The sequence below is a fragment of the Mesorhizobium sp. CA12 genome, assembly GCF_020165255.1.
Taxonomy (GTDB): domain Bacteria; phylum Pseudomonadota; class Alphaproteobacteria; order Rhizobiales; family Rhizobiaceae; genus Mesorhizobium.
The window spans coordinates 790,931-846,925 of sequence record NZ_JAIUHT010000001.1 but is presented as its reverse complement, the minus strand read 5'-3'; the positions used below and the strand labels follow the sequence as shown (position 1 = coordinate 846,925).

The window sequence follows — 55,995 nt, the reverse complement described above, 5'->3', positions numbered from 1 at the left end:
ATTCGGTCAACATCTCGACCGCTTCGGCCTTCGTCATTGCCGCGGCCGGCGTGCCGGTCGCCAAGCATGGCAATCGCGGCCTGTCCTCGCTGACCGGCTCCGCCGATGTGCTGACGGCGCTGGGCGTTAGAATAGATATCCCGCCGGAGACGATCGGACGCTGCATCCATGAGGCCGGCGTCGGCTTCATGTTCGCGCCGGCGCATCATCCGGCGATGAAGCATGTCGGGCCGACCCGCGTCGAGCTCGGCACGCGCACCATCTTCAACCTGCTCGGACCGCTGTCGAACCCTGCCGGCGTCAGCCGCCAGATGGTCGGCGTCTTCCTGCCGGAGTGGATCATGCCCGTGGCCGAGACGCTCAAGGCGCTGGGCGCCGATCACGCCTGGGTCGTCCATGGCGACGGCTATGACGAGATCACCACGACGGGCGAGACCCAGGTGGCTGAGCTTGCCGGCGGCGAAATCCGCAGCTTCACCCTGACGCCGGAAGCCGTCGGCTTGAAGCGACACACAAAGGAAGAGCTGCGCGGCGGCGACGCGGCCTACAACGCCAAGGAATTGCGCGATATGCTTGGCGGAGCCGCCGGCGCCTATCGCGATACGGTGCTGATGAATGCCGGCGCCGGGCTGGTTGTGGCCGGCAAGGTGACGACGCTGGCCGACGGCATCGCGGCGGCGGCGCAAGCGATCGACAGCGGCCGCGCGCTTGCGGTGCTCGACAAGCTCATCGAGATTTCGAACGGATAGACCCCTTGTCCGATATCCTGCGCAAGATCGAAGCCTACAAGCGTGAAGAGATCGCCGCGGCGAAGCTCGCCGTGTCGTTCGCCGAGATCAAGACGAAGGCCGGGGACGCCGAGCCGCCGCGCGGCTTCCTTGCCGCGCTGGAAGCCAAGCGCCGAGACGGCGGTTTCGCGCTGATCGCCGAGATCAAGAAGGCCAGCCCTTCCAGGGGCCTGATCCGCGCCGATTTCGATCCGCCGTCATTGGCACAGGCCTACCAGCAAGGTGGCGCCGCCTGCCTTTCGGTGCTTACGGACGCCCCGTCTTTCCAGGGCGCTCCCGAATTCCTGACAGCCGCTCGGGCAGCGGTGCGCCTGCCGGCTCTGCGCAAGGATTTCCTGTTCGATCCCTACCAGGTCTACGAAGCACGCGCCTGGGGCGCCGACGCGATCCTGATCATCATGGCGAGCGTCGACGACGCGCTTGCCCGGGACCTTGAAGCGACCGCCTTCGAGCTCGGCATGGACGCTCTGGTCGAGGTGCACGACGAAAACGAAATGCAACGCGCGCTTCGCCTTTCGTCGCGGCTGATCGGCATCAACAACCGCGATCTCAGAACCTTTGAAACCAGCCTCGACGTCTCGGAGCGGCTGGCGGCCATGGTGCCGGCGGATCGGCTGCTGGTCAGTGAAAGCGGCATCTTCACGCATCAGGATTGCCGCCGGCTGGAGAAGAGCAAGATCGGCACCTTCCTGGTCGGCGAGAGCCTGATGCGGCAGGCCGACGTGGCCGCCGCCACGCAACTGCTGCTCACCGGCAAGGCGCGTGCCGAGGCCGTTTGAGGATGGTCTCCCTTACTCATCTTGGCGCTAAAGGCGAAGCCAATATGGTCGACGTCGGCGACAAGGCCGAGACGACGCGCACGGCAGTCGCTGAAGGGTTTGTCTCCATGCAGCCGGAAACGCTGGAGATGATCCTGGCCGGCGACGCCAAGAAAGGCGACGTATTGGGGACTGCCCGTATCGCCGGCATCATGGCCGCAAAGAAGACGCACGAACTGATCCCGCTCTGCCATCCGCTGCTTCTGACCAAAGTTGCCGTCGAGATCGAGCCGGACCATTCCTTGCCAGGTCTCAAGGTCACCGCGCTCGCCCGCGTCACCGGCAAGACGGGCGTGGAGATGGAGGCGCTGACCGCCGCTTCAGTCGCCTGCCTCACCATCTACGACATGGCCAAGGCAGCGGACCGCGGGATGGTGATTTCCGGCGTCCGGCTGGTCGAGAAGACCGGCGGCAAATCAGGCGACTACAAGGCAGGTTCATAATGGCCTTGCTCCCGGTCACCGAGGCGCTCGAACGCCTGCTCGACGGCGTGACGGCTCTGCCGGGCGAGCGCGTTCCGCTGGCTGACGCGGCGGGTCGCGTGCTGGCCGAGCCGGTGGTCGCGCTGCGCACGCAGCCACCTTTCGATGCCTCCGCGATGGACGGCTATGCCGCACGCTTCTCCGATGTCGCCTCGGCGCCGGCGCTACTCGAGGTCATCGGCGTGGCGCCTGCCGGGCGCGGTTTCTCCGGAACCGTCGGGGAAGGCCAGGCCGTGCGCATCTTCACCGGAGCGCCGTTGCCGGAGGGCGCCGACACGGTCGTCATCCAGGAAAACGTCCGCGATCTCGGCAATGGCAGGATCGAAGTGACGGAGCCGACCACGGAAGGACGCAATGTGCGTCGCCGCGGGCTCGACTTCGGCCAGGGCGACGTGCTGCTCGAAAAGGGCCGCGTGCTCGATGCAGCGGCCCTTTCGCTGGCGGCCTCGGCCAACCACCCAGCCCTGAACGTCGTGCGCCGGCCGCTGGTCGCGATCATCGCCACCGGCGACGAATTGCTGCCCCCGGGCAGCGCGCTCGGCCCCGACCAGATCATTTCGTCGAATGCCTACGGCGTTGGAGCCGCCGCCCAGTCGGTCGGCGCGCTCGCGCTCGATCTCGGCATCGCCGCCGACCGCCAGGAGGCGATTGCCGCGCTGGTCCGGAAAGCGGTCGAGGCGGACGCCGATGTCATCGTCACGCTCGGCGGCGCCTCGGTCGGCGACCACGACCTCGTCCATAGCGTGCTGACCGGCGAAGGCATGCAGCTCGATTTCTGGAAAATCGCCATGCGCCCCGGCAAACCACTGATGTTTGGCCGGCTTGGCCATATCCGCTGCATCGGCCTGCCCGGCAATCCGGTGGCAAGCATTGTCTGCTCGCAACTCTTCCTGAAACCGCTGCTTGCCCGGCTCGGTGGCCGCGATCACCATCAGGATATGCGAACGGCCCGGCTTGGCACCGCGATGCGGGCCAACGACCTTAGGCAGGACTATGTGCGCGCCGTCGTGCGCGAGGACGCCGGCACCTTGGTCGCGATACCTTTCGGAATCCAGGACTCCTCGATGCTGCGGATGCTCGCCGACGCCAACGGCCTGATCGTGCGCGAGCCCTTTGCGCCGGCGGCGGAAGCCGGCGCTGAATGCAGCGTGCTCATGCTGCGCTAGGCGTCGACGAAGTCGATCCTGATACGTCGACGAAGTCGATCGTAACCCTTATTCGTCCACCAGCGTACGGGTCAGGGGATGATCCGGGTCGGCGAGGCCATCGACAATGTTGAAATGATGTCGGTCCGGCTCGACCACTGAACGGGTGGAGGCGCCGAGCCCGGTCCAGATGTTGGCGAGCAACGCGCTCTGGCGCAGGAATTCCGCACGCTCGCCGCCGCCGGCCCAGCAGGTGATGCAGGCTCCCTGTCGAGGCCGCAACAATGCCGGGCTTTCGCTCCGCGCTTCCGGCTCGTCGATGTTCAGGGTCTCGTTCAGCGCTGTGAACATCAGCGGCCGAAGGTCGTGCAGGCCTGAAATCGAAACGACCTGGCGTATGCGCCGCGCCACATCGGATGATAGCGGTGAGGCCGTGGTCACCATCCGGCTGGCGAGATGCCCGCCGGCCGAGTGCCCGGTCAGCATCAGCGGACCATCGACCATGGCCGCCGCCTTCTCGATCGCTGCAGCGACCTCGCCGACTATGCCGCTGATCCTGGTCTGCGGGCACAGCGTGTAGGAGGGCATGGCGACGGCAAAGCCGCGGCCGAGCGCGCCTCCAGCCAGATGTGACCAGGAGCTCTTGTCCGACTCCATCCAGTAGCCGCCGTGGATGAACACGACGAGCCCCCTTGGCGCCGCAGACGGGAGAAACAGGTCGAAGCGCTTGCGCGGCGCTTCGCCGTAGACAACATCGAGCCGCGCCCTGCCCTCTGACAGCAGCCTTTCGCGAAACGCCCGCGCCGGCCGATCCCACGCAGCCGGCCAGCGGTCGCCGCCCGCGATATTGGCGCCATTTGCATAGGCGTCATCCCAGTCGACAATACGATGTCCCAGCAACGGTGTCTCCGCGATCAGGTCATTTGTTCGGCATCGCCGATTGAAAGTCAGGTAACGGTTGTTTTGATGGCAAAGCGCGCGTCTTGCCAGATGCCAGTGCGCAGGATGTCCTGCAGCACCTCGACCGCATTCCAGACATCGCGGTAGCCGACATAGAGCGGCGTGAAGCCGAAACGAATGGTGGATGGCGCGCGGAAATCGCCGATCACGCCGCGCTCGATCAAGGCACGCATCACCTGGTAGCCATGCGGATGGGCGAACGACACCTGGCTGCCGCGCTCGGCGCGTGAGCGCGGGCTCTCCAGCTCAAGACCGAAGCCGCCGCATCTGGCCTCGACAAGCCGGATGAACAGGTCCGTCAGCGCGACGCTTTTTCTCCGCACGGCCGTCATGTCGACGTCGTTCCAGATATCCAGCGCGCCTTTCAGCGCGCGCATCGACAGCACCGGCTGCGTTCCGCACAGGAACCGCCGGATGCCCGTGCCCGCGGCGTAGCCCTGCTCGAACGCGAAAGGCCGGGCATGGCCCCACCAGCCGCTGAGTGGCTGGCGAATGTCGCGGTGGTGGCGGTTCGCGGCGTAGATGAAGGCTGGCGAGCCCGGCCCGCCATTGAGATACTTGTAGGTGCAGCCGACGGCGAAATCGGCATTCGAGCCGTCGAGATCAACCGGCAGCGCACCCGCCGTGTGGCAGAGGTCCCACACGATCAGCGCGCCGGCTTCATGAGCCTTGCGGGTGAGCGCCGCCATGTCGCGCAGCCGGCCGGATTTGTAGTTGACGTGGTTGACCAGGATGACCGCGACGCGATCGTCAACCAGTTCCTCAATCGTCGGGGCATCTGCGCCTTCGAGCCGCAGCACCGTGCCGGGCCGCGTCGATGCGACGCCTTCCGCCATGTAGAGGTCGGTCGGAAAGCTGTCGTCCTCGGCAACGATCACCGAACGCTCGGGCCGCATTGCAAGTGCCGCATGCAGGACCTTGTAGATGTTGATCGAAGTCGTGTCGCAAACGACCGTCTGGCCGGGTTTCGCGCCGATCAGCCGTCCTAGCTGGTCACCCAGCTCGATGGGCATATCGAACCAGCCGGCGGTGTTCCAGGCGCGGATGAGATCCCGCGCCCATTCCTGCCTCGCGGCAGTCTCGATCTCGCTGAAGGCGTCGATCGAAGCGGCGCCCAGCGAATTGCCGTCGAGGTATATGACGTCTTCCGGCAAGACGAAGCGATCGCGCATGGCGCGCAGCGGATCCGCGGCATCCATCGCCTCGACTTCGGCGAGATCAGGAATTCCCCTCATTGTGCTGCCGCTCCATTTCGATCTGGCCAAGGGGGTTGTCTCACCACCGTCGGCGACAGGGCAAGAACCTTTGGTCCTATGTTAGCTGGTCCATAGACGGCGAAGACTGCGGATCGGAACTTCGCCAACGTTGGCATTTTGGGTTCGTTTCGTTCACGGTGCCACGCGCTTACGGTACGAGCCGACGTGATCCCAACCACTGCTTCGTGATCGTGTCGGGTTGTATTTCAGCTTAAGGGGAACTCCAAAATCGAGCGGAATCAATGCCGCTGCCCCAGGAGGGGCAGCCGGCCGTCACCGGATGCGACATTGTTTCGGCAGCCTTAACAAATTCACTAAACTTTAAACGGTTGCGGAACACAACTGGAACAGATAGTGTTTGTTCTGGGTTTGTTTTTCTGATTCTGGTTTCAGAACCCGTGGGGGCCGCCGATGCTGACGCGCAAACAACATGAACTCCTGATGTTCATCCATGAACGCCTGAAGGAGAGCGGGATTCCTCCATCATTCGATGAGATGAAGGAGGCGCTCGACCTTGCCTCCAAGTCCGGCATCCATCGGCTGATCACTGCGCTGGAAGAACGCGGCTTCATTCGCCGGCTCCCGAACCGGGCGCGCGCGCTGGAAGTGCTGCGCCTGCCCGACTCGATCGCGCCTGGCCTGAATGCCGCGAAGAAGTTTTCGCCAAGCGTCATCCAGGGCGGCCAAGGCAATCTCAGTCGCCAGGTCAAGCCGACGACGCCATCGCGCACTCCGAGACCAAGCAATGACGACGAGGCCGCGGCGGCCGTATCCATTCCGGTGATGGGCCGCATCGCCGCCGGCGTGCCGATTGACGCCATCCAGCACCAGACGCATTCGATCTCGGTGCCGCCGGACATGATCATGGGCGGCGAGCATTACGCGTTGGAGGTCAAGGGCGACTCGATGATCGAGGCCGGCATCTTCGATGGCGACACCGTCATCATCCGCAATGCCAACACGGCAAGCCCGGGCGAGATCGTGGTGGCGCTGGTCGACGATGAGGAGGCGACGCTTAAGCGTTTCCGCCGCAAGGGTGCCTCGATCGCGCTCGAGGCCGCCAACCCGGCCTATGAGACCCGGATCTTCGGACCGGATCGGGTCAAGGTTCAGGGCAAGCTCGTCGGACTTATCCGCCGCTACTGAGCAGAACTGCCCGGCCTTCTTCGCCCGGACGACAATCTATTGGGCCGGTGCGGCGGCTGGTTTTTCCGGCTGCTTATAGGGCGCCAGTCCCCTCGCCTCGCGCGTGTATTTCCGCTGCTCGTGCCAGGGTCGGTATGGTTCTACGACCGCGTAGCGGACGGTTGGCCGCGCGGTTGCCGATTGCGGATCGAAGAAAACGGCGGCGCTGCCGTCGCGCGCCAGCTGCCGCTTGGTGACGACGAGCACACGCGGATCGCGGCACGGGTTATAGGCCGTGGCGTCGTTGATGACGATGAGGTCGGCGAAGCCGCAGGCCGGCCGGGCGGTGTCGCGGGTCTCGGCGAGCGCGACGATCGCGCCGGAAGGATGCCGACCGATGCAGAGATCGCCGCTGCAATAGAAGGGCGAGCCGGGCGGCAGGTCGACGGGATCGGCAATGTCCAGCGTATCTTTGGCGAACCTTTCCGGCGGCACGATTTCCTCGGCTTTCAGCGCCCGTTTCCAATTGTCGGTGGTGAACTCGTTGGAGCGTTCGCGATTGACGGCAAGCTCGCCGCCGCCGATCGGCATCGCCACCAGATGCGCATCCTCCGAGATAAGCACGTCCGGTGTGCGGACGTGCGGAATGGCCAGCAGCGCAGCGAGCGCGAAAGGTACGGCGGCAAGCCTCAGCCAAGTGGTAGCCATGGTCGCGATGACCAGCGCGACCGTCGCCAGCAGCACCGACTGAATCGAGATCAGCCCCACGGCGTCGACCGGTGAGCGCTCGGAAATCCATGCCGAAATGGCGATCATCGCCGTCAGGCCTTTGCCCATGACAAAGAGGAAGGGACCGTCGAAGCCGAAGGGCATGGCCAGCGCGCTCAGCACGGCGAACGGCATGACGACCAATGAGACGATCGGCATGACCGCCAGATTGGCCAGCAGGCTGAGCGGCGACACCCGCTGGAAGTGCCAGATGGCAAACAACAATGTTGCGCTGCCCGCGATGAGCGACGTCACGGCGGCGCCACCCGCTCCAATCGCCAGTTTTCGCGATAAGAACCCGAGAAACGAACGCTTTGCCGGCGGCGCGGTCGTTTTGCCGGCGCGATAGTCGGCAAAGCCGGCATAGGCGCCGACCAGGGCGGCGGTGGCGGCGAAGGACATCTGGAAGCTCGGGCCGACCACTTCATGCGGCGAGACCAGGATGACGGCGATGGCAGAGATCGCCAGGTTGCGCATGGTCAGCGCTGCGCGGTCGAAAAGCACGGCGACCAGCATCACGCCAAGCATGATGAAGCTTCGCTCGGCCGCCACCACGATGCCGGAGATCACGAGATAGGCGGCGATCGACGCCAGCGCGATGCCAGCGGCATATTTCTTCACCGGCCGGCGCGACGAGAAATCCGGAAACAGCGCGAAGGCGCCGCGTAGCAGGACCATGATCGTGCCGGCGACCAGCGCCATATGCAGTCCCGAGATCGAAATGATGTGGTAGATGCCGGTCCGCCGCATCGACTCGTTGATTTCGTCCGGAATGCCGGCACGAACGCCGACGATCAGCGCCGCCGCGATCTCGCCCTCGGAACCGCCGATGCTGCTCCTGATGTGGTCGGCAATTCCCTCGCGTCCGTTTTCTACGGCCGATGCCACGCGTGCGCCAAACGGCACCTCCGTTGGCGCACTCGGGGTCGGCGCGACAAGTTTCGGATCGCCCAGGAAAAAGCCACTGGCGCCGATGCCGGCAAAATAGCTGTCGAAGGAAAAGTCGTAGCTGTCAGGCCGAACCGGACCTGTCGGCGGCAGCAGCTTGGCATAGCCGGTCAGCATCGACCCGGCCGACATGCCGGACGGGATCCTGCGCGCCGACAGCCTGATGCGGTCCGGCGCGTAGCGCAGCTTCGGACGCTCCGTGGATATCAGATCTATGGTGAGCCGGACACGGCCGTTGGCCATCGCCTCGGCGGTGACGAGGCGGCCCGTCAGCCGTGTCTGGATTTCGGAACCCAGCATCGGGGTCGCCATCCGCCAGGTCTCCACCTTGGCCGCGAGAAAGCCCAAGACGCAGAAAAACGCCGCCATGAAGACAAGGTGCGTTCTGTGCCGGGAACGCGAGACCGCCGCGCAGACCGCCATCAGGGCGACCGCCGCGAGCGGCCTGTAGAGGTCCGGCTCGGCGCTCAGCGAGAAGTAACAGATCACGCCGGCTGCCAGGAACACCGGCACCAGCAGAAAGCCGACGCCACGGTCGAGCTCGGTCGCGGCCGCCGTGCCAACGCTTCGGCGCAGAGCAGGAAGCGAAACGCGGCCAAGCCGTCTGCGGATCCGGCCGTCGTTGGCTGTCGGCGAGGCTGGCGGTAACGTGCCGCCGCCGGTCGGCAGAAGCCCGGCTGGCGGACGCGGCGCCGGAAGCGAAAGCGGCGTTCCCTCTTCGGGCACGGCATGAGCAAACATCAGGCGTTCGCTGACGCCTGCTGTCGTTCCCCCGCTCTCCTCCGCGCCCCGGCCACGTCCAGCCATCGGGTCTGCCCCTTGCGCCCCAGACCGCCTATGCTACATGAACGCCGGTCGCGTGGAAGTCTGCGCGAAACATGCATTTTTCAGCGCTTCCTCGAGAGTTCCATGTCCGACAAGGTCGTCACCCGTTTTGCCCCCTCGCCTACAGGTTACCTGCATATCGGCGGGGCGCGCACGGCGCTGTTCAACTGGCTCTATGCCAAGCACACTGGCGGCACGATGCTACTGCGCATCGAGGATACCGATCGCGAGCGCTCCACCGAAGCCGCCACGGCTGCCATTCTCGACGGGCTGACCTGGCTTGGCCTCTCCTGGGATGGCGACGCCGTCTCGCAGTTCGAGCGCGCGCCGCGTCACCGCGAGGTGGCGGAGCAGCTCGTGCGCATGGGCAAGGCCTATTACAGCTACGAGACGCCGGCGGAACTGGAGGCGATGCGCGAGGCCGCACGTGCCAAAGGCCTGCCGCCGCGTTACAACGGCCATTGGCGCGACCGCGGCCCCTCCGAGGCGCCGGCAGGCGTCAAGGGCGCGATCCGCATCAAGGCGCCGACCGAGGGCGTGACGATCGTCAACGACCGTGTGCAGGGCGAGGTGCGCTTCCCCAACAAGGATCTCGACGACTTCATCATCCTGCGCTCCGATGGCGTCCCGACCTACATGCATGCCGTCGTCGTCGACGATCACGACATGGGCGTCACCCACATCATCCGCGGCGACGATCACCTGACCAATGCCGCGCGCCAGACGGTGATCTACAACGCCATGGGCTGGGATGTGCCGTCGATGTCGCACATCCCGCTGATCCACGGCGCCGACGGCGCCAAGCTGTCGAAGCGGCACGGCGCGCTCGGCGTCGAGGCATATCGCGCCATGGGCTACCTGCCCGAGGCTCTGCTCAACTATCTGGCCAGGCTCGGCTGGAGCCATGGCGACGACGAGGTGATGTCGATTAAGGACATGATCGCCTGGTTCGACATCGGCGACGTCAACAAGGGCGCGGCCCGCTTCGACTTCGCCAAGCTCGAGGCGCTGAACGGCGTCCATATGCGCAAGATGGACGACCGGGCGCTGTTCGACATCTTCGTCGCCACCTTGCCTTATCTCGAAGGCGGCCCGGCGCTCGCGGCAAAGCTCGATGACAGGCGCAAGGCGCAACTGCTTGCCGCCATGCCCGGCCTCAAGGAGCGGGCGAAAACTCTTTTGGAACTGGTCGACGGCGCGGCGTTCCTGTTCGTCGAGCGGCCGTTGCCGTTGGACGAGAAGGCGGCGGGCTTGCTCAACGCGGATGCGCGCGCGATTCTGCGCGGCGCGCATAGCGCATTGTCTTCTGTTCAGGGCGACTGGAACGCCGCCTCGGCCGAGGCTTCGATCCGCGACTTCGCGCAGGCCGGCGGGTACAAGCTGGGCGCCGTAGCGCAGCCCCTGAGAGCCGCATTGACCGGCCGCAGCACCTCGCCAGGCGTGTTCGACGTGCTTGCCGTGCTGGGCCGCGAGGAAAGCCTTGCGCGCATTGGAGATCAAATCGATTAGGAGCGAGCTGGCCCAAGAAGATTGGCATTGAAAGGTGTGTTTCGCAGTGCAACATTGGGCTTGGCCCAATCTGGCACGCACCTCCTAAAATGCGGTGGCGAGTTCGCGCATTCCGGTGACTTCGACGTGTCGTTTGCAGGAATTGCCTTGCCGGCATGAGGAACAAAAGGAGTTGAGAATGAGCGAAGCTGCGACAAAACCGGAACCGGGCAGCAAAACGCGCGAGTCGGCCGCCAGGCTCGAGCTCGCCGGCAAGACGCACGAATTGAAGGTGCGAAGCGGGACGGTCGGGCCCGACGTCATCGACATCGGCTCGCTCTACAGCACCACCGGCGCCTTCACCTACGATCCCGGCTTCACCTCAACCGCAAGCTGCGAATCGGGGATCACCTTCATCGACGGCGATGCCGGCATCCTGCTGCATCGCGGCTTCCCGATCGATCAGCTCGCCGAGCACGGCGACTTCCTCGAGGTCTGCTATCTGCTGCTCTACGGCGAGTTGCCGACCAAGGCGCAGAAGGACGACTTCGATTATCGCGTGACGCGCCACACGATGGTGCATGAGCAGATGTCGCGCTTCTTCACCGGCTTCCGCCGCGACGCGCATCCGATGGCGGTGATGTGCGGCGTGGTCGGCGCGCTGTCGGCCTTCTATCACGACTCGACCGACATCTCGGACCCCTATCAGCGCATGGTCGCCTCGATGCGCCTGATCGCCAAGATGCCGACGATCGCGGCGATGGCCTATAAGTACCATATTGGCCAACCCTTCATTTACCCGAAGAACGATCTCGGCTTCGCGGCCAACTTCCTGCACATGTGCTTTGCCGTGCCGTGCGAGGAATACAAGATCAATCCGGTGCTGGCGCGCGCCATGGACCGCATCTTCATCCTGCACGCCGACCACGAGCAGAACGCTTCGACCTCGACCGTGCGCCTGGCCGGCTCGTCGGGCGCCAACCCGTTCGCCTGCATCGCCGCCGGCATCGCCTGCCTGTGGGGTCCGGCGCATGGCGGCGCCAACGAAGCGGCCCTCAACATGCTGGGCGAGATCGGCCATGTCGATCACATCCCCGAGTTCATCGCCCGCGCCAAGGACAAGAACGACCCGTTCCGGCTGATGGGCTTCGGGCACCGCGTCTACAAGAACTATGATCCGCGCGCCAAGATCATGCAGAAGACCGCGCATGAGGTGCTGGGCGAGCTCGGCATCAAGGACGATCCTCTGCTCGACATCGCGATGGAGCTGGAAAAGATCGCGCTGACCGACGAGTATTTCATCGAAAAGAAGCTCTACCCGAATGTCGACTTCTATTCCGGCATCACGCTGAAGGCGCTGGGCTTCCCCACCACCATGTTCACCGTGCTGTTCGCGGTCGCCCGCACCGTCGGCTGGATCGCGCAGTGGAAGGAAATGATCGAGGATCCGCACCAGAAGATCGGCCGCCCGCGCCAGCTCTACACCGGCGCTACGGAACGCGATTACGTGCCGATTGCCAAAAGGTAATTGAGCGAATAGCGAAATAGCGAGTAGCGAATGGGGGAAAGCGGCAAAGCCGACACAACCCTATTCGCTATTCGCTACTCCCTATTCGCTCTCTTTATGCACCCCATCACCACCTCGGCGGCGATCTCGCCCGAGGGTCGCTCGGTCGCCATGCGCCGGGCAATCTCGGCAAAGCCCGCCTTTTGCCAGGCGCGCATGCCGGTGTCGGCAAACAGGGCTTCCAGCTGCCGCGCCAGGTTCTCCGGCCGGACATACTGATCGTAGAATTCCGGCACCAGCGCGCGGTCGGATATCAAATTGGGCAGCAGCGCCGACCACGTCGTCACCAAATGCTGCAGAAGCTGGCGCGCGATCGGGTCGAGCTTGTAGCAGGAAACCATCGGAACGCCCGCGAGCGCCAGTTCCAGCGAAACCGTCCCAGAGGCGATCAACGCTGCATCGGCCTTGCCGAAGGCCTGCCATTTGCGCTCCGGCTCGGTGATGATTTCCGGCTTGTCGTCCCAACTCGCGATCGAGGCCTTCACCAGCTCGGCGACATGCGGCACCGTCGGCAACAGCAAGCGCAGGCGGTGGCCGCGCTGGCGCAGCGCCGACATCGCCTTGCCGAAGGGCTCGATCAGCCGCCGCACCTCGCCACGGCGCGAGCCGGGCAGCACCAGCACCGTCTTGATGCGGTCGTCGGCGAGATCGCGCGGCTGGCTCTGCGCCTTGGCGGCGCCAAGCACGCCCGGATCCTGCGTCAACCGGTGGCCGACATAAGTGCCCGGCGGTCCGCCAAGACGAGCGAGCGCCTTCACCTCGAACGGCAGGATACAGAGGATGTGATCGACATAGGGCTTCATCGCCACCGCCCTGCCCGGCCGCCAGGCCCATACGCTCGGGCAGACATAATGGACGATCGGAATGGCCGGTGCCGTTGCGCGGACCTTCTTTGCGACACGCAGCGAAAAGTCCGGACTGTCGATGGTGATCAGGCAATCGGGCCGCTCGGCCGCGATCATCGCCGCCGTCTGGCTGATGCGGCGCATCAGCCGCGGCAGGTCGCGCAGCACCGCGCTGAAGCCCATCAGCGCGATCTCGCCGCCATCGAAGAGCGGGGTCAGCCCCAGTTGCTGCAGGTGGCGGCCGCCAATGCCGACGAGCTGCACCTTGCGGCCGGTCGTGCGTTCGAGCGCCCGCACGATGTCGGCGCCAAGCAGATCGCCGGATTCCTCGCCGGCGACGATCGCGAGCTTGAGCGGCTTGTCAGCGACCATTAGCCGGCTCCCTGTTGGCCGCCTCCATGGCGGGTAGGCCGACGATGAACAGGCCGAGAGCATTGGCGCGCGCCAGCGTTTCCGGACCTTCGAGAATCAGGGCGTGGCCGGCTTCCAGCGCAATGCCGGCCAGCCCGGCGGCGTGTGCGGCTTCGATCGTCTGCGGGCCGATGGAGGGCAAGTCGGCGCGCAGCTCCTGCCCAGGCTTGGCGCATTTGACCAGTACGCCGCGCGCCTTGCCGGCCAGCCTGCCGTGGCTGCGCAATTCCCGCGTTCTGTCGAGCAGGCCGGCAGTGCCCTCGATGCCTTCCAGCGCGATGGCTCGACCTCCTATCGCAATCGCCGCCTGGCCGATATCGAGCGCGCCAATGGCTTTGGCGGCGGCGCGCCCGGCTTTGATGTCGCGCCAGTCGGATTGGTTTGGACGAGCCGCCGTCAACGTGCCTTCGCCGGCCGTCAGTTCAGGAACGACCTCATGCGCGCCGACCACCGCAATGCCCCGATCTTCAAGGCTTCGGGTCAACACCTTCAGCAAGCCGTCGTCGCCGCGTCTCAGCGCTCTGATCACGGAAGGTATTATGGCCAGCAAACCAAATGTCGGTCGAATCTTGCTCAAACGCGGCCTGCGCTTGATTTCGCCGGCAAGAACGAGATGCGTGATCTCATTGCGCTTCAACAAAGGAAGCAGCAGGCCGATATCTTCCAGTGCCAGTGTCTGCCGCTCGTAGGCGGAAAAGTCCGCCTCGCGGTCGACCTCACCCTCGGCGATGATCACGAAGGGCACAAAACCTTGCTTGACCAGGCCGTCGGCAACTTCGACGGGCAGGCTGCCCCCACCGGCGATGATGCCGACCCTGGAGCCTGGCGCGAGTACGAGCCCTGCCTTGGCAGGCTCAGCCCTCGTCATCGCCGCTGTCATCGTCGCCGTCGCCCTTGAGCGATGGGACGGCAAAGTGCCGTTTGCCGCGACTTGTGATGAAATCGATGATCTTCATGGCCGTTGGCGACCCGGCGAACTCGGCCTTCGCGAGCTCCACATTCTCACCGACGGTGCGGGAACGATCGAAGATCGTCCTATAAGCCTTGCGCAGCAGGTAGATTTCGGAACGCGGCAGGCCGGAGCGCTTGAGCCCGATGATGTTCAGGCCACGCAGCTTGGCGCGGTTGCCGGCGGCGATGGCATAAGGAATGACGTCGCCAACGACCGCCGCGCAGCCGCCGATGAAAACATTGTCGCCGAGGCGCACGAATTGATGAACGGCGGTCAGGCCGCCGATATAGACGTTGTCGCCGATCTCGCAATGTCCGCCCAGCGTCGCGCCATTGGCGAAGGTGGCATACTTGCCGACGACGCAATCATGGGCGATGTGGGCGTAGGCGAGGAAGTTGCCGTTGTCGCCCACAGTCGTCTCGCCACGGCTGGTGTCGGTGCCGACATGCATTGTGACGCCTTCACGAATCGTGCAGTTCGCTCCGATGACCAGAGTGGTGCGACCGCCCTTGTGCTTGGTGTTTTGCGGCGGCGCGCCTAGCGTCGCCATTGGATAGACCTTTGTCCCGGCCCCGATGGACGTGGCGCCCATCACCGACACATGGCTGACCAGTTCGACGCGGTCGCCGAGGATCGAATCGGCGCTGACATGGCAGAAGGGTCCGATGCGGACGCCTTCGCCGAGCTTGGCTCCTTCTTCGACGATCGAGGAAGGATGAATGAATGTCGCGACTTTCATGAGCATTTCGAACCGTCAGCCGGTAACCATCATGGCCGAAACCTCGGCTTCGGCGGCTTTCGCGCCGTCAACCATCGCCTCGCAGGCGAATTTAAGCAGGTTGCCGCGTTTCTTGATTTTTTTGACATGGATCCTGAGCTGATCGCCCGGAACGACCGGCTTGCGGAATTTCGCGTTGTCGATGGTCATGAAATAAACCAGCGACGGCTTCTCGGTGTTGAGGCTGCGAATGCAGATCGCGCCCGCGGTCTGGGCCATGGCCTCGATGATGAGCACGCCGGGCATGACCGGCTGCTGGGGAAAGTGGCCCTGGAAATGCGGCTCGTTGATGGTCACGTTCTTGATGCCGACGGCGGACTCGTCGCCGTCTATGTCGACGATGCGATCGATCAGCAGGAACGGATAGCGGTGCGGCAGGAGCTTCATAAGCCCTATGATGTCGACCGCGTCGAGTGAAGTTGCCACCGTATCAGCCATTTCCGTCGCCTTGCTTGCGCGTCCTGGCCATCCTGCGCAGCATCGCTATCTCGCGCATGGCTTCCGCCATGGGTTGCGCCGGGTAACCTCCCCAGACCTCGCCTGCCGGCACGTTGTTCATGAATCCACTTCTCGCAGCAAGCTTGGCTCCTGGCCCGATGGTCAGATGATCGGCGAGGCCGACACCGCCGCCCATGGTGACATTGTCGCCGACGACGACGGAACCGGAAATACCCGAAAGCCCGGCTATAATGCAATTGCGGCCGATGCGAACATTGTGGGCGATCTGCACCAGATTGTCGATCTTGGTGCCCTGGCCGATGACGGTGTCGGACATGGCGCCGCGGTCGATGGTCGAATTGGAGCCCACCTCGACATCGTCCTGGATGATGACGCGGCCGATCTGCGGCACGCGTTCAGGCCCTTTGGCGCCGCCAACGAAGCCGAAACCGTCCTGGCCGATCCTGGCGCCGCCATGGATGATGACGCGGTTGCCGATAAGCGCATATTGAATGCTGACGCCAGGGCCGATGAAGCCGTCGCGGCCGATCTGGCAGGAACGGCCGACAACGGCGTGGGGCGCAACGACCGTGCCGCTGCCGATGGATACGCCGGGACCGATCACGGCGCCCGCCTCTACGATCGCCCTGTCCTCGATATGCGCGGATGGATCGATAAACGCATGGGGCGATATGCCGGTTTCTCCGGTCAATGGTCCCGGAGTCGCAGCCTGCGGAAACAACAGGCGCCCGACCATCGCGAAAGCTTGCTGCGGGCGTGGATGCATGAGCACCGCAATGCCCGGCGGCGCCTTGCTGGCGAAATCGGCGGGGCATAGCACCGCGGCCGCCCTGAGCGACGGCATCAAGGCGAAATTGCGCTTGCCGTCGACAAAGACGAGCGCGCCGTTGCCACCCTCGTTGGCGGGAGCCAGCGCCTCGATGGCAATTTCGGCCTGATCGGAATCGAACAGGCTGGCGCCGGTCAGATTCGCGACCTCGCCAGCCGTGTACCGGCGTGAAGGCGCGAAGAACACCGGATCGGTCATTCCAGAAGTAATATCCAGCTGGGTTGGATCGGTCCACTCCGGGCCGTCATCCGGCCCGGAACCATCGCAACCACAAAGTTAGAAGCGGGTCGCGATACCGAAGTTGAATTCCTGCACGTCGTCGGTCGACTCTTTCTTGACCGGGATCGCATAGTCGATGCGGATCGGGCCGAACGGCGACGCCCACATCAGGCCGACACCGACCGAGGCGCGTAGCTTCATGTCCGTCGATTCCTGCGCAACCGAAGTAATCTTGGTTCCGTAAAGCGTTGCCGCATCGGCAAACACGGCACCACGCAAGCCGAAGCTTTCTGGAATGACAGGCAGCGGGAACTGCGCTTCGGCCGACGCATTGAAATAGGTCGTGCCGCCGAGATGATCGCCCGTGAGCGGATCCACAGGGCCGATGCCGCCATACTCAAAGCCGCGGATCATGCGATCGTTGCTTTGGAACTGGTCGAAGATACGCAGACCGTTGTCGCCATAGCCCGCAATGTAGCCTGCGCCGCCAGAAACGAGGCCGACAAGGTCGAGCTGCTCCGACAACGTCTGATACACGCTTGCACGCCCGGTCACTTTGACCCACTTAGCATCGCCGCCGAGACCAGCAACTTCGGTTACACCAGTGACGTAGAGACCCTCATGCGGGTTCTTCATGTCATCGATGGTGTTGTAGACCAAGCCCAAACTGACCGATGACTTTAGCCAAGGGCTCTCGCCGACACCCTCAATAATGGCCGGAGAGATCGTGCATGGGCTGCCAGGAACATACACGCCGCCTGTCAGACAGTTATCAGCAATCGAATACTTCTCTTGCGAGATATTGTACGCCAGCTGCGTCGAAACGTTGTCGGTGATCGGCAGGCCGAAGCGGATCGTCGCGCCGGTTGTGTCTGTGTCGTAGTGATCGTATTCGCGGGTGGACTTGTAAATATCGAAGCCCGCCGCAATACGCCGGCCGAGGAAGTAAGGCTCGGTGAACGAAATGGCATAGTCGCGCGAATGCCTGCCGCCGCCGGCCGACAGCTTGATGTACTGGCCGCGCCCGAGGAAGTTACGCTCGGTGATCGAGCCTTCGATCGACGGGCCGGGCGTGTCGCCGCCAGTCGAATAACCAGCGCCGATCGAGAATTCGCCGGTCGACTTCTCGACCACGGTGACCACCAGCACGACCTGGTCCGGCGCCGAGCCGGGGACGGTCGAAATGTCGACAGACTGGAAATAATCAAGGGCTTCCAGCCGCTTCTTCGCGCGCTGGATGAGAACCTGGTTGAAGGCATCGCCTTCACTGACGTCGAATTCGCGACGGATGACATAGTCGCGCGTGCGGTCGTTGCCGCGGATTTCGATGCGCTCGACATAGGCCTTGGTGCCCTGGTCGATGGTGTAGACAACCGAAATGGTGTGGTTCTCGAAATTGCGGTCGCCGCGCGGCGTCACCTGGGCGAAGGCGTAGCCCGAACCCGCGACCTTCTCGGTCAACGCGACGATCGAATCCTCGACGTCCTTGGCATTGTAGACGTCGCCCTTGTGGGTTTCGACCGCCGATTCCAGCGACTTCGAATCGACTTCCGGGATAGTGCTTTCCACGCTGACGTCGCCGAACGTATAGCGATCGCCTTCCTGCACGGTGATGGTGACCGTGTATTTGTTGGTGGCGTCGTCAAGCTCGCCGACGGCCGAGACGACCTGGAAGTCGGCATAGCCGTGATTGTAGTAGAAGCGGCGCAGCAGCTCCTGGTCGGCGCGCAGCTTGTCCTCGTCATAGACGTCGTCGCGCAGCACGAAGGACAGCCAGGACGAGCGCTTGGTGTTGATGACGTCCGACAGGCGGCGGCTGGAATAAGCGTGGTTGCCGACGAAGTTGATCGCCGCGATCTGGGTGCGGCCGCCTTCGTTGATGTTGAAGACAACGTTCACGCGATTGTCGCCGAGATCCATGACCTGCGTGGTCACCGCGGCGTCGTCGCGGCCAATGCGCTTGTAAGCCGTCTTGATCGCCTCGACATCGGCGTCCAGCGCCTGCTGCGAGAAGGTTGCACGCGGCTTCAGCTGGATACCCATCTGAAGCGCGTTGTCCTTGATCTTCTTGTTGCCCTGGAACAGGACCTGGTTGACGACCTTGTATTCGGAAACCTTGACGACCAGGCTCGAACCGACCTGGTTGATCTGAACGTCCGAGAACAGACCTGTGCCGAATAGCGCCTTGACGGCGTCGTCGATATCGGAGCTGGAGAAAGGCTTGCCCGGCTTGATCGAAATGTAATTGCGGATGGTTTCCGCATCGACGCGCTGGTTGCCGCTGACCTCGACACGCGAGATGACCGCGGCCTCGGCCACCGACGTGGCGGCGAACTGCACTGCGAGCGCGCCTGGCACGACCAGAGCGGCGGACAAAGCCGCCGCGGAAGCGGCGCTCAGAAACTTGGATGCTGCCTTCATCGGGCTTTTGTACCTTTTTCTCGTAGTCCCCACGGCGAGAAAACCGGACGTGCGGTATTTTCCCTTACCGTATTAACCGGATTTTCCCTACACGCAAGGCTCCCGGTTAATTTGTATTTACTTAACCGTACCGCGTGGCTTTCGCGTCACGCATATCCCCACGCATGGTAAACGGCATCTCAATATGACCGAAGCTGAAGCCAAATTTCTTCATGATTTCAGCATCCAAACAGATCGTTCCAAAATACGAAGCCCATGAATCCGAGCACCAGGAACAACCCGGTCCGGTAGGCCATCTCCATCGTTCGCTCCGAGACGGGCCGCCTGATGACGGCCTCCACGCCGTAGAACAACAGGTGGCCGCCGTCGAGGGGGGGAATCGGCAGCAGATTGAGAAATCCTATTCCGACTGACAGAAATGCAACAAGCTGCACCAGCCACTCGAAGCCGAGCTTGGCTGCCTGGCCCGACATCTTCGCGATCTTGATCGGACCGCCCAACTGGCATTTGTCCTCGCGTCCAAGCGCAAAGCGCTGCAGGAACTGGCCGGTGCGCTCGATCACGTGCCCGGTTTCCTCGACCGCCGCCACCACGGCGCCGGCCGGCGTGTAGGAGATCAGGCGCGGCTGGCCGAGTTCGGCGTTGTTGACGACGCCGATGACCGCGACCTTGACCTTGTTGCCCAGTGCATCCTGCTGCTCCATGGGCTCCGGCGCGGCCGTAACGTCGATTTCCTTGCCGTCGCGCAGCATGGTGAAGGTGATGGCGTCGCCAGCCCGGCCTGAAACCAGCCGCTGCACGTCGGCGAAGGTCTCTACCTTGCTGCCATCGACTTTGACGAATCGGTCGCCTGGCTGGATTCCGGCTTTTTCCGCCGGGCTGCCGGCGGTCACCTCGGCCACCATCGGCTCCAGGACCGGACGGCCATAGAGGGAAAACAGCACCGCAAACACGGCGATCGTCAGCAGGAAATTGAATAGCGGCCCGGCAACGACGGTAGCAGCGCGCTTCCAGATCGGTTGGGTGTGGAAGGCGACCTCGCGCTCAGCCTCTGTCAGCGATTCGATCTCCTCCGTGCTCGGCTGGCTCGAAGTCGCATTCATGTCGCCGACGAATTTGACGTAGCCGCCAAGCGGAATGGCGCAAAGCTTCCAGCGCGTGCCGCGGCGGTCGTAAAAACCGAAGAGCTCGGGGCCGAAGCCGATGGAAAAAGCCTTCACGCCGATGCCGCACCAGCGGCCGATCAGATAGTGGCCCATCTCGTGGACGAACACGACGACGGTCAGCACGAACAAAAACGGCACGAGCGTGCCAAGGACGAAGCCTTGTGTACTGAAAACCGCGTGAAAGATGTCGTTCAAGTCATGCCCTCAAATTCGCCCGCGAGCGACATTCCACCGCGACTGTGGCATCAATCCGGGCGAATCGGTGGCGCGCGCCATTTTTCGCCTTACTGCTGTGTCGTTCAGTTTGGAAAAAGCCCCAATGCCGGATGCTCGGCGCCCGCCGCGACCCAGCCCATGACGTACAGTGCGAACGCGGCCGCGACAAGCCCGTCCACCCTGTCCATGACGCCGCCATGGCCGGGAATGAGATTGCTCGAATCCTTGGCGCCGTGCCGGCGCTTGACCCATGATTCGAACAGGTCGCCGGCTTGCGAAACGATCGACAGAGCAAGCGCCACCAGGCCAAGCTGAACGAGATTGCCGGCGCCGGCTGCGATTGAGAGCAAAACTCCGGCGATAACGCCGCCGACGGCGCCGCCCAGCGCGCCGCTCTGCGTCTTGCCGGGCGAGATTGACGGCGCGAGCTTCGGGCCGCCGACCGCGCGGCCGACGAAATAGGCAGCTATGTCGGTTGCCCAGACCACGGCGAACAGGAAGAGAATCGCAATCAGCCCGGAATGATTGTCGTCACGGAGATAGGCGAGCGAAAAGCCGGATAGTGCTGCGTAGGCCACCCCCGAGGCTTCCCACGGCGCGGCCCCCTTGGTCCGAGCGACAATGGCCGCGACCGCCACCAGGATCGCGACGAGGAGCAGCAGCCACAAGGCCGGCAGGCCGGCGATCAGGGCGCCGACGAAGATCAGAATCAGTGCTTCCGGCAGGAAGCCGAGCGCCGCGCCGTTCCCGGCACGCGCCATGCGCGTCCATTCATAGAAGATCAGCGCCGCTATTGCGGCGCAGAACAGCCGGAACGGCAATCCGCCGAGCCAGGTGAGCGCAAGCGTCAGAGCCGCCATCACGATTGCCGAGATGACGCGCTGCTGGAGGTTGCTCATGGGTGCGGCGCCTAAAGCGCGACATCGCGGGCGGCGAGCCCGCCAAAGCGTCTTTCACGGCCGGCAAAGTCGCGCAAGGCGTCGGCCAGGTGCTCGCGGCTGAAGTCCGGCCAATAGCAAGGCAGGAAAACGAGCTCGCTATAGGCAGCCTGCCAGAGAAGGAAGTTCGACAGCCTGAGCTCGCCGCTGGTCCTGATCACCAGCTCGGGATCGGGAATGCCCTTTGTGTCGAGCGATGCGGCAAAACTTTCGGCCGTGATCGCCTCGCTCGCCATGTCGCCGCGCGCGACGGCCTCCGCCAGCTTGCGCGCTGTGCGCACGATCTCGTCGCGGCCGCCGTAATTGAAGGCGATGACCAGTGTCAGCGCCTCATTGCCGGCGGTCAGCGATTCGGCCTCCTGCAGCAGCCCCCGGATATCGGGCTGCAGCCCCTCTTTGTCGCCGATCACCCTCACCCGCACACCGTTCTGATGCAGTTCGGCAAGATCGCGGCGGATGAACAGCTTCAAAAGCCCCATGAGGTCGCTGACCTCGGATTTCGGCCGCGACCAGTTCTCCGATGAAAATGCGTAGACCGTCAGATAGGAGATGCCGAGCTCGGGTGCGGCGCGGACCGTCTTGCGCAGAGCCTCGACGCCGGCGCGGTGTCCGGCAAGGCGCGGCAGGCCGCGCGCCTTGGCCCAGCGTCCGTTTCCATCCATGATGATCGCGACATGCGCGGGGGTTGCCATGGTCTCGCTTTCGAGCCGGAAAACCCCGACCCTAAACCTGCATGATTTCAGCTTCCTTATCGGAAAGCAGGTGATCGATGGTGCTGATCATCTCGTCGGTCAGCTTCTGGACCTGGTCGGACCGCTTACGCTGATCGTCCTCGCCGATGGTGCCGTCCTTCTCAGCCTTCTTGAGGAAATCCATGCCGTCGCGGCGGACATGGCGCACCGCGACGCGTGCGTTCTCGGCATAGCCATGCGAGATCTTGACCAGTTCTTTGCGGCGCTGCTCATTGAGTTCGGGCAGCGGGATCCTGAGATTGGTGCCGTCGACGATCGGATTGAAGCCCAGATTGGCTTCGCGGATAGCGCGGTCGACCGCGCTGACCATCGACTTGTCCCAAACCGAGACCGAAATCATGCGCGGCTCCGGCACCGTCACGTTGGCCACCTGGTTGATCGGCATCGTCGTGCCGTAGGCCTGGACCTGGACGGCGTCGAGCAGGTTGCTGGAGGCTCGGCCGGTGCGCAGCGACGCCAGGTCGTGCTTGAAGGCGGCGATCGCCCCGTCCATGCGTCGCTTCAGGTCTTCGAACTCGCCACTCATGATCATCTCCTCGACCCGTTCGCCGGGTTCACTGCTTATGCCGTCGTGCCGTCCGCGGTACCGTTCAACGGATGCCGGCCTCGCTTATTTGTCCGCGACGACCGTGCAATGGCCGCCGCCCCTTAGAATATCGCCGAAACCACCTTTTTCGTGGATCGAATAGACGATTATCGGAATGTTGTTTTCACGCGCAAGTGCAATCGCGGCTGTGTCCATGATCGCAAGCCCGCGTTTGATGACTTCGGCGTGGCTGATGCGGTCGAAACGGACCGCGTTCGGGTCCTTCTTGGGGTCGGCCGAATAGACCCCGTCGACCTGCGTGCCCTTGAACAGCGCATCGGCGCCGATTTCGGCAGCCCGCAGGGCCGCGGCCGAATCGGTGGTGAAGAACGGATTGCCGGTGCCGCCGGCGAAGATGACCACCTTGCCCTGGTTCATATAGGCTGTCGCCTGGCGTTGGGAAAAGCTCTCGCAAAGTTCCGGCATGGCGATCGCCGAAAGCACGACGGCATCGACGCCGATCTTGTTGAGCGAGGTGCGCAGCGCCAGCGAGTTGATGACGGTGGCGAGCATGCCCATGTGATCGCCGGTGACCCGGTCGCCGCCTTTCGAGGCCACAGCCACGCCCCGAAAAATATTGCCGCCGCCGATGACGACACCCACTTCGACGCCCAGTGCGCGCGCCTCGGCAATGTCGGCGGCGATGCGGTCGACAACGGAGACATCGATGCCGAAATGCTGCTCACCCATCAACGCTTCGCCGGAAGCCTTCAGCACGACACGTCGATAGAGGGGCTTCACCGTCATCTCATTCCTCGAATATCTCGGCGCGGCAATTTTGGAGGCAAAACCACCCCCGCTTCATCCGGCGATGCTGTCATGACGGATTGACCCGATACACGAAGGGCGCGGCGATGTCACGCCGCGCCCTCGTGCAAAATTCCAGGCTTTTTCGATCAGTTGCCGCCCTTTTGATCAACGGCTGGAGACGCTGACTGCCTCGCCTTCGATCATGACCGCGGGCGAATAACCGGCCGGCTTGTCGCCGGTCACGGCGCCGCCGGTCACCCGGACCTGGATCTCGGAGCCGAAATAGGAATGCGGGAACGGCGCAGGCGTGGCGCTGACCGTTTCCAGCCGCGCGCGAAGCTCGGCGGGAATCGAAAAATCGAGCGCGCCGAGATTGTCCTGCAGCTGAGTGAGCTTCGTCGCTCCAAGGATGACGGAAGCGATGCCTGGCTGCGTCGCCACCCAGTTGAGCGCAACCTGGGCCATGCTGCGGCCGAGCTCGGCCGCCACCTTCTCGAGTTCCGCCACGATCGCCCAGTTGCGGTCGCTGAACTTCTGGAAGCCGGGATGCGTGGTGTTGCGGAAACCGTCGAGCCGCCCGGCCCTTCCGGCTTGCGTCGGCTTGTATTTGCCGCTGAGGAGCCCGCTGGCCAAAGGGCTCCACACCATGATGCCGGCGCCATGACGGGTGCCGAAAGGCACATATTCATGTTCGATGGCGCGCTCGGCGAGCGAATATTCGAGCTGCAGCGCCGAGACCGGCTCGTAGCCGCGCAGTTCGGCGATCGCCTGGGCGCGGCCGGCATACCAGGCCGGCACGTCGGAGAGGCCGATATGGCGCACCTTGCCGGCGCGAACGAGGTCGTCCAGCGTGCGCAGCACCTCCTCAGCCGGGGTAATCCTGTCCCAGACATGCAGAAGATAAAGGTCGATATAGTCAGTGCCGAGCCGTTTCAGCGAGGCGTCCACGGCCCGCATAATGTTCTTGCGGCCGTTGCCGCCGGCATTCGGATTGCCGACCTCGGAATTCATGGTGAATTTTGTGGCGATCACCGCCTTATCGCGCAGGCCGCGCTCGGCGACGAACTCGCCGAGCCAGGTCTCGGCGGTACCGCCGGTATAGAGGTCGGCCGTGTCGAAGAAGTTGCCGCCCGCTTCGACATAGGCGTCGAAGATCGCGCGGGCTGTGTCCCTGTCCGCGCCCCAGCCCCATTCGGTGCCGAAGGTCATGGTGCCGAGCGCCAGCCGGCTAACGCGCAGGCCGCTGTTGCCAAGCGTGTAATAGGTCATGGGCATGGTGGTGGTCTCCCGATTCTGAACTGATTTCCTGCCGGTCACTGGCCGGGGGTGGCCTTGACCCAGGGATTGCCGCGCTCATGCGTCATGCGGAAGGTGAAGCCGTCGACCTTCCAGCCGGAGGCTGAGCGTGTCAGGTGGTGCTCATAGGTGCCCCAGACTTCCCAGAGCGGATCGCCATTGCCTTCCATCCGGTTCCAGGCATAGCCATTGGAGCGGACAGTCCCGGCATCGGCTTCGAGCACGACCTGATGGTTGGTTCGCAGATGCAGGCTGGTCTTGCTGCCCTTGAGGTTGCCCGCCCAGGCGCCGATCAGGTCGTCGGACGCGATGTTGGCCGCGGGCTGGCCGGACAGGCTGCTGAAATCGGCGGTGACACGCTCGGCGAAATAGCTGCGCGCCAGCTTCCAGTCCTGTGCATCCACCGCGCGGTCGATGGCGTCGGCAATGCGGATGACGGCGCGCTCGTCGGCAAGGGCCTGCCAGCCGGCCGGTTCGGCACCGCCGGCATCGACCGGCGCCAGCACCATTCCTGCGGCAAAAGTTACATGTCTCAACGCGTTCATTTGGTCTCTCCTTGGCCATCAGCCCGCCGCCGATGTGTTGAAGCCAATATGAGCCGGCTCAGGGGCATCGATAAGATTGCATTGTTCGCAAAGACTGTGCGATATCATTCATGAATGGATCGCGATCTGCTCACACACCTTCCGGTCATTGTCGCCGTGGCCCGACGCGGCGGCTTCGCGCTTGCCGCGGCTGAGCTGGGCATGAGCCCGTCTGCCGTCAGCCATGCGGTGCGGCTGGTGGAGGAGCGCATCGGCCAGCCGCTCTTTGCGCGCACGACGCGCAGCGTCTCGCTGACTGAGGCAGGCAAAGCGCTGGTGGAGACTGCGGGCCCTGCCCTGCAGGACATCGCCGAGCGGATGGACCGCATTCGAGGCGTGAAGGGAAGGCCCGCCGGCCTGCTCAGGATCAACGCCTCCAACATAGCGATCCCCCTGGCGGTGACGCCGGTGGTCGCGGCGATGGCGGAACGCTATCCCGACGTGAGGGTCGAGATCGTTGCCGATCAGGGACTTATCGATATCGTCGGGGAAGGGTTTGACGCCGGCATCCGGCTGGGTGAAATGATAGCGCAGGACATGGTCACCGTCAGGATGACGCCACCGTTCAAAGCCGTGATCGTTGCTTCTCCCGCCTATGTCGCAAAGCACGGCCGTCCGCGCGACGTGGCCGATCTCGCCAATCACAACTGCATCGGCTACCGGCTGGTTCGGTCAGGCGCGCTTTACCGCTGGGACCTGAACGACAACGGCAAGGATGTCGTTGTCGAGACGCGCGGCACGACCGTCGTCACGGATTCGCTTGGCGCCATCGATCTGGCGCTGGCCGGCGTCGGGCTCGCCTACGCCTTCGAGCCGCTGGTGCGCGCCGACCTGGCAGCCGGCCGCCTCGTCCAGATCCTGCCGAAGACAGCAATCGAAGAGCCCGGGCTCTTCCTTTATTTCCCGCGCCGCGCGTCGATGGCGCCGAAGCTCAGGGCCTTTATCGATACCGCACAAGAAATCGGCCGGGCGTCCATGCGGACACCCGGCCGAGTCGCCTGAGCTCGTGAGCTCGTCACCTTAAGGAAACGCCGCGCGCTCCCCTCGGATCGGAGCTATTTCTTGACCGCGGCCGCGACTTCCGCCGCGAAATCGGTCGTTTCCTTCTCGATGCCTTCGCCCAGCGCGAAGCGCAGATAGGAGGTGATCTTCGCCGGAGCGCCGATCTCCTTCTCGGCATCCTTCAGCGCCTTCTCGACGGTGATGTCGGGATTGAGCACGAAGGCCTGCTTCAGAAGCACCACCTCTTCGTAGAACTTGCGCAGGCGGCCCTCGACCATTTTCTCGATGATGGCTTCCGGCTTGCCCGACTGGCGCGCCTGGTCGGAAAAGATCGCCTTCTCGCGCTCGATCAGCGCCGGGTCGACCTCATCGGCCGTCAGCGCCACCGGGTTGGTGGCGGCGACGTGCATAGCAACCTGGCGGGCAAAGGCGTTCGCGGCATGCTCGTTGCCGGTGGTCTCGATCGCGACCAGCACGCCGAGCTTGCCCAGCCCATCGGCAACCGCATTGTGGACATAGGTCGCCACCACGCCATGCGGCACGGTGAGCTTGGCCGAACGGCGGAAATTGATGTTCTCGCCGATGGTGCCGACCGCGTCCTTAACGGTCTCGGTGACCGTCTTGTCGGAGCCTGGATACTTGGCGGCGGCAACCGCTTCGGTTGCGCCATAGGCGAGCGCGACCTTCGCGACATTGCGGACCAGTTCCTGGAACTGCTCGTTGCGGGCGACGAAGTCGGTCTCGGAATTGACCTCGACGATGGCGGCTTCACGCACGCCGGCGTCGACGCCGATCAGGCCCTCGGCGGCAGTGCGCCCGGCCTTCTTGTCGGCCTTGGAGATACCCTTCTTGCGCAGCCAGTCGACGGCCGCTTCCATGTCGCCGTTGGTCTCGTTCAACGCCGCCTTGCAGTCCATCATGCCCGCGCCGGTCAAGTCGCGGAGTTCTTTGACCTGTGCAGCCGAAATGCTCATTGTCGCCTCTTTGTCTCAAATGCGCCGACGCACCAACCGGGACTCGGGTGATGCGCTCGGCAAAAGCGCTTTAGCGCGCCAACTTATTGGAAAGATGAAGGCCGGGATCCGGCCTTCCTTATCAAGCTTCCGGAGCTTCTGCGGCCGGAGCGTCGAGCGCCGGCTCGACCGGAGCCTCCGCCGAAGCGCCGATGTCGACGCCGAGCGCGCCCTGCTGACGGGCGATGCCGTCGATGGCGGCCTTGGCGATCAGGTCGCAATAGAGCTGGATCGCGCGGGCCGCGTCGTCATTGCCGGGGATCGGGAAGTCGATCTTGTCCGGGTCGCAGTTCGAATCGATGATGGCCACGACCGGAATGCCGAGGCGCTTGGCCTCGAGGATGGCGATCGCTTCCTTGTTGGTGTCGATGACGAACATCAGGTCCGGCGTCGAGCCCATGTCCTTGATGCCGCCGAGAGCCTTGTTGAGCTTCTCGCGCTCGCGGTCGAGGTTCAGGCGCTCCTTCTTGGTGAGGCCCTGGGCCTCGCCGGAGAGCGTCTCGTCGAGCTTGCGCAGGCGCTGGATCGAGTTCGAGATCGTCTTCCAGTTGGTGAGCATGCCGCCCAGCCAACGCGAATTGACATAATACTGGGCCGAACGCTGCGCCGCGTCGGCGACGATGTCGGACGCCTGGCGCTTGGTGCCGACGAACAGCACGCGGCCGCCCTTGGCGACGGTGTCGGACACCTGCTTCAGGGCCTGGTGCAGCAGCGGCACCGTCTGCGACAGGTCGATGATGTGGATGTTGTTGCGGGCGCCATAAATGTAAGGCGCCATCTTCGGGTTCCAGCGGTGGGTCTGGTGGCCGAAGTGAACACCAGCTTCCAAAAGCTGGCGCATGCTGAAATCTGGCAGAGCCATTCTTTAGTTCCTTTCCGGTTGGCCTCCACGGACACAGGCATTTCGGACTTATGTCCTGATGCCACCGGAGGTCTCAGCCGGATTTCTCCCGGGCAGACACCAAAGTCCGTGTGTGGAATGAGCGCGCATATAGAGGGGAAGCGTCACAAACGCAAGCCGGGCGTCACTTCGCGCATCAACGTGCGGCAATCAGCGCACCGGTACCGATCATCGCCCCGCCAGCGAGCCTGTTCATGAGGCGCATGCGCTTCGGGGTCTTGAACCATCCGGCTGCCCGCCCCGCCATCGCGGCATAGAGGCCCATGGTGATGATATTGACGCTGACCACGACAAGGACCACGAGCAGGCCATCGGCGAAGGTCATGGTGTCAAGGTTGAGGATCAGCGGCATGATGGAGGCGTGGAACAGAATGGCCTTCGGATTGCCGAGCGCAATGGACGCGCCGAGAAAGAAGGACCGCGACAGCCGCGCCTGTGTCTGACGAGAGTCGTCCGGCTTCTGGGCGGCCGCCCGCCACATCCTGATGCCGAGAAAGACCAGGTAAGCGGCGCCGGCGTATTTCAGCAAAAGAAAAATCCACTCGAAGGTCTGGGCCAACGCCACCAACCCGAGCAACGCCAGGGTGACCAGGACGGCGTCGCCGGCGGCGACCCCCATGCCGGCTATGAAAGCCCGCAAGAACCCACGCGACAGACCATTGGTGATGACCGCGAACATCGCCGGTCCAGGCGTGGCGGCGGCCAACGAGATCGCGACGCAATAAGCCAGGAACGCCGTCATCGTCATCGTCTTACCTTCCCATTCGGAACCCGGACGCGGCGAAAGATCGCCACGATGTCCTCGCGGCTGCATTCGATCGCCCCAAGCCTGACCGCGCGATCACGCTCGAAGCCAGTGATATCGTAATGCGGCGCCGATGTCTTGGGTGGCCCCTGATAGGACGAACGCTTAAGGCCCAGCTCGGCTGCAAAGCGATGGAGTTCGTCGGTGTTGTCGGCCAGCAGATGGCACCAGCGGTGGCCGGCCCATTTCCAGATCGCCGCATCGACATAGACTGCCATCAGGCCCACCGCATTCGGTGAGCCTCACGCATGGTATTCGGAGGCCAAGCCTGCAATCCGGGCCGGCTGCCGTCAGCAATTGCTATTTCGACGCCGGGCAAGGCTTGGTCTGATCGAACAGCGACAGGTTCACCAGCTTGCCGGTCATCGAGAATTCGCCATAGTCCATGACGAGGTCGCGGGTGATGCCGTTCTCGTGCAGCTTGAAGCTGATCCGGTATTCGGGCACCTCTTCGCCTTTGTTGTCGGTATCGTCGAAATAGGCGATGTCGACCGGCCAGTATTTGTCGGTCGCGAGCTTGGCCAGCGCCGGCGCCTCCGGGTCGGATTTCTGGACATCGGTCTTCTTGCCGACGATGACGGTGGTGGTCATCACCTTGTTGGCGTCCTCAGAGCCGTCGAACAGATTGGTCTGGTAGAAATTTTCGCCCTTTTCGGCCTTGCCGATCAGCTCGACCAAATGCTGGGTCGGGAACTGCGTCGCTGCAAGCTCGAGGCTGTTCTTCTCAGGCTTGTCGATCTCGACTTTGAGGCCCTTCTGCTCCCGGGTCGCGATGCCTTTCACTTCCTTGTCGAGATTCTGGTCGGTGAAGGATTTCGTCACGAACGAAAAAGTTTTGCCTTCGGCATCCTCGAACGTGGTCGTCTGCTGGTCCGTCAGCTTCGTGCCGTCGGCGGTGGCAATCTGAGTGACGAAGCGGAATTTCACCGTATAGCCTTCGCAGGCGGAACCATTGAACTCATAGACCATGCGGCCGGTGATGCCGGTAATGCCGGAGCGGTCGGAGGCCTTGTTGAGCGTGAGATCGTAGACGGCGCGATGCGCCTGCAGCGCGGGCACAGCAAGGGCCGGCGCCATCGGGAGCATCGCCGAGAAACAGGCGGCGGCGAGAAAAAGGCGCGTTGCGCGCATGCGTTGCTCCGATCGTCGCGGCCGCGAGGCAGACCGCAGGGAAAGATAGTCCAGCTTAAAAAAAGTCATGGCGGAAGCGAGGCAAAAATAGCAATTTCGGCCCGGCCAACGCGGCGTCTTCCAGCAATAGGGAAAACCAATGAGCGAAACAATCGAAAAGCGGCTAAGCGATCTTGGCGTCACCCTCCCGGCCGCCGCCGCGCCCGCCGCCAACTACGTGCCCTATTGCCGCACCGGCGACACGCTGTTCACCGCCGGCCAGTTGCCGCTGAAGGACGGCAAGCTGCAGGCAAGCGGGCTGCTCGGCCGCGACATCGACACCGCTGCAGGCAAGGAAGGCGCGAAATTCTGCGCCATCAACCTCCTGGCGCAGGCCAAGGCCGCACTAGGCGATCTCGAAAAGATCCGGCGCCTGGTCAAGATCACCGTCTTCGTCGCCTCCGCGCCGGATTTCGTCGAGCAGCATCTTGTCGCCAACGGCGCCTCCGACTTCCTGGTCGCCGCACTCGGCGAGCGCGGCAAGCATGCCCGCTCCGCCGTCGGCACCGCCTCGCTGCCGCTCAACGCCGCGGTCGAGATCGAAGCGATCTTCGAAGTCGAATGAGGCTCAACATGACCGATCTGTCCTGGCTGATTGCGCAGCCCGTCGCGCATCGCGGCTTCCACGACATGAACAAGACGCGCTGGGAAAACACGCTGTCGGCTTTCGCCGCGGCGGCCGAGCGCGGCTACGCTATCGAATGCGACGTGCATGTCTCGTCCGACGGCGTCCCGGTCATCATCCATGACGGCGATCTGAAACGCCTCACCGGCCAGGATGGCTTCGTGTGGCAACGCACCGCGGCCGAACTGGCGGCGCTCAAGGTCGGCGGCACCAAGGACCACGTGCCGACGCTCGAGGAGGCGCTCGACCTGATCGACGGCCGTGTGCCGCTGGTGGTCGAGTTGAAAGGCGTTCCCGGCCATGATGCCGGGCTGGTGGCAAGCGTCGGCCGGCTGCTCAAGCGCTACAACGGCAAGGTGGCGATCATGTCGTTTGATCACTGGCTGATCCGCGACTTCGCCAAGGACGCCCCGGGCATCCCCGGCGGGCTGACCGCCTATGGCAGGGACAACCAGCTGATCGAGGCGCATTTCGCGATGCTCGCGCACGACCTCGCCTTCACCTCCTACGCTGCCGGCGACCTGCCCAACCCCTTCGTCAGCTTCGTGCGCGAAAAGCTGAAGATGCCGGTCATTACCTGGACCGTGCATGACCAGCCGGCGGTCGACCTCACCTTCAAATATGCCGACCAGATGACCTTCGAGGGTTTCGATCCCGGCCTGGTGAGAGTTGGCTGAGCCGAGTGCCTCAAACGTGACTTGTAGCTGCCCCTGCGAAGCTTAAATAAGCCCCATGGATCAGGGCGACGAAGACGATGGACGGGCAGCGAACGCGGATTATGCCATCCGCATCGCGGCGGGTATCGGCGCCTTCACCTGCGAAGAATGGAACGGCTTTGCCGGAACCACACGCGGCGACCAAGAAAACGGCTACAACCCGCTGGTTTCATTCGCTTTTTTAAGCGCATTGGAAGATTCCGGCTGCGCTGTCCGGCGCACTGGCTGGCAGGGTCATCACTTGCGGCTGGAAACCGCGCAAGGCAGGCTTCTCGGCGCCGTCCCTTGTTACCTCAAATCGCACAGCCAGGGCGAATATGTCTTCGACCACGGCTGGTCGGACGCCTTCGAGCGCGCCGGCGGCCGCTATTATCCCAAGTTGCAATGCTCGGTGCCGTTTTCACCGGTCACCGGCCCTCGCCTGCTGGTCGGCAAAGGCGAGAATGAAAGTGCGGTGAAGGCAGGACTGGCGGAAGGCCTGAAGCTGGTGACCGACAAGCTCGGCGTCTCGTCCGCGCATGTCACCTTCGCCACCGAGCCGGATGTGGCGACACTGGAAGCGGCGGGCTTCCTGCATCGCACCGACCAGCAGTTCCATTTCTTCAACGAAGGCTTTTCGACCTATGACGACTTCCTCGCCACGCTTGCCTCGCGCAAGCGCAAGGCAATGAAGAAGGAGCGCCGCGAAGCGCTTGCCGACGGCATCTCGATCGACTGGCTGACCGGCAAGGACATCACCGAAAGCGCCTGGGACGATTTCTTCGCCTTCTACATGGATACCGGCGGCAGGAAATGGGGGCGGCCCTATCTCAACCGACAGTTCTTCTCGCTGATCGGCGAGCGCATGGCCGACGACATCCTCCTGGTGATGGCAAAGCGGAACGGCCGCTATATCGCCGGCGCCATCAACTTCATCGGCTCCGACGCGCTCTACGGCCGCAACTGGGGCTGCATCGAGGATCACCCCTTCCTGCATTTCGAGGTCTGCTACCATCAGGCGATCGATTTCGCGATCGAGCGCAAGCTCAAGGTGGTGGAGGCAGGCGCGCAGGGCGAGCACAAGCTGGCGCGCGGCTACAGGCCGGTGACCATGCATTCGGCGCACTACTTCTCGCATCCCGGCTTGCGCAACGCCGTCGCCGACTATCTCAGGCGCGAGCGACGCGAGGTCGAGCGCATGGCCGAATATCTCGAAGAGCACACGCCCTTCCGCAAGGATCTTGGGGAATAGCCGGCCTCACCGCGCGCCATGCCGCTGCGATGAAAACATGAAAACAGAGACTTAAAGCGCGTCGCCCGAATCCATTCCTTACGACGCGCTTCAGCGATCTCGCCCGAGCGCCTTGCCGCCCATCGGCGGCTTCGCTACACCGGACGGTGAATGCAATTGGGAGTGTCACCCCATGGCCGAAGCCTATGATCCCGGCAATATCTTTGCGAAAATCCTGCGCGGCGAGATTCCGTCGCACCGCGTCTACGAGGACGATGCGGTCGTCGCCTTCATGGATGTGATGCCGCAAGGCATGGGCCACACGCTGGTGATGCCCAAGGCGCCGTCCCGCAACATGCTCGACGCCGATCCGGCAACGCTCGGTCCGCTGTTCGCGGTCGTCCAGAAGGTGGCCGTGGCAGTGAAAAAGGCATTCGACGCCGACGGCGTCACCCTCATGCAGTTCAACGAATCGGCCTCCGGGCAGACCGTCTACCATCTGCATGTCCACGTCGTGCCGCGCTTCGAAGGCGTGCCGTTGAAGCCGCATTCCGGTCAGATGGAGAAGCCTGAGGTGCTGGCCGAGAACGCCGGCAAGATCCGCGCGGCGCTGGGAAGCTGACCCAGCCTTCGACCCGGTGACTGCGCGCTGACCGCTCAAAAGAAAAGAGCCCCATTGCCGGGGCTCTTTTGCATTTCAAATGAAGGCCGATCAGCCCTTGCGCGGCAGTTGCGGCACAAGGCTGCGTTTGTTGCCGTCCTTGCCCTTCGGCTCCGGCTTCTGCGCCACGGCCTTCTTGGGCGCCGGCTTCTTGGCCACCGCCTTCTTCGGCTTCGGCGAGTCTTCCGGCTCTTCCTTCTTCGGCTGCACGGGCGACTCGTCGGCGAGCGATTCGAGCTTCAGGCCGGACTCGCCGGTTTCCTTCTTCTCGACGGTGACGCGCACCGTGCCGCCCTTCTTGAGCTTGCCAAACAGCACCTCGTCGGCCAGGGGCTTCTTGATGTGCTCCTGGATGACGCGGCCGAGCGGACGCGCGCCCATGCGCTCGTCATAGCCCTTGTCGGCCAGCCAGGCGATTGCATCCGGCGACAGGTCGAAGGTGACGCCCCGCTCGGAGAGCTGGGCCTCAAGCTGCATGACGAACTTCTGCACCACCTGATGGATAACCGGCACCGGCAGCGAACCGAACGGGATGATCGCGTCCAGGCGGTTGCGGAACTCCGGCGTGAACAGCCGGTTGATCGCCTCGACGTCGTCGCCCTCGCGCTTGGTCGAGCCGAAGCCGATCGCCGCACGCTGCGCGTCCGAGGCGCCCGCATTGGTGGTCATGATCAAGATCACGTTGCGGAAGTCGATCTGCTTGCCGTTGTGATCCGTCAGTTTGCCGTGGTCCATCACCTGCAACAGGATGTTGAACAGGTCCGGATGCGCCTTTTCGACCTCATCGAGCAACAGCACGCAATGCGGATGCTGGTCGACGCCGTCGGTGAGCAGGCCGCCCTGGTCGAAGCCGACATAGCCGGGAGGCGCGCCGATCAGCCGCGAGACGGTGTGGCGTTCCATGTATTCCGACATATCGAAGCGAATCAGCTCGACGCCGAGCGAGGCGGCAAGCTGCTTGGCGACTTCCGTCTTGCCGACGCCGGTCGGGCCTGAGAACAGGTAGGAGCCGATCGGCTTCTCCGGTTCGCGCAGGCCGGCGCGCGCCAACTTGATCGCCGAGGTCAGCGCAGTGATGGCCGTATCCTGGCCGTAGACCACGCGCTTCAGCTCGATATCGAGCCCCTGCAGCACCTTCTCATCATCCGCCGAGACCGTCTTCGGCGGGATGCGCGCCATAGTGGCGATCGTCGCCTCGATCTCCTTGATGCCGATCGTCTTCTTGCGCTTGGCTTCCGGCACCAGCATCTGCGAAGCGCCGGTTTCGTCGATCACGTCAATCGCCTTGTCCGGCAGCTTGCGGTCGTTGATGTAACGCGCCGACAGCTCGACCGAGGCCTTGATCGCTTCGCTCGTGTAGCGGACCTTGTGGAACTCCTCGAAATAGGGCTTCAGGCCCTTCATGATCTCGATGGCGTCCTCGATGGTCGGCTCGTTGACATCGATCTTCTGGAAGCGCCGCACCAGCGCGCGGTCCTTCTCGAAGAACTGGCGGAACTCCTTGTAGGTGGTCGAGCCGATGCAGCGGATGGCGCCGGACGACAGCGCCGGCTTCAGAAGGTTCGATGCATCCATGGCGCCGCCTGAGGTGGCGCCGGCCCCGATCACCGTGTGAATCTCGTCGATGAACAGCACCGCGCCCGGATAGTCCTCGAGCTCCTTGACGACCTGCTTCAGCCGCTCCTCGAAGTCGCCGCGATAGCGGGTGCCGGCCAACAGCGTGCCCATGTCGAGCGCGAAGATGGTGGCGTCCTGCAGCACTTCCGGCACATCGCCTTCGACGATGCGCTTGGCGAGACCTTCGGCGATCGCCGTCTTGCCGACCCCCGGATCGCCGACATAGAGCGGGTTGTTCTTGGAACGGCGGCACAGCACCTGGATGGTGCGGTTGATCTCGCTGTCGCGACCGATCAGCGGATCGATCTTGCCGGCGCGCGCCTTGTTGTTGAGGTTGACGCAGTAGGCCGTCAGCGCGTCCTGCTGCTTCTTCTTGCCGCCCTCTTCCTGCGGTTCGGCGCCGTTCTGGCCGCCCTGCTCGTCCTCGGCGCCGCGCGGCGTGCGCGATTCCGAAGCGCCTGGGCGCTTGGCAATGCCATGCGAGATGTAATTGACCGCGTCGTAGCGGGTCATCTGCTGTTCCTGCAGGAAATAGGCAGCGTGGCTCTCGCGCTCGGCGAAGATGGCGACGAGCACGTTGGCGCCGGACACTTCCTCGCGGCCGGACGACTGCACATGGATCACGGCGCGCTGAATGACGCGCTGGAAACCTGCCGTCGGCTTCGAATCCTCGTCATAACCGGTGACGAGGTTGTCGAGCTCGGTGTCGATATAGGTGAGAACCGTATGCTTGAGCTCGTCGAGATCGACGTTGCAGGCGCGCATGACGGCGGCCGCCTCGGTATCGTCGATCAGGGCGAGCAGCAAATGTTCGAGCGTCGCATACTCATGATGCCGCTCGTTGGCGAATGTCAGCGCCTGATGTAGCGCCTTTTCCAGGCCTTGGGAGAAAGCCGGCATGTTACCTCACTTCTTCTCCATCACGCATTGCAGCGGATGCTGATTCTGTCGGGCGAAATCCATGACCTGGGACACTTTGGTCTCGGCCACCTCGAATGTGTAGATGCCGCACTCGCCCACTCCATGATTGTGAACATGAAGCATGATGCGTGTGGCGGCTTCGCGGTCCTTTTGGAAAAATCGTTCCAGGACGTGAACGACGAACTCCATCGGGGTGTAGTCGTCGTTCAGAATGAGGACCCGGTAGAGACTGGGCTTCTTGGTCTTGGTTTTGGTGCGCGTGATGACAGCGGTGCCGCGACCGGGATCGTTGCGGTCTCCGTCACTTTGCATTCGCACCACGCCTGCCGTGGCAGTCAAACCGATCGTCACGTAGTCCAGCCTTTTCGAATCCTCATGCGAGTTCAACATGTAGGTTCTCGATGGACGATTTTAAGCCCTTCTGTTTAGCTGACAATATGGCTAGGTGGGCAAACTGCAGCGAATTTCTCAATCGTGAATGCGGCAAGGTGCGTCAGGTTGCGATCACGCATGAAAAAACCCGGCCGCGTTTTCGCGACCGGGTCCTTTTGATTGGCCCGCTGGCCGTGTCCGGTGTGATCGGGCGAAATTACTTCGCCTTGGCGACCACCGATTCGAAGGGCTTGTACGCTTCCTTGGCGAGCTCGGCATAGAGATTGCCGATCTTGCTGGCCTCGGCCACGAAGCTCTCATAGCTCTGCTTGGCGTAATCGGCCTGGATCTCGACGGCCTTCTCGATCGACTTGGCCGCGAACAGCTTCTCGAAGGCGGCGGTGCCGGCTTCGAAGCTCTTCTTAGTGTATTCGCCGGCTTCAGTGGCGATCGCCTGCGCGCCCTTGGTGAGCGAGGCGAAGCTCTTCAGCCCGGTGTCGGCAAATTCCTTGCCGTATTTCGTGAAGTCCTCATAGGTCTGGGTCATTTCATACTTCCCTTTGGTTGAAACGCCCTTTTTGCCCCGGGCGCCCTTGTGCAATGCACCTCAATATATTGTGCGATGCACAAAAGTCAAGAATCCCCTTGGTATGCAGGGGGTCCAGCACCGGCGGCCGGTAAAATTCGATTAAAGAGAAGCTCGATTTGCCGAAAAATGGTGAACGCGGCGGTTACCATAAACGGATTGGTAACGCTGGGCGCGATAGCTTGGCTGGAAGTGAGGCCGGCACTCCCTTTGCCGCCTCCGGGGCAACGAAATTCAGGGTAAGTAACGGTGCGTCAGGCGTTGTCGGGGCTAGTCTCCAAATCTTTCTCCCTCAAGGCAATTATGATCGCCTCGCTCGCGATGACGGTTGTCGTCGCCGACGTAGCGTCAGCAATGGCAGCAAGAGCCTCGGCCATCGTCGTGGACGCCAAGACCGGCAAGGTGCTCTACTCCGCTGACGCCAATGGCCGGCGCTATCCCGCCTCGCTTACCAAGATGATGACGCTCTACCTCACCTTCGAAGCGCTGGCGAAGGGCAGGATCAGCAAGAACACCCCGGTTCCGTTTTCCGCTCATGCCGCCGCCGAGGCGCCGACCAAGCTCGGCGTGCGCGCCGGCGGCTCGGTTCCGGTCGAGACCGCGATTCTGTCGATCGTGACGAAATCTGCCAATGACTCGGCGACCGCGCTTGGCGAGATGCTTGGCGGCAGCGAAGACAATTTCGCCCGCATGATGACGGCCAAGGCGCGCCAGCTGGGCATGAACGGCACCGTCTTCCGCAACGCCAACGGCCTGCCCGACCCCGGCCAGTTCACCACGGCTCGCGACATGGCGATGCTGGGCATCGCGCTCCGCGAGCATTATCCGCAATATTACGGTTATTTCTCGCAGCGCTCGTTTCTATATGGCCGTCAGCGCATCAACGGCCATAACCGTCTGCTCGGACGCATCAAGGGCGTCGACGGCATCAAGACCGGGTACACTCGCGCGTCAGGCTACAACCTCGTCTCCTCCGTTGCCGATGGCGACCGTCGCCTCGTCGCGGTGGTGATGGGCGGCGCTTCCGGCCGCAGCCGCGACAACCAGATGGCCGCGCTTATCAACACCTATCTGCCGCGCGCCTCGACGCGCGGCGGCGGCGATCTCATCGCCAAGGGCAACGACAATCCGATCAAGACCTTGGCCAAGGTCTTTTTGCCCAAGCATGACGCGCCGACTCCGGACGCCAAGCCGGCTACGGATGACGCTGTCGTCGCCTCAGCCGATGATGACGTCCAGGACGACAGCCAACAGGTCGCCGAAGAGACGAAGCCGGTGATCCAGATCAAGAAGGTGAAGACGGTTGCCGTGGCCGCGATGGCGCCGCCCGCCAAAACCGAGGAAGCCTCGGCCCAGGTCGTCACCGCTTATGCCGACCCATCGCCCGCAGCACCGGCGATCGATCCGGTCAAGACATCGTCAGTGCCCTCCGGCTGGGTCGTTCAGGTTGCATCGTCGCCGACGAAAACCGGAGCCCAGGCGCTGCTCGAAAAGACGAGCAAGCAGGCGCCGAGGGTCTTGGCGGACGCATCGGGCTTCACGGTCGCTTTCGACAAGGACGGCACCACCTACTACCGCGCCCGTTTCGGCGGCTTCGGCTCGAAGGACGCCGCCTGGAAGGCCTGCGACGCCCTGAAGCGCAAGAAAATCTCGTGCTACGCCGTCGAGCAATAGGCGGCTGTTGAAATCTCCGGGAAAGTACCCGCGTCGAAGGAGACTAATCGTGATTGGAGAGCAGGACGTCCTTGGCTTCATTGATCCGCGCCGCCAGGACAGACGTGCCGCCGACATCGGCGTTCAGGCGCTGCATCAGGCGGCGGTGCGCCTTGCGGATATCCGCCGCGGCAGCCCCCGCTTCAAGACCAAGGACCTTGTAGGCCTCCTCCTTAGTCATGGAGCCCGCACCTGGCGCAACACCCAGCCCTTCGCCACCGTGCGGCTGCGCGTCCTTGCGCCAGACGGGAAAACGGCCGTCAAGATACGTCTCTAGGAGCTGGCGGCTCTCCATGTCCGGGCTGAGCTCGCCGTGAAGCTGGCGCAGGTCCGTCAGCCCCATTGCGCCCAGCATCTTGCCTTCATAACGCCCGGCCAGGACGAGCCCCTCGAGCTTTCCGCTGTCGTGGTCGAGGTCCATTTCGAGCGCGGCAGTGCGCACCGTCGAATGTTTGGAAGCGGCGGCGCGCGCCGGAGGCCGCCTCGTGCGTATCCAGCCGGCCCAGGCCAGCGCCGCGAGCAAAAGCAGTCCGCCGATAAGGCTGCGGCCGAAGACCAGCATGGGCGCCCCGACCAAGCCCAGAAAAGCCGGTCCAAGCGATCTCAGACTATCGGCCATCCTTGCGGGATCAGCGCGCACAAAGAGCATGGCGGCGCCGAAAAGCACCACAAGCACCGCTGCCAAAGCGAGGATCACACCCATCGACTAGCATCGCCATACGGATGACCGAGCATAACAAATAGGATGGGACCAAGGTCCGGCGCTTGCAAGTCCCACATCGGACGAGCCGAAGGGCCAGCGGTGGGTTTGCCGGCCGGCGCGGCGCTACAGCAGGCCGAGTTCGGCGAGTTCGAGCCTGAGCTTCGGCGGCATTTCGGCGAGTGCCGCCCTGCCCTTGCCGAGATCGGCCGGTGCGTCGGCGGGCTTGAGATAACGCCAGCCCTGGAAGGCGCGGCGCGGCTGCCAGTCGGTGCGCACCACCTCAGGATCGAGCACCAGATGACAACGGCCGATGCCCTCGCCGTCGACGAAGGGCCGGATCTCGGTGATCAGTTGCCGGCACTGCACGCTGCCCTTGATCACCCAATAGAGCGAGCCGCCGTCGGTGATCTCGTCGCCGCGCGTCGGCACCATGCGGGTGGTGTGCCAGTGCTCGGCCGGCTCGCCCGCACGGCGCCGCTCGTCGAGGCGGAAGGCGATCCACTCTTCGAGGTCCTCGACGCTGTCGCAACCGACGCACAGTTTGATAAGATTGAGTGACATGCCCCAAGATTTAGCCGCAAGGGTTGACGCGTCAACGCCTTGAGCGACTTCTCCACAGGGCCAGCCTGGGGTCTCGATAAGACCTCAGCACTCCACCACATTGACCGCGAGGCCGCCGAGGCTGGTTTCCTTGTATTTCTCGTTCATGTCGAGGCCGGTTTGGCGCATGGTCTCGATCGCGGCGTCGAGCGGTACGAAATGCGTGCCGTCGCCCTTGATGGCCAAGGAGGCCGCCGTCACTGCCTTCACCGCGCCAAGCGCGTTGCGCTCGATGCAGGGCACCTGCACAAGGCCTCCGACAGGATCGCATGTCATACCGAGATGATGCTCGAGCGCGATCTCGGCGGCGTTCTCCACCTGCTCGGGCGTGCCGCCCATGACGGCGCAAAGCCCGGCGGCGGCCATCGCCGAAGCGGAACCCACCTCGCCCTGGCAACCGACCTCGGCGCCCGAGATCGAGGCGTTGGACTTGATGATGCCGCCGACGGCGGCGGCCGTCAGCAGGAAGTCGCGGATGCTCGGCTGGTCGGCTTCGGGATGGAAATGCAGCCAGTAGCGCAGCACTGCCGGCAGCGTGCCGGCAGCGCCATTGGTCGGCGCCGTAACCACGCGACCGCCGGCAGCGTTCTCCTCGTTGACAGCCATGGCGTAGATCGAAAGCCAATCATTGGCGAGCAACGGATTTGGCCTGTTCTGCTGCCACTGTTCCTGCAATTTGTCGTGCAGCTGCCGCGCACGGCGGCGCACCTTCAAACCGCCCGGCATGATACCGTCCTGCGACAAGCCGCGATCGATGCAGCCCTTCATCGCGCCCCAGATCGCGTCGAGGCCTTCGTCGAGCTCCTCGCGCGACATATGCATTTCCTCGTTGGCGCGCTTCATCTCGGCGATCGAAAGCCCGCTCTTGGCCGCCATGGCCAGCATTTCGGCGGCGTTCTTGAAGGGGTACGGTACCTTCTTGCCCTCGGTCGTCACCGAGCCCTTTGCCTTCATGCGCTGCAGCTCTTCCTCGGAAACCACGAAGCCGCCGCCGATCGAATAATAGATGCGCTTGAGCAGCAGCCGGTCGGACGCATCATAGGCATAGAAGGCCATGCCGTTGGCATGGCCGGCCAGCGGCGTCTTGCGGTCGAGCACGAGGTCCTTGGCGGGATCGAAGCGGTATGTCGGATGCCCGGGCGGCGAAACCCGCTTCTCCGCGCCGATGCGGGCGACGATGCCGTCGGCTTCGTCCGGATCGACCGTCTGCGGTGTCTGGCCGGCCAAGCCGAGGATGACGGCGCGGTCGGAGCCGTGGCCGATGCCGGTATAGGCAAGCGAGCCGTGCAGGCTGGCGCCGATGCGGTCAACCTTGACGCCGGCGGGCCGGGGCCAGTCGCCGGCCAGGATCTCGTCGAGGAAACGGCGCGCGGCCGTCATCGGCCCCATGGTGTGCGAGCTCGATGGGCCGATGCCGATCTTGAACAGGTCGAAAACCGAAAGGAACACTGGGGCGTCGTCTCCTGAGGACCGCTCAAGGCTAACATATAGGAATTCCCCGCGATGTTTCCGCTGTTTTGCATGGCGCGGCGCTGCGGCTGCCGACCTTGTTTGCTCCGCCAGCGACATCGCTTGCCGCCTGTCGAAGTGCCGGCACCCCTTGTGTTAAAAGCACTGGATGGGCGATTCACTTCATCTTTCGACGGCCGATCTGGCGGCGCTGGCTTTCTTCCTGGTCGTCTGGGTAGCGCACACGCTCGCCTCGGACGGCAAGCTGGTCCGTCGCATGTCGCTGACCGCGGCAATGAACGCCCAGCGCGAGGCCTGGATGCGCAATATGGCCGAGCGTGAAATCCGCATCGTCGACACCGCCATCATGGGCGGCCTGCAGCAAGGCACCGCCTTCTTCGCTTCCTCTTCGCTGATCGCGCTCGGCGGCTGCTTTGCCCTGCTCGGCGCCTCCGACCGCGTACTTGAGGTTCTGGCCGACCTGCCCTTCGGCGCGGCCTCGTCACGCGAAGCCTTCCAGACCAAGGTGTTCGGCCTGGTGCTTGTCCTGGCCTTCGCCTTCTTCAAATTCGGCTGGGCCTACCGCCTGTTCAACTATTGCTCGATCCTGATCGGCGCGGTGCCGACTCCGCATGGCCCGGCTTCGCGCAACCCGGTCAGCGAAACGGCGGTGTGGCGGGCGACCCGCATGAACGTGCTTGCCGGCAAGCACTTCAACTCCGGATTGCGCGCCGTCTTCTTCTCGATCGGCTATCTCGGCTGGTTCGTCGACCCGGTCGTCTTCGTGATATCGACGCTGGTGCTTCTGGCCGTGCTGGTGCGGCGCCAGTTCTTCTCGGCGGCGCGGCAAGCCGTGCTCGGTCAGCCGCCCGGCCCGGGAAAGAACTGATCGATCTTGCCGGACAGCCTGTAGGCGAAAAGCCCGATCCATTCGCGCAATGCGATGGTGGTCGCCTGCACCGAATCCACCGGATTGTCGCGGTAGAGGCCGACGCCTTCCCTTCCCGAGGTGCGATAGTCGACCGGCCACGGAACGGTCGCAAAACCCGCCTTGTCGAACAGCGCTTTGGCGCGCGGCATGTGGAAAGCCGAGGTTACCAGCAGCCAGGTCTCGCCCGGCTTCGGCTCGACCAGTTTTCGCGAGAACACCGCATTCTCGTAAGTGTTGCGGGATTTATCCTCTAGGATCAGGCGATCGGCGGAAACGCCTAAGGCGCCGAGCAGCCGCGGCGCCGTGTCGGCGTCGCCCTCGCCATCGAGAAAAAGCGAGCCATTGCCGCCCGATACGACGATCTTCGCTTGGGGAAAGCGCCTCGCAAGGATCGCTGTCTCCACCATGCGGTCGCCGCTGCTGTTCAGCTCGTAACCGCCGCGCGCCAGATTGATGGCGCCCTCGAAGCCGCCGCCAAGCACGACGATGCCGTCGACCTTCTCGGGCAAGGACGGCTTGGGGAAGCGTTCTTCGAGCGGATTGAGCATCATCGCGCCGACCGACGTCCAGGCCGAAAGGACCAGGATCGCGATGCAGAGCACACTGCCCGCGGCCGCCAGCCGCCGGCGCCCAAACAGCGCGGCCAAAAGGCCGGCGAGCAGCAGGAAGATCGCCAGGTTGATCGGCTGGATGAAGAACCACAGAATCTTGGAAAGATAGTAGAACATGCATCGCCCCTTGTCAGATGAGGGGCGACGCTACCACCACTTCTCCGGCTGAAACCTCCCCGCCGCCTGCTCGATGACGTTGGCCGTCTGGAACAGCGTTTCCTCGTCGAAGGGGCGGCCGATCAGCTGCAGGCCGAGCGGCAGGCCTTTGCCGTCGAGGCCGGCCGGCACCGAAATGCCGGGAAGGCCGGCCATGTTCACCGTCACGGTGAAGATGTCATTGAGATACATCTTGACCGGATCGGAGGCCATGTCCTCGTCGGCGATGCCGAAGGCGGCCGACGGCGTCGCTGGCGTCAGGATCACATCGACGCCGGCGGCAAAGACGTTCTCGAAGTCGCGCTTGATCAGCGTGCGCACCTTCTGCGCCTGCAGATAGTAGGCGTCGTAATAGCCCGCCGACAGCACATAGGTGCCGATCATGATGCGGCGCTTGACCTCGCGGCCGAAACCGGCGGCGCGGGTCTTCTCATACATGTCGACGATGTCCTTGCCGGGCACGCGCAGGCCGTAGCGCACGCCGTCATAGCGGGCGAGGTTCGACGAAGCCTCGGCGGGCGCCACGATATAGTAGGCCGGCAAGGCGTATTTGGTATGCGGTAGCGAGATGTCGACGATTTCCGCGCCGGCGTCCTTCAGCCAGGCAATGCCTTTCTGCCAGAGTGCCTCGATGTCTTCCGGCATGCCGTCGACACGGTACTCCTTCGGAATGCCGACCTTCATGCCCTTGATCGGCTTGCCGATCGCCGCCTCATAGTCCGGCACCGGACGGTCGACCGAGGTCGTGTCCTTCGGGTCGACGGAGGCCATCGACTTCAGCAGGATCGCGGCGTCACGCACATCGCGCGCGATCGGCCCGGCCTGGTCGAGCGAGGAAGCGAAGGCGACGATGCCCCAGCGCGAGCAGCGCCCGTAAGTCGGCTTGATGCCGACCGTGCCGGTCAAGGCGGCTGGCTGGCGGATCGAGCCGCCGGTATCCGTTGCGGTGGCGCCGGCGCAAAGGAAGGCGGCCACCGACGAAGCTGACCCACCCGACGAGCCGCCCGGTACCAGCTGGGCGTTGTCCAAGGTCCGCGCCGTCTTCGTACCGCCGGCGGACACAAAGCCGCCATCGCCCTGATGCGTCGTCGGCATGACGACCGTATCGACACGCGAGCGTCGCCACGGATTGATCACCGGGCCGTAATAGGAGGTCTCGTTGGACGAGCCCATGGCGAACTCATCCATGTTGAGCTTGCCGAGCATGACGGCGCCGTCGGCCCACAGATTGCTGGTCACGGTCGACTCGTAACGCGGCTTGAAGCCGTCCAGCACGTGACTGCAGGCCTGGGTGTGGATGCCTTCGGTGGCGAACAGGTCCTTGATGCCGAGCGGAATGCCTTCCAGCGCGCCGCCCTCGCCCGTGGCCAACTTGGCATCGGAAGCCTTGGCCATGTCGCGCGCCTTGTCGGCGGTCACAGTCACATAGGCATTGAGCACCGGATTGGCGCGATCGATCGCCGCGAGATAGGCCTCGGTGATCTCGGCCGCGGTGATCTCCTTGCCGCGCAGCTTGGCGCGGGCCTCGGAAATGGTGAGATGTGTGAGATCGCTCATCAGGCAAGGCTCTTTTCGTAAAACACCGACCACTCGGAATCGGGATAATCCAGCACCGGTCCGCAACGCGAGAATCCGGCGCGCTCATAGACGGTCCAGGCGGCGGGGTGCCGATCGCCGGTTTCAAGGACCAGGCGCTTCAGCCCTTCCTGCCGGGCAAGCGCCTCGACACGTGCGACGATCTCGGCGCCGATCTTGCGGCCGCGATGCGAAGGCCGCGTGTACATACGCTTGACCTCGCCGACCGTATCGTCATGGCGCTTGAGCGCGCCGCAGCCGACGGCAAGGCCGTTGTCGCGAGCGATGAACACCGTCGTACCCTCGTCGGCCATCTGCTCGACGGTGAGATGATAGCAGTGCTCGGGCGGCGTCAGTTCGAGCAGCGCGGCGTTGAGTTCGGCGACCAGCGCGCGCACGTCGTCCTGCAAAGGCGTCTCGACGGCGATCTCGACAGCCACGCTCTACTCCACCACCTTCGGAACGAGGAAGAAGTTCTCGTCCGTCGCCGGAGCGTTGGCGACGATGTCGGCGGCCTTGTTGCCGTCGGTGACGGCATCCTGGCGCTTCTTCATCTCCATCGGCGTGACCGAGGTCATCGGCTCTACGCCCGAAACATCGACCTCGTTCAACTGCTCGACGAAGCCGAGAATGGCGTTCAATTCGCCGGTCATGCGCTCGGCGTCCTCCTCGCTCACCGCTATGCGGGCAAGGTGCGCGACGCGCTTCACGGTCTGAAGATCAACGGACATGTTCTATCGCCTCGGGAAAACCAGTTCGGGCTATAGCGGCGCGGCGCTCAGCGTGCAACACGGATCATGCCGGTTCGATCGCCACGCGGTCGCTCCCCGGGCGCTTACGCGGCAATGCCACGCCCTCGCAGTGATAATGGCTGCCACGGTTTGCCGGCCTGTCTGCAGCGTATCTTTTCCTGGCTTGGGAGCAGAGCCCTTCCGACACAAAGAAACCTACATCGTGATCGCCTTGCCGATGTCCGGCAGCGCCACGTTTACGCCCGAGCCTTCCATGCCGGCGACGAACTTGTCGGCGGTCTGGTCAATCATCGAGAAGGTGCCGAAATGGCAGGGAACGACCGTATCGAAGCCGAAGAAGCGGCGGCAGGCAAGGGCCGCCACAGCGCCGCCCATGGTGAAGCGGTCGCCGATCGGCACGATGCCGATCTTCGGTTCGTGCAATTCGTTGATAAGCCCCATGTCGGAGAAGATGTCGGTGTCGCCCATGTGGTAGAGCGTCTTGTCCTCGGGGAAGTGCAGGACAAGCCCGCCCGGATTGCCGAGATAGGTGTTCGTGCCGCCTTCGCCGCCGAAGGAGGACGAGTGCAGCGCCTGGACGAAGGTCGTGGTGAAAGGGCCGCAATCGACGGTGCCGCCGATATTGCCCGGATTGATCTTGTCGCCGCTGACGCCCTGGCCGACGAGGTACATGCAGATCTCGAAATTGGCGACCAGCATGGCGCCGCTTTTCTTCAGCACTTCGACCGCGCCGCTGACATGGTCGTTGTGGCCATGAGTCAGGAGAACATGGGTCACGCCTTCCGCCGGCCCTTCCCAGCCGCCCGTCCAAGATGGATTGCCGACCAGATAGGGGTCGATGAGAATGGTGGCGTCCTTGGTCTCGACGCGGAATGCCGAATGTCCGTACCAGGTCAGTTTCATGAACGCTTTCCTCGATTTCTCCGTTGCCGGAAGATAGAACGCTAGTCGCAAATTGAAAGTGGCGCCCTCCTCCTACACGTCAAAAGGATGTGACGCCTGGATATCAGAGGAAGTCGTTGGGCATTATTTCAATCGAGGAACTGCCGGCGCGGCTTGCCGGCGGCAAGACGCTCGCCGGGCTCGATCTCGGCGACAAGACGATCGGTGTGGCGGTTTCCGACCGCGGGCTGTCCTTCGCCCATCCGCGCCCGGTCATCCTGCGTAAGAAATTTTCGCTGGATGCCGCCCAACTGCTCGCTCAGCTCGACAAGGACAATGTCGGCGCCGTCGTGCTCGGCCTCCCGGTCAACATGGACGGCTCGGAAGGGCCCCGAGCGCAAAAATCCCGCGCCTTCGTCCGCAACATGGCGCCGTTTTCCGACCTGCCCTTCGTGCTGTGGGACGAGCGGCTGTCGACGGTCGCGGCCGAGCGAACACTGATCGAGATGGATTTCTCGCGCAAAAAGCGCGCCGGCAAGATCGATTCGGCGGCCGCCGCCTTTATTCTGCAGGGAGCGTTGGACCGGCTTCAGTCGCTGGGCCGAGCCGATCGGGGCTGATATCGCCGTGCCGGCGCTGCTTGATCCATTCGGCGATGTTGCGCCGGCGGCGGAAGGCCCAAAGTCCCATGAGCAGGAAAAAGTCGAAAACGCAGGTCCGCGCCACCATGCCCGGAATGATCGCCGGATCGACGCCGAGCATCTGGCCGTAGAGCTGGAAAGCGAAATCGTGCACCTGTCGGCTCAGCATCGCATAGCCGAAATTCATGTCGTTGGCCGACAGGAAGAACCATCCCCAAAAGATGGCCATCGGAGCAGCCCAGAGCGTGAATATCGTGCGCATCAGCGCCTGCCTCCAGGCTTGTTTTCCGGGCGGCCGGATATGCGGGAAAGAAGCGAGCTGTGCGCGGCTCCCATTGCCATGCGCGAGGCGGCGCGTATATCACCCTCGGGCAAGTGCATTGCTGCAAAGGTGGAGCGGCGTTCAGCCAGCACGGCGATGTAGGAGGCAAGCAGCGCCGTCATCTGGATGGCGACGATCATGAACAGGCCGTTTATGCCTTGCGCCACGCCGCCGACGAGGATCAGCGAAAGCAGGAGCGATGCGGCGATAAAGGCGGTCCGCGCCACGCTCTCGCCCGCGTCCGGCCTTGCCGCCGCGTTCAGCAGCGTTTCGACGAAGGCCCAGCAGAACAACACCGCGACGATCAGGAGCGCGATGGAAAGCGGCGCCAGAACGGCAACATTTTCCAGCCCGGGAAGCCCGTTGGCCTGGACTGAGAGGCCAAGCACGCCAAGCGCCGTCGCTATGCCGCGGCTGCCGTCCATGCAGATATAGGCAAGCAGGGCGAAAACCACCGCCCAATGCAAGGCCAGAACTGAGCTCAACACGTGCCGCATACGTTTCCCGCTGGCGGAGTTCGGGGAGGTCATGGTTAACCCTTCCCTACTCCAGCAAAGTGGAGAGTGGGCTTTGCAACGGTTCGCCGCAACGGAAACCATTTGTTAAGGTTAACAGCTGTCCACAGATCGGCAATCTGCCTTTAATGCATGTCGCCCAAAAGTGCGCAGCGGTTCTGGGCGACATGCATCACAACAATGACTTGAAGCGCGTCGCCCGAATCCGTTTCGGCGCGATGCGCTCTACGGAATGATGCCGAACAAGCGTGAAGCGGTTTTCGGATGACGTGATGCTCAATCTCTTGATTTAGAGATTTAGAGGCGGATCAGGTCACCGGCGGATAGAGCGTATCGATGATCATGCGCGCATCATGGCGCGAATCGAGCATGCCGTAGGTGGTGCGCCACTGGCCGCCCAGCCGCGTTTCGACGAAAGCATCGGCAATCCGCCCTGCTCCCAGCCTGCGCAGCTCCGCCGCTGCGGCCGAAAGCGCCAGCTGTTCGGTGAGCAGGCGCGCCGAGCCCTGGTCGTTCGCGGCGACCTGCATGGCGGCCTTCAGCACGCCGATGGTGCCGCGCCCGCCGGTGCCTAGATCGCGGTCGATGCCGGTCAGCACCTCCTCGAACAGGCCGGGCGCGCGGCCGAGCACGCGCAGCACGTCGAGCGCCATGACATTGCCAGAGCCCTCCCAGATCGCATTGACCGGCGCCTCCCGGTAGTAGCGGGCAAGCGGCGCTTCCTCGACATAGCCGTTGCCGCCAAGGCATTCCATCGCCTCGTAAAGCAGCTGCGGCGCGATCTTGCAGACCCAGTATTTGACGACAGGCGTCATGGCGCGGGCAAAGGCCGCCTCGCCGCGATCGCTTGCCGCCTCGTCGAAAGAGCGCGCCAGCCGGAACGACAGCGCCGTGGCCGCGGCGACGTCGAGCGCCATGTCGGCCAGAACCCGCTGCATCAGCGGCTGGTCGATCAAGTTGGAGCCGAACACCTGGCGATGACGCGTGTGATGGACGGCCTCGGCAAGGCCTGCCCGCATCAGCGCCGACGAAGCGACCGCGCAGTCGAGCCTGGTCAGCGTCACCATGTCCATGATCGTCTTCACGCCTGCGCCCGGGTCACCGACCATCTCGCCGATCGCGTTGACAAACTCCACCTCCGACGAGGCGTTCGAGCGGTTGCCGAGCTTGTCCTTCAGCCGCTGGAAACGGAACCCGTTGCCGGAACCGTCGCCCAGGATGCGCGGCACGAGGAAGCAGGACAGCCCCTCCGGAACCTGCCCGAGCACCAGGAAGGCATCCGACATCGGCGCCGACATGAACCATTTATGGCCGGTCAACCGGTAAAAACCACTGCCGGTGCGCTCCGCCCTGGTGGTGTTGGCGCGCACATCGGTGCCGCCCTGCTTCTCGGTCATGCCCATGCCGAGCGTCAGCCCGGTCTTCTGCACCGGAGGCTTCTGCGCCTGGTCGTATTTGCGCGTCGTCACGCGCGGCGCCCATTCGCGGAAAAGCTTCGGGCTTGCCATCAAGGCCGCCAGCGAAGCGCTGGTCATGGTAATGGGGCAAAGATGCCCCGTCTCGAGCTCAGCGGTCAGGTAGAAGCGTGCCGCCCTCACCTGATGGCGGCGGCCGATCTCGGCATCGCCGTTTTCCCATACCGAAGAATGCAGGCCGCCGGCGATCGCGCGGCGCATCAAGGCATGATAGGCCGGATGATATTCGACCAGATCGAGGCGACGGCCCTGGCGGTCATGGGTGCGCAATTTCGGCGTGTCGGTGTTGGCGAGGCGGGCAAGCTCCTGCGCTTCCTGCGTCATCACGAACCGGCCAAGCCCGTCGAGATCCTTGCGAACGGGGTCGGAAAAACGCTCGGCTAGCTGGATGAGCAACGGATCGCCCCGCCATGCATTGCCGCCTGCCAATGGCGGCGGCTGGTTGATCACCTCGTCGGTCACGCCCAATCCTTCAGTTGCCCAATCCTTCAGTTGCCCAATCCTTCAGTTGGCCGAGAGGTTCTTACCATTTCCAAGCCCGCGGTCGCGAATCCGAAGCCACTGGGCCTTATAGCCCAAGCCACGGAAGGCGCGCGACGAAAATACCGGGGAGAACGCCCGCAATCCAAAGCTGGCGCTTGCGGCAGGCCGGACCGCACCCTATAGCAGCGCCTTGAGATGACCGACGCTTCGTCCCTGCCGCTCTTCCCCCACCGCCATCTTCTGGGCATCCGCGATCTTTCCCCCGCCGATATCGAGCTGTTGCTTGATCGGGCGGACCAGGCCGTGGCGATCTCGCGGCAATCGGAAAAGAAGACCTCGACGCTGCGCGGCCGCACCCAAATCAACCTGTTCTACGAGGCATCGACCCGCACGCAATCCTCCTTCGAGCTCGCCGGCAAGCGTCTCGGAGCCGACGTCATGAACATGTCGGTGGCAAGCTCCTCGGTGAAGAAGGGCGAGACGCTAATCGATACGGCCATAACCCTCAACGCCATGCGCCCCGACATCCTGATCATCCGCCACCAATCGGCGGGCGCGGCTGCCCTGCTCGCCCAGAAGGTCGGCTGCTCGGTGGTCAATGCCGGCGACGGCGCGCACGAGCACCCGACGCAGGCGCTGCTCGATGCGCTGACCATCCGCCGCGCCAAGGGGCCGCTGTCGAAGCTGATCGTGGCGATCTGCGGCGACATCCTGCATTCCCGCGTCGCCCGCTCCAACATCATGCTTCTGAACGCGCTTGGCGCGCAGGTGCGCGTCGTCGCGCCCTCGACATTGCTGCCGTCCGGCATCGACAGGATGGGCGTGATCGTGTCGCGCTCGATGGCCGAAGGCCTGAAGGATGCCGACGTGGTCATGATGCTGCGCCTGCAGCGCGAGCGCATGGAAGGCGCTTTCGTGCCGTCGATCCGCGAATATTTCCGCTATTTCGGCCTTGATGCCGAGAAGCTGAAAGCTGCCAAGGACGATGCGCTGGTCATGCATCCCGGCCCGATGAACCGCGGCGTCGAGATCGCCTCCGAGATCGCCGACGGACCGCAAAGCGTCATCCAGGAACAGGTGGAGATGGGGGTCGCCGTGCGCATGGCGGTGATGGAAGCGCTGCTTGATCCGCGCCGCAACCATGAGGGGCGCGGCGCATGAGCGTGACCGTCTTCAGCAAGGCGCACATTGTCGACCCCTCGCGCGGCGTGGACGAGATCGGCAGCGTCATCGTCGACGGCCGCAAGATCGTCGCTGCCGGGAAAGCCGCGTTGAACCAAGGCGTGCCGGAAGGCGCCGCCGTCGTCGACTGCGCCGGCAAGACGATCATTCCAGGTCTTGTCGACGCGCGCGTCTTCATCGGCGAACCAGGCGGCGAGCATCGCGAGACCATCGCTTCGGCAAGCGTCGCCGCGGCGGCGGGCGGCGTCACCTCCATCGTCATGATGCCGGACACCGATCCGGTGATCGACAATGTCGCGCTGGTCGAATTCGTGCTGCGCACGGCACGCGACACCGCTAGCGTCAACATCTTCCCGTCGGCAGCGATCACCAAGGGCCTCGAAGGCCGCGAGATGACCGAGTTCGGCCTGCTGCGCGAGGCCGGCGCCGTCGCCTACACCGACGGCCGCCACACGATCGCCAATGCGCTGGTGATGCGCCGCGCGCTGACCTACGCCCGCGATTTCGGCGGCGTCATCGCGCACGAAACGCAAGATGCCAACCTCGCCTCGTCCGGCGTGATGAACGAAGGGCTCTATGCGAGCTGGCTCGGCCTCTCGGGCATTCCGCGTGAGGCGGAGCTGATCCCGCTCGAACGCGACCTGGCTTTGGCCCGGCTGACCGGCGGCGCCTACCACGCGGCAAAAATCTCGTCGGCGATGGCGGCCGGCGCGGTAAACCGTGCCAAGACCGAGGGCGCCAATGTCACAGCCGGCGTCGCCATCCATAATCTGTCGCTCAACGAGAACGATGTCGGCGAATACCGCACCTTCTTCCGGCTGACCCCGCCCTTGCGCGCCGAGGACGACCGGCTGGCGATGATCGAGGCGATCGAGGACGGCACGATCGACATCATCGTCTCCTCGCACGATCCGCAGGACGTCGACACCAAGCGCCTGCCCTTCGCCGACGCCGCCGCCGGCGCCATCGGGCTGGAGACGCTGCTTGGGGCGGCGCTTCGGCTCTACCACAATGGCGACGTGCCGTTGCTGAGGCTGATCGAGACGCTGTCCACAGCGCCGGCCAGACTGTTCGGCCTGCCGGGCGGCACGCTGAAGCCGGGGGCGCCGGCCGATCTCGCGGTGGTCGATCTGGACGAGCCGTGGATCGTCAGCGAGAGCGGTCTGCGCTCGCGCTCGAAGAACACCTGTTTCGAGGGCGCGCGTCTGCAGGGCACGGTCCTGCAAACGGTGGTGGCGGGCCGCACGGTGTTTTCCGCATAAGCCACCGCATCGCTTGAGCCCTGCTCAGCCTGCCCAGCATAGACTTGCTTGGCGAACCCTCCCGACTCTACCATTATGATAAATTCACGCCCAAGCAGGGCCAGCACTTGCAAACTATGGTTGCATCGCGCACAGTGTATCAATCATAGGGAGAGAAACCGGGCGGCAGGAAATATGGGGGAAACATTGGGTTACGTGATCGCGCTCGTCTTCGGCTATCTGCTCGGCTCGATCCCGTTCGGGCTCCTGATCACCCGTGCGGCCGGGCTCGGCGATGTCCGCCAGATCGGCTCCGGCAACATCGGCGCGACCAATGTGCTGAGGACGGGTAACAAGGGCCTTGCTGCCGCCACTCTGCTGCTCGATGCGCTGAAAGGCACTGCCGCGGTGCTGATCGCCGGACATTTTTCGCCGGACTTCGGACTGTTGGCCGGTTTCGGTGCCTTTCTCGGCCACCTCTTCCCGGTCTGGCTCGGCTTCAAGGGCGGCAAGGGTGTCGCCACCTATCTCGGCGTGCTGCTTGGCCTTGCCTGGCAAGGCATGCTTGTCTTCGCCGTCGTCTGGCTCGCAATGGCCTTCCTGTTCCGCTATTCCTCGTTGGCGGCATTGGCGGCCGCGGTGGTCGTGCCGATCGCGCTCTATGTCACAAGCACGCCGCAGATCGCGGGCCTGTTCGCGCTGATGAGCCTGATCGTCATCGTCAAGCATCGAGCAAACATCTCGCGACTGCTCGCCGGCACCGAGGGCAAGATCGGGGCGAAGGGATGAGCGCCCTGGCTGCCGGCCCGCGTCTCAGCGATCGGCAGCGGCTTGCCTGGCTTCGCCTGATCCGCACGCCCAATGTCGGCCCGGCCTCGTTTCGCGAGCTGATCAACCGCTTCGGCTCGGCCGAAGCCGCGCTTGAAATGCTGCCGGAGCTGATGATCTCCGGCGGCGCCAATCGCATCGTCCGCATCCCCTCCATCGCCGAGGCCGAAGCCGAGCTGGAGGCCGCGCGGCGCGCCGGCGCCCGCTTTGTCGGCATCGGCGAGGCCGATTATCCGCCCCTATTGAAGACTCTCGACAACCCGCCGCCGCTGCTCGCGGTGAAAGGCGAAGGCGCGGTCTTCCGCTTGCCGGCGGTGGCGATTGTCGGCGCTCGCAATGCCTCGCTGGCCGGCATCAAGATGGCGCGCATGCTGGCGGCCGATCTCGGCCGAGACGGCTACGCCATCGTTTCCGGCCTGGCGCGCGGCATCGATACGGCCGCGCACAAAGGCAGCGTTTCGACCGGCACAGTCGGCGTGCTGGCCGGCGGGCTCGATGTCCCCTACCCACCTGAAAATGCCGGCCTTTGCGATGAGATCGCCGATCGCGGCGGCGCCATCGTTTCCGAGATGCCCTTCGGGTGGCAGCCGCGCGCGCAGGATTTCCCACGCCGCAACCGCCTGGTGGCCGGCATGGCGCTTGGACTGGTGGTGGTTGAGGCGGCGCAGCGCTCCGGCTCGCTGATCAGCGCGCGCCTGGCCAATGAAATGGGCCGGCTGGTCTTCGCCGTGCCGGGCTCGCCGCTCGATCCGCGCGCCGCCGGCTGCAACGCGCTGCTCAAGGACGGCGTCACGCTGGTCACTGAAGCCGCCGATATCCTTAGCGCGCTGGCGCCGCTTGCCGGCACCCGGCTTCCAAGAACCGCCCCACTTGCCGAGGCGCCCGACATATCAGCCATGCCGCCGCCAGGCGAAAACGACCGCGCCGATGTGCTGGAAGCGCTCGGGCCTACGCCGACAGGCATAGACGAGATCATCCGCCACACGGGACTGAGCGCCGCGCAGATTGCCATGGTGCTCCTGGAACTCGACCTTGCCGGGCGGCTCGAGCGTCACGCCGGCGGGAATGTGTCGCTGATCGCGTGACCTGCGGGCTTCAGTTCCGGATTTGGATCCTTCTACCGGAACAAATATTTGGACACTTCCGGATTGCCGCGGCGCCACATCACATTGTCGAGGAAATAGTGGTGCACATTGATGAAGATCAGCACGATGAAGAAGAACAGCGACGAACCGAGCACCTGCTTGTCGTAGGGAACCAGGGCGGTCAGCACGAACGGGATCAGCCAGAAGCCGAGATAGCCAAGCGCGCCGCCACCGATGATGAATCCCAGCACCCGCAACCGATAGCGGGGCCCGAGCACGGATAGTATCTTCGGCTCCGGATCCCGGGCGGCATCCAAGACGTCACGCTCGACATTGGTCTGATAGCGCCACACCACGGCCAGATATTGCAGCGAGTGAAGCGCCGGCACCACGAGCAGCCAGAGCGGGTTAATCCTGGCGATCAGGATCCAGAGATAGAGCGAGGCGACATAGGCCACGATGCCGTTGTAAGGCAGTCCGCCGCCATTCCTTCGCCAGCGGCTGACCAGCATGAAAAGCGTGGCCGCCGTCGATCCGACGGCCGCCAGCACGGCAATGTCGGTGATCCATGACGGCGCCGCGAAGGTGTAATATTGAAGGCCGTAATATTGCCCCTGCGTCACGGCCGTATTCGTCTGCAGCCAGGCCAGGATCCACACCGCATAGCTGTTGACGAGCAGCACCTTCTTGTCCCGGTCGTCGAAGAATTTGCGCTTCAGGACGGCGTCGACCATCAGCATGCCGTAGCCTTGCTTGACGTAGTGCCAGCCGACGAAGAAGAACATCGCGTTGGCCGCAAAGCCGAGCAGCCGCGTGTTCGACGTCGCCGCGCCATAGGCAAAGAACAGGGCCATCACCACTGGCACGATGACGCCGGCGAAAATGTAGCGAAGCTGCAGGCTTCTGTCGTAGCCCTCGCCACGCACCTTGCGGCCGAAATTGCGGTAGAAAATCTGGTAGGAGTGGGCGAAGTGCGGATAGTTCACCAGATAGGCCACGACGACCATCGTCGCGGCCAATGGACCTTCATAATCGCGCGGAACAAAGAACAGCACGGGCAGGATCAGAAACGCGCTGCCGCCGAGCATGAGGAAATCGGCGACCGGGCCGAAAAGATATCTGCCCGGCGGCGTCGCCGCCTTGGGCGCCTGTGCATCTACCGAAAGGTCAAGTGCCATCCTGGAGCCTCCCTCGGAGGCGCCGAGTTTAACCACGACCCCATCCAGGGACAAGGCAACGCGGCAGGATCTCTCTTGCCTTCGGGCAAGTCACCCCATTACGCTGAGGCGGTCGAAGCGATCTTCATCAGCCGCTTTCTGGCCTCCGCCACTCGCTTCTTCTCCGACCTTATGCGGTCGCACAGCGCGAGATTGATCCCGACGCCACATTCTTCATCCAGCATTTCTTTTGCATGATTGAGCGAAGTTTCTGCGCGCTTGACGCGCAGCCTGGCCCTGGCCAGTTCCAAGTTCAGTACGTCCACTGTATCCGCATCCCAGATTGCGGTCCCTTCAACAGGGAAACAGCCGCGCGCAAGCTTTTGTTCCGATTGCCGGAGACGCAGACAAATGTGCTGCTTCGATCGCCCCGGACATGGAAGCGCCCGTGGGTCGGATCTCGCATCTATTTGGGTGTTAAAAATTTTGGTGAGCGCGATGGGATTCGAACCCATGACCTACTGATTAAAAGTCAGTTGCTCTACCGGCTGAGCTACGCGCTCCCGTGGGCTCGGAACGCCGCCCTCGAAATTGCGCGGAACATAGGGAGAGTGTCGCGGCCGGTCAACCGGAAAAAGACGGGCTTCCAAGGCGGGTTTCTTGAACGGATTCGAAGGGGCGCCGAGGGTGAACGGCTTTCGATGCCTGCGCCAATGACCCGAC

General features: G+C 63.7%; 56 protein-coding genes and 1 tRNA gene (1 of these 57 running past the window's edge). 19 read left to right on the top strand and 38 right to left on the bottom strand.

What is annotated here, in order from left to right:
• The 4 genes in view from trpD to glp are tightly spaced (at most 5 nt apart) and all read left to right on the top strand, a layout consistent with a single transcriptional unit that may run on beyond the window.
• Positions 1-749, top strand: the 3' portion of a protein-coding gene (gene trpD / locus LB520_RS04065; protein ID WP_095765376.1) for an anthranilate phosphoribosyltransferase. It extends 262 nt beyond the left edge of the window; only the last 749 of its 1,011 coding nucleotides appear in the window; its start codon lies off the left edge, out of view; it ends in the stop codon at positions 747-749.
• A 5-nt stretch (positions 750-754) separates the two neighbouring features.
• The gene (gene trpC / locus LB520_RS04060) at positions 755-1,567 is read left to right on the top strand and encodes an indole-3-glycerol phosphate synthase TrpC (protein WP_224528685.1); all 813 of its coding nucleotides are present in this window, start codon (positions 755-757) and stop codon (positions 1,565-1,567) included.
• A gap of 2 nt (positions 1,568-1,569) precedes the next feature.
• Entirely contained in the window at positions 1,570-2,049 is a 480-nt protein-coding gene (moaC, locus tag LB520_RS04055; protein WP_224636513.1) for a cyclic pyranopterin monophosphate synthase MoaC, read from the top strand.
• Positions 2,049-3,254: a gephyrin-like molybdotransferase Glp gene (gene glp / locus LB520_RS04050; RefSeq protein WP_224636512.1), complete on the top strand. Its 1,206-nt coding sequence runs from the start codon at positions 2,049-2,051 to the stop codon at positions 3,252-3,254. Before moaC ends, glp begins: the two co-directional genes overlap by 1 nt.
• Before the next feature lie 48 nt (positions 3,255-3,302).
• Here the strand turns inward: glp and LB520_RS04045 are convergent, their stop codons facing one another.
• Both LB520_RS04045 and kynU read right to left on the bottom strand, forming a co-directional pair.
• Positions 3,303-4,133, bottom strand: a complete 831-nt coding sequence (locus LB520_RS04045) for an alpha/beta hydrolase (protein WP_224636511.1) — start codon at positions 4,131-4,133, stop codon at positions 3,303-3,305.
• Between the two features lie 47 nt (positions 4,134-4,180).
• Positions 4,181-5,428, bottom strand: a complete 1,248-nt coding sequence (gene kynU, locus LB520_RS04040; protein WP_224636510.1) for a kynureninase — start codon at positions 5,426-5,428, stop codon at positions 4,181-4,183.
• 432 nt (positions 5,429-5,860) lie between these two features.
• On the opposite strand from kynU, the gene lexA reads away from it, so the two are divergent.
• Positions 5,861-6,595 (top strand): transcriptional repressor LexA, encoded by a 735-nt coding sequence (lexA, locus tag LB520_RS04035; protein ID WP_224636509.1) that lies wholly within the window; start codon positions 5,861-5,863, stop codon positions 6,593-6,595.
• 36 nt (positions 6,596-6,631) lie between these two features.
• Here the strand turns inward: lexA and LB520_RS04030 are convergent, their stop codons facing one another.
• Positions 6,632-9,097, bottom strand: coding sequence for a ComEC/Rec2 family competence protein (locus tag LB520_RS04030; RefSeq protein WP_224636507.1), 2,466 nt, complete (start codon positions 9,095-9,097; stop codon positions 6,632-6,634).
• 102 nt (positions 9,098-9,199) lie between these two features.
• Here LB520_RS04030 and gltX point away from each other — a divergent pair, with 102 nt between their 5' ends.
• Together gltX and gltA are read left to right on the top strand one after the other, a co-directional pair.
• Complete coding sequence (gene gltX / locus LB520_RS04025) at positions 9,200-10,624, top strand: glutamate--tRNA ligase (protein ID WP_224636505.1); 1,425 nt, start codon at positions 9,200-9,202, stop codon at positions 10,622-10,624.
• Positions 10,625-10,802: 178 nt separating this feature from the next.
• A complete protein-coding gene (gene gltA, locus LB520_RS04020) occupies positions 10,803-12,131 on the top strand; it encodes a citrate synthase (protein ID WP_140546402.1) in 1,329 nt (442 codons plus the stop codon).
• A 74-nt stretch (positions 12,132-12,205) separates the two neighbouring features.
• On the opposite strand, the gene lpxB is transcribed toward gltA, so the two are convergent.
• From lpxB to LB520_RS03955, 13 genes are all read right to left on the bottom strand, one after another.
• Positions 12,206-13,387, bottom strand: coding sequence for a lipid-A-disaccharide synthase (lpxB, locus tag LB520_RS04015; RefSeq protein WP_224636504.1), 1,182 nt, complete (start codon positions 13,385-13,387; stop codon positions 12,206-12,208).
• Positions 13,377-14,294, bottom strand: a complete 918-nt coding sequence (locus LB520_RS04010) for an LpxI family protein (RefSeq protein ID WP_224636503.1) — start codon at positions 14,292-14,294, stop codon at positions 13,377-13,379. Before LB520_RS04010 ends, lpxB begins: the two co-directional genes overlap by 11 nt.
• The gene (lpxA, locus tag LB520_RS04005) at positions 14,281-15,117 is read right to left on the bottom strand and encodes an acyl-ACP--UDP-N-acetylglucosamine O-acyltransferase (RefSeq protein WP_224636502.1); all 837 of its coding nucleotides are present in this window, start codon (positions 15,115-15,117) and stop codon (positions 14,281-14,283) included. The genes LB520_RS04010 and lpxA overlap by 14 nt, the downstream gene beginning before the upstream one ends.
• A gap of 15 nt (positions 15,118-15,132) precedes the next feature.
• Positions 15,133-15,594 carry a 3-hydroxyacyl-ACP dehydratase FabZ gene (gene fabZ / locus LB520_RS04000; RefSeq protein ID WP_224636501.1) on the bottom strand — a complete coding sequence of 154 codons (462 nt, stop codon included), beginning with the start codon at positions 15,592-15,594 and terminating at the stop codon, positions 15,133-15,135.
• Positions 15,587-16,642, bottom strand: coding sequence for a UDP-3-O-(3-hydroxymyristoyl)glucosamine N-acyltransferase (lpxD, locus tag LB520_RS03995; protein ID WP_224605821.1), 1,056 nt, complete (start codon positions 16,640-16,642; stop codon positions 15,587-15,589). The genes fabZ and lpxD overlap by 8 nt, the downstream gene beginning before the upstream one ends.
• Before the next feature lie 78 nt (positions 16,643-16,720).
• Positions 16,721-19,084 (bottom strand): outer membrane protein assembly factor BamA, encoded by a 2,364-nt coding sequence (gene bamA / locus LB520_RS03990; protein WP_224528734.1) that lies wholly within the window; start codon positions 19,082-19,084, stop codon positions 16,721-16,723.
• A gap of 218 nt (positions 19,085-19,302) precedes the next feature.
• Positions 19,303-20,445 (bottom strand): RIP metalloprotease RseP, encoded by a 1,143-nt coding sequence (gene rseP, locus LB520_RS03985; RefSeq protein ID WP_095765361.1) that lies wholly within the window; start codon positions 20,443-20,445, stop codon positions 19,303-19,305.
• Between the two features lie 104 nt (positions 20,446-20,549).
• Positions 20,550-21,365: a phosphatidate cytidylyltransferase gene (locus LB520_RS03980; RefSeq protein WP_224605817.1), complete on the bottom strand. Its 816-nt coding sequence runs from the start codon at positions 21,363-21,365 to the stop codon at positions 20,550-20,552.
• A gap of 11 nt (positions 21,366-21,376) precedes the next feature.
• Positions 21,377-22,096, bottom strand: coding sequence for an isoprenyl transferase (locus tag LB520_RS03975; RefSeq protein ID WP_140545922.1), 720 nt, complete (start codon positions 22,094-22,096; stop codon positions 21,377-21,379).
• A gap of 31 nt (positions 22,097-22,127) precedes the next feature.
• Positions 22,128-22,682, bottom strand: a complete 555-nt coding sequence (frr, locus tag LB520_RS03970; RefSeq protein ID WP_224636500.1) for a ribosome recycling factor — start codon at positions 22,680-22,682, stop codon at positions 22,128-22,130.
• A gap of 84 nt (positions 22,683-22,766) precedes the next feature.
• On the bottom strand, positions 22,767-23,489 hold the full coding sequence (pyrH, locus tag LB520_RS03965) for a UMP kinase (protein WP_095765617.1): 723 nt from the start codon (positions 23,487-23,489) through the stop codon (positions 22,767-22,769).
• A gap of 168 nt (positions 23,490-23,657) precedes the next feature.
• Positions 23,658-24,767, bottom strand: a complete 1,110-nt coding sequence (locus LB520_RS03960) for an aldo/keto reductase (protein ID WP_224636499.1) — start codon at positions 24,765-24,767, stop codon at positions 23,658-23,660.
• Positions 24,768-24,805: 38 nt separating this feature from the next.
• A complete protein-coding gene (locus tag LB520_RS03955; RefSeq protein WP_224636498.1) occupies positions 24,806-25,333 on the bottom strand; it encodes a nuclear transport factor 2 family protein in 528 nt (175 codons plus the stop codon).
• A 114-nt stretch (positions 25,334-25,447) separates the two neighbouring features.
• On the opposite strand from LB520_RS03955, the gene LB520_RS03950 reads away from it, so the two are divergent.
• Positions 25,448-26,374: a LysR family transcriptional regulator gene (locus LB520_RS03950; protein WP_224636497.1), complete on the top strand. Its 927-nt coding sequence runs from the start codon at positions 25,448-25,450 to the stop codon at positions 26,372-26,374.
• A gap of 53 nt (positions 26,375-26,427) precedes the next feature.
• On the opposite strand, the gene tsf is transcribed toward LB520_RS03950, so the two are convergent.
• From tsf to LB520_RS03925, 5 genes are all read right to left on the bottom strand, one after another.
• Entirely contained in the window at positions 26,428-27,348 is a 921-nt protein-coding gene (gene tsf, locus LB520_RS03945; protein WP_224636496.1) for a translation elongation factor Ts, read from the bottom strand.
• Between the two features lie 121 nt (positions 27,349-27,469).
• Entirely contained in the window at positions 27,470-28,249 is a 780-nt protein-coding gene (gene rpsB / locus LB520_RS03940; RefSeq protein WP_095765354.1) for a 30S ribosomal protein S2, read from the bottom strand.
• A gap of 175 nt (positions 28,250-28,424) precedes the next feature.
• Complete coding sequence (locus LB520_RS03935; RefSeq protein ID WP_224636494.1) at positions 28,425-29,036, bottom strand: LysE family translocator; 612 nt, start codon at positions 29,034-29,036, stop codon at positions 28,425-28,427.
• The gene (locus tag LB520_RS03930) at positions 29,033-29,311 is read right to left on the bottom strand and encodes a DUF4031 domain-containing protein (protein WP_140841277.1); all 279 of its coding nucleotides are present in this window, start codon (positions 29,309-29,311) and stop codon (positions 29,033-29,035) included. The genes LB520_RS03935 and LB520_RS03930 overlap by 4 nt, the downstream gene beginning before the upstream one ends.
• Positions 29,312-29,393: 82 nt before the next feature.
• Positions 29,394-30,224 carry a cell envelope integrity EipB family protein gene (locus LB520_RS03925; RefSeq protein ID WP_224629301.1) on the bottom strand — a complete coding sequence of 277 codons (831 nt, stop codon included), beginning with the start codon at positions 30,222-30,224 and terminating at the stop codon, positions 29,394-29,396.
• Positions 30,225-30,363: 139 nt separating this feature from the next.
• Here LB520_RS03925 and LB520_RS03920 point away from each other — a divergent pair, with 139 nt between their 5' ends.
• The 4 genes from LB520_RS03920 to LB520_RS03905 all read left to right on the top strand — a co-directional run bounded on the left by LB520_RS03920 (position 30,364) and on the right by LB520_RS03905 (position 33,436).
• Positions 30,364-30,828 (top strand): RidA family protein, encoded by a 465-nt coding sequence (locus tag LB520_RS03920; protein ID WP_224636492.1) that lies wholly within the window; start codon positions 30,364-30,366, stop codon positions 30,826-30,828.
• 8 nt (positions 30,829-30,836) lie between these two features.
• On the top strand, positions 30,837-31,565 hold the full coding sequence (locus LB520_RS03915; RefSeq protein ID WP_224636491.1) for a glycerophosphodiester phosphodiesterase: 729 nt from the start codon (positions 30,837-30,839) through the stop codon (positions 31,563-31,565).
• 55 nt (positions 31,566-31,620) lie between these two features.
• Entirely contained in the window at positions 31,621-32,835 is a 1,215-nt protein-coding gene (locus LB520_RS03910) for a GNAT family N-acetyltransferase (RefSeq protein ID WP_224636489.1), read from the top strand.
• A gap of 172 nt (positions 32,836-33,007) precedes the next feature.
• Positions 33,008-33,436: an HIT family protein gene (locus LB520_RS03905; protein ID WP_140627829.1), complete on the top strand. Its 429-nt coding sequence runs from the start codon at positions 33,008-33,010 to the stop codon at positions 33,434-33,436.
• A 90-nt stretch (positions 33,437-33,526) separates the two neighbouring features.
• Here LB520_RS03905 and clpA read toward each other — a convergent pair whose 3' ends face one another.
• The 3 genes from clpA to LB520_RS03890 form a co-directional block, all read right to left on the bottom strand.
• Positions 33,527-35,992: an ATP-dependent Clp protease ATP-binding subunit ClpA gene (gene clpA / locus LB520_RS03900; protein WP_095765347.1), complete on the bottom strand. Its 2,466-nt coding sequence runs from the start codon at positions 35,990-35,992 to the stop codon at positions 33,527-33,529.
• 6 nt (positions 35,993-35,998) lie between these two features.
• Positions 35,999-36,325: an ATP-dependent Clp protease adapter ClpS gene (gene clpS, locus LB520_RS03895; protein WP_036258315.1), complete on the bottom strand. Its 327-nt coding sequence runs from the start codon at positions 36,323-36,325 to the stop codon at positions 35,999-36,001.
• A gap of 277 nt (positions 36,326-36,602) precedes the next feature.
• Entirely contained in the window at positions 36,603-36,932 is a 330-nt protein-coding gene (locus tag LB520_RS03890; protein WP_140841261.1) for a phasin family protein, read from the bottom strand.
• A gap of 288 nt (positions 36,933-37,220) precedes the next feature.
• Between LB520_RS03890 and LB520_RS03885 the strand changes: the two genes are divergently transcribed.
• Positions 37,221-38,645 carry an SPOR domain-containing protein gene (locus LB520_RS03885; RefSeq protein WP_224636487.1) on the top strand — a complete coding sequence of 475 codons (1,425 nt, stop codon included), beginning with the start codon at positions 37,221-37,223 and terminating at the stop codon, positions 38,643-38,645.
• Between the two features lie 43 nt (positions 38,646-38,688).
• Here LB520_RS03885 and LB520_RS03880 read toward each other — a convergent pair whose 3' ends face one another.
• The 3 genes from LB520_RS03880 to LB520_RS03870 form a co-directional block, all read right to left on the bottom strand.
• On the bottom strand, positions 38,689-39,387 hold the full coding sequence (locus tag LB520_RS03880) for a molecular chaperone DnaJ (protein ID WP_224636485.1): 699 nt from the start codon (positions 39,385-39,387) through the stop codon (positions 38,689-38,691).
• Between the two features lie 123 nt (positions 39,388-39,510).
• Positions 39,511-39,948 (bottom strand): DUF1489 family protein, encoded by a 438-nt coding sequence (locus tag LB520_RS03875; RefSeq protein WP_095765343.1) that lies wholly within the window; start codon positions 39,946-39,948, stop codon positions 39,511-39,513.
• 84 nt (positions 39,949-40,032) lie between these two features.
• Positions 40,033-41,436: an L-serine ammonia-lyase gene (locus LB520_RS03870; protein WP_095765342.1), complete on the bottom strand. Its 1,404-nt coding sequence runs from the start codon at positions 41,434-41,436 to the stop codon at positions 40,033-40,035.
• A 169-nt stretch (positions 41,437-41,605) separates the two neighbouring features.
• On the opposite strand from LB520_RS03870, the gene LB520_RS03865 reads away from it, so the two are divergent.
• Complete coding sequence (locus tag LB520_RS03865; RefSeq protein ID WP_224636484.1) at positions 41,606-42,325, top strand: DUF599 domain-containing protein; 720 nt, start codon at positions 41,606-41,608, stop codon at positions 42,323-42,325.
• Here LB520_RS03865 and LB520_RS03860 read toward each other — a convergent pair.
• The 5 genes from LB520_RS03860 to LB520_RS03840 all read right to left on the bottom strand — a co-directional run bounded on the left by LB520_RS03860 (position 42,298) and on the right by LB520_RS03840 (position 46,364).
• Complete coding sequence (locus tag LB520_RS03860; RefSeq protein WP_224636483.1) at positions 42,298-43,095, bottom strand: YdcF family protein; 798 nt, start codon at positions 43,093-43,095, stop codon at positions 42,298-42,300. The two genes, LB520_RS03865 and LB520_RS03860, sit on opposite strands and share 28 nt — an antisense overlap.
• A gap of 30 nt (positions 43,096-43,125) precedes the next feature.
• Positions 43,126-44,691, bottom strand: a complete 1,566-nt coding sequence (locus LB520_RS03855) for an amidase (protein ID WP_224636482.1) — start codon at positions 44,689-44,691, stop codon at positions 43,126-43,128.
• On the bottom strand, positions 44,691-45,149 hold the full coding sequence (locus tag LB520_RS03850) for a GNAT family N-acetyltransferase (protein WP_224636481.1): 459 nt from the start codon (positions 45,147-45,149) through the stop codon (positions 44,691-44,693). The genes LB520_RS03855 and LB520_RS03850 overlap by 1 nt, the downstream gene beginning before the upstream one ends.
• Positions 45,150-45,152: 3 nt before the next feature.
• On the bottom strand, positions 45,153-45,440 hold the full coding sequence (gene gatC / locus LB520_RS03845; RefSeq protein WP_095765337.1) for an Asp-tRNA(Asn)/Glu-tRNA(Gln) amidotransferase subunit GatC: 288 nt from the start codon (positions 45,438-45,440) through the stop codon (positions 45,153-45,155).
• A gap of 216 nt (positions 45,441-45,656) precedes the next feature.
• Positions 45,657-46,364 (bottom strand): metal-dependent hydrolase, encoded by a 708-nt coding sequence (locus LB520_RS03840; protein WP_224636480.1) that lies wholly within the window; start codon positions 46,362-46,364, stop codon positions 45,657-45,659.
• A gap of 116 nt (positions 46,365-46,480) precedes the next feature.
• Here LB520_RS03840 and ruvX point away from each other — a divergent pair, with 116 nt between their 5' ends.
• Positions 46,481-46,963 carry a Holliday junction resolvase RuvX gene (gene ruvX, locus LB520_RS03835; protein ID WP_224636479.1) on the top strand — a complete coding sequence of 161 codons (483 nt, stop codon included), beginning with the start codon at positions 46,481-46,483 and terminating at the stop codon, positions 46,961-46,963.
• On the opposite strand, the gene LB520_RS03830 is transcribed toward ruvX, so the two are convergent.
• From LB520_RS03830 to LB520_RS03820, 3 genes are all read right to left on the bottom strand, one after another.
• The gene (locus LB520_RS03830) at positions 46,905-47,246 is read right to left on the bottom strand and encodes a DUF6105 family protein (protein ID WP_224636478.1); all 342 of its coding nucleotides are present in this window, start codon (positions 47,244-47,246) and stop codon (positions 46,905-46,907) included. The genes ruvX and LB520_RS03830 overlap by 59 nt on opposite strands.
• Positions 47,246-47,803 carry a hypothetical protein gene (locus LB520_RS03825; RefSeq protein WP_224636477.1) on the bottom strand — a complete coding sequence of 186 codons (558 nt, stop codon included), beginning with the start codon at positions 47,801-47,803 and terminating at the stop codon, positions 47,246-47,248. Before LB520_RS03825 ends, LB520_RS03830 begins: the two co-directional genes overlap by 1 nt.
• A 326-nt stretch (positions 47,804-48,129) precedes the next feature.
• Positions 48,130-49,758 (bottom strand): DNA alkylation response protein, encoded by a 1,629-nt coding sequence (locus tag LB520_RS03820; RefSeq protein WP_224636476.1) that lies wholly within the window; start codon positions 49,756-49,758, stop codon positions 48,130-48,132.
• Between the two features lie 216 nt (positions 49,759-49,974).
• On the opposite strand from LB520_RS03820, the gene LB520_RS03815 reads away from it, so the two are divergent.
• From LB520_RS03815 to dprA, 4 genes are all read left to right on the top strand, one after another.
• The gene (locus LB520_RS03815) at positions 49,975-50,940 is read left to right on the top strand and encodes an aspartate carbamoyltransferase catalytic subunit (RefSeq protein WP_095765332.1); all 966 of its coding nucleotides are present in this window, start codon (positions 49,975-49,977) and stop codon (positions 50,938-50,940) included.
• A complete protein-coding gene (locus LB520_RS03810) occupies positions 50,937-52,223 on the top strand; it encodes a dihydroorotase (protein WP_224636475.1) in 1,287 nt (428 codons plus the stop codon). The genes LB520_RS03815 and LB520_RS03810 overlap by 4 nt, the downstream gene beginning before the upstream one ends.
• A gap of 174 nt (positions 52,224-52,397) precedes the next feature.
• Positions 52,398-52,991, top strand: a complete 594-nt coding sequence (gene plsY / locus LB520_RS03805) for a glycerol-3-phosphate 1-O-acyltransferase PlsY (RefSeq protein ID WP_411969855.1) — start codon at positions 52,398-52,400, stop codon at positions 52,989-52,991.
• Positions 52,988-54,115 (top strand): DNA-processing protein DprA, encoded by a 1,128-nt coding sequence (gene dprA, locus LB520_RS03800; protein ID WP_224636473.1) that lies wholly within the window; start codon positions 52,988-52,990, stop codon positions 54,113-54,115. The genes plsY and dprA overlap by 4 nt, the downstream gene beginning before the upstream one ends.
• Positions 54,116-54,147: 32 nt before the next feature.
• Here dprA and LB520_RS03795 read toward each other — a convergent pair whose 3' ends face one another.
• The 3 genes from LB520_RS03795 to LB520_RS03785 all read right to left on the bottom strand — a co-directional run bounded on the left by LB520_RS03795 (position 54,148) and on the right by LB520_RS03785 (position 55,835).
• Positions 54,148-55,293, bottom strand: a complete 1,146-nt coding sequence (locus LB520_RS03795) for a hypothetical protein (protein ID WP_224636472.1) — start codon at positions 55,291-55,293, stop codon at positions 54,148-54,150.
• Positions 55,294-55,391: 98 nt separating this feature from the next.
• On the bottom strand, positions 55,392-55,598 hold the full coding sequence (locus LB520_RS03790; RefSeq protein ID WP_140708746.1) for a hypothetical protein: 207 nt from the start codon (positions 55,596-55,598) through the stop codon (positions 55,392-55,394).
• A gap of 161 nt (positions 55,599-55,759) precedes the next feature.
• Positions 55,760-55,835: transfer RNA gene (locus tag LB520_RS03785), tRNA-Lys, on the bottom strand.
• Positions 55,836-55,995 lie beyond the last annotated feature (160 nt).

Excerpts from the sequence above, each read along its gene's own strand:
- moaC (WP_224636513.1), top strand. The coding sequence starts at position 1,570 with ATGGTCTCCCTTACTCATCTTGGCGCTAAAGGCGAAGCCAATATGGTC.
- glp (WP_224636512.1), top strand. The coding sequence starts at position 2,049 with ATGGCCTTGCTCCCGGTCACCGAGGCGCTCGAACGCCTGCTCGACGGC.
- kynU (WP_224636510.1), bottom strand. The coding sequence starts at position 5,428 with ATGAGGGGAATTCCTGATCTCGCCGAAGTCGAGGCGATGGATGCCGCG.
- lexA (WP_224636509.1), top strand. The coding sequence starts at position 5,861 with ATGCTGACGCGCAAACAACATGAACTCCTGATGTTCATCCATGAACGC.
- LB520_RS04030 (WP_224636507.1), bottom strand. The coding sequence starts at position 9,097 with ATGGCTGGACGTGGCCGGGGCGCGGAGGAGAGCGGGGGAACGACAGCA.
- gltX (WP_224636505.1), top strand. The coding sequence starts at position 9,200 with ATGTCCGACAAGGTCGTCACCCGTTTTGCCCCCTCGCCTACAGGTTAC.
- gltA (WP_140546402.1), top strand. The coding sequence starts at position 10,803 with ATGAGCGAAGCTGCGACAAAACCGGAACCGGGCAGCAAAACGCGCGAG.
- lpxB (WP_224636504.1), bottom strand. The coding sequence starts at position 13,387 with ATGGTCGCTGACAAGCCGCTCAAGCTCGCGATCGTCGCCGGCGAGGAA.
- LB520_RS04010 (WP_224636503.1), bottom strand. The coding sequence starts at position 14,294 with ATGACGAGGGCTGAGCCTGCCAAGGCAGGGCTCGTACTCGCGCCAGGC.
- lpxA (WP_224636502.1), bottom strand. The coding sequence starts at position 15,117 with ATGAAAGTCGCGACATTCATTCATCCTTCCTCGATCGTCGAAGAAGGA.
- fabZ (WP_224636501.1), bottom strand. The coding sequence starts at position 15,594 with ATGGCTGATACGGTGGCAACTTCACTCGACGCGGTCGACATCATAGGG.
- lpxD (WP_224605821.1), bottom strand. The coding sequence starts at position 16,642 with ATGACCGATCCGGTGTTCTTCGCGCCTTCACGCCGGTACACGGCTGGC.
- bamA (WP_224528734.1), bottom strand. The coding sequence starts at position 19,084 with ATGAAGGCAGCATCCAAGTTTCTGAGCGCCGCTTCCGCGGCGGCTTTG.
- LB520_RS03980 (WP_224605817.1), bottom strand. The coding sequence starts at position 21,365 with ATGAGCAACCTCCAGCAGCGCGTCATCTCGGCAATCGTGATGGCGGCT.
- LB520_RS03975 (WP_140545922.1), bottom strand. The coding sequence starts at position 22,096 with ATGGCAACCCCCGCGCATGTCGCGATCATCATGGATGGAAACGGACGC.
- frr (WP_224636500.1), bottom strand. The coding sequence starts at position 22,682 with ATGAGTGGCGAGTTCGAAGACCTGAAGCGACGCATGGACGGGGCGATC.
- pyrH (WP_095765617.1), bottom strand. The coding sequence starts at position 23,489 with ATGACGGTGAAGCCCCTCTATCGACGTGTCGTGCTGAAGGCTTCCGGC.
- LB520_RS03960 (WP_224636499.1), bottom strand. The coding sequence starts at position 24,767 with ATGCCCATGACCTATTACACGCTTGGCAACAGCGGCCTGCGCGTTAGC.
- LB520_RS03955 (WP_224636498.1), bottom strand. The coding sequence starts at position 25,333 with ATGAACGCGTTGAGACATGTAACTTTTGCCGCAGGAATGGTGCTGGCG.
- LB520_RS03950 (WP_224636497.1), top strand. The coding sequence starts at position 25,448 with ATGGATCGCGATCTGCTCACACACCTTCCGGTCATTGTCGCCGTGGCC.
- tsf (WP_224636496.1), bottom strand. The coding sequence starts at position 27,348 with ATGAGCATTTCGGCTGCACAGGTCAAAGAACTCCGCGACTTGACCGGC.
- rpsB (WP_095765354.1), bottom strand. The coding sequence starts at position 28,249 with ATGGCTCTGCCAGATTTCAGCATGCGCCAGCTTTTGGAAGCTGGTGTT.
- LB520_RS03935 (WP_224636494.1), bottom strand. The coding sequence starts at position 29,036 with ATGACGATGACGGCGTTCCTGGCTTATTGCGTCGCGATCTCGTTGGCC.
- LB520_RS03930 (WP_140841277.1), bottom strand. The coding sequence starts at position 29,311 with ATGGCAGTCTATGTCGATGCGGCGATCTGGAAATGGGCCGGCCACCGC.
- LB520_RS03925 (WP_224629301.1), bottom strand. The coding sequence starts at position 30,224 with ATGCGCGCAACGCGCCTTTTTCTCGCCGCCGCCTGTTTCTCGGCGATG.
- LB520_RS03920 (WP_224636492.1), top strand. The coding sequence starts at position 30,364 with ATGAGCGAAACAATCGAAAAGCGGCTAAGCGATCTTGGCGTCACCCTC.
- LB520_RS03915 (WP_224636491.1), top strand. The coding sequence starts at position 30,837 with ATGACCGATCTGTCCTGGCTGATTGCGCAGCCCGTCGCGCATCGCGGC.
- LB520_RS03910 (WP_224636489.1), top strand. The coding sequence starts at position 31,621 with ATGGATCAGGGCGACGAAGACGATGGACGGGCAGCGAACGCGGATTAT.
- LB520_RS03905 (WP_140627829.1), top strand. The coding sequence starts at position 33,008 with ATGGCCGAAGCCTATGATCCCGGCAATATCTTTGCGAAAATCCTGCGC.
- clpA (WP_095765347.1), bottom strand. The coding sequence starts at position 35,992 with ATGCCGGCTTTCTCCCAAGGCCTGGAAAAGGCGCTACATCAGGCGCTG.
- clpS (WP_036258315.1), bottom strand. The coding sequence starts at position 36,325 with ATGCAAAGTGACGGAGACCGCAACGATCCCGGTCGCGGCACCGCTGTC.
- LB520_RS03890 (WP_140841261.1), bottom strand. The coding sequence starts at position 36,932 with ATGACCCAGACCTATGAGGACTTCACGAAATACGGCAAGGAATTTGCC.
- LB520_RS03880 (WP_224636485.1), bottom strand. The coding sequence starts at position 39,387 with ATGGGTGTGATCCTCGCTTTGGCAGCGGTGCTTGTGGTGCTTTTCGGC.
- LB520_RS03875 (WP_095765343.1), bottom strand. The coding sequence starts at position 39,948 with ATGTCACTCAATCTTATCAAACTGTGCGTCGGTTGCGACAGCGTCGAG.
- LB520_RS03865 (WP_224636484.1), top strand. The coding sequence starts at position 41,606 with ATGGGCGATTCACTTCATCTTTCGACGGCCGATCTGGCGGCGCTGGCT.
- LB520_RS03860 (WP_224636483.1), bottom strand. The coding sequence starts at position 43,095 with ATGTTCTACTATCTTTCCAAGATTCTGTGGTTCTTCATCCAGCCGATC.
- LB520_RS03855 (WP_224636482.1), bottom strand. The coding sequence starts at position 44,691 with ATGAGCGATCTCACACATCTCACCATTTCCGAGGCCCGCGCCAAGCTG.
- gatC (WP_095765337.1), bottom strand. The coding sequence starts at position 45,440 with ATGTCCGTTGATCTTCAGACCGTGAAGCGCGTCGCGCACCTTGCCCGC.
- LB520_RS03840 (WP_224636480.1), bottom strand. The coding sequence starts at position 46,364 with ATGAAACTGACCTGGTACGGACATTCGGCATTCCGCGTCGAGACCAAG.
- LB520_RS03830 (WP_224636478.1), bottom strand. The coding sequence starts at position 47,246 with ATGCGCACGATATTCACGCTCTGGGCTGCTCCGATGGCCATCTTTTGG.
- LB520_RS03825 (WP_224636477.1), bottom strand. The coding sequence starts at position 47,803 with ATGCGGCACGTGTTGAGCTCAGTTCTGGCCTTGCATTGGGCGGTGGTT.
- LB520_RS03815 (WP_095765332.1), top strand. The coding sequence starts at position 49,975 with ATGACCGACGCTTCGTCCCTGCCGCTCTTCCCCCACCGCCATCTTCTG.
- LB520_RS03810 (WP_224636475.1), top strand. The coding sequence starts at position 50,937 with ATGAGCGTGACCGTCTTCAGCAAGGCGCACATTGTCGACCCCTCGCGC.
- plsY (WP_411969855.1), top strand. The coding sequence starts at position 52,398 with ATGGGGGAAACATTGGGTTACGTGATCGCGCTCGTCTTCGGCTATCTG.
- dprA (WP_224636473.1), top strand. The coding sequence starts at position 52,988 with ATGAGCGCCCTGGCTGCCGGCCCGCGTCTCAGCGATCGGCAGCGGCTT.
- LB520_RS03795 (WP_224636472.1), bottom strand. The coding sequence starts at position 55,293 with ATGGCACTTGACCTTTCGGTAGATGCACAGGCGCCCAAGGCGGCGACG.